This window comes from Sediminibacterium sp. C3 (assembly GCF_000508085.1).
Taxonomy (GTDB): Bacteria; Bacteroidota; Bacteroidia; order Chitinophagales; family Chitinophagaceae; genus Sediminibacterium.
Window position 1 is genome coordinate 2,279,802 of record NZ_KI669560.1, and the last position, 57,671, is coordinate 2,337,472.

Sequence of the window (57,671 nt, forward strand, 5' to 3'; positions counted from 1 at the left end):
AAATCGGGTATGTCCTGAAAGGAAGAATCCGATTATTACAAGCTTTCTCCTACTTATGATACTTGTTTCTCAGCCATATCAGGAATCACTTCCACTTTGTAAGCACCTGCATCCAGCTTGGCTTTGGTTTCACTGAATGCCTTTAAAGTCTCTTCAATATCTGCATCGGTATGTGCTGCTGAAGGAATTAATCGGAAAATGATATGTCCCTTAGGAATAACAGGGTATACAACGATAGAAGCAAAAATGCCGTAGTTCTCTCTCAGGTCCATTACCATAGCAGTGGCTTCTTCCACCCCACCCTTCATGTAAACAGGCGTAACAGGTGTGTTGGTGTTCCCAATATCAAATCCTTTCTCTTTTAATCCGTTCTGCAGCTTCAATGCATTGCTCCATAGCTTTTCTTTTAATTCGGGCATGGTGCGCAACATTTCCAATCTTTTCAGGTTGCCAATTACAATAGGCATCGGCAAGCTCTTGGCAAAAATCTGACTGCGTATATTGTAACGGATAAAATCAATAATGGCTTTATCTCCTGCAAGGAAAGCACCAATAGATGCCATACTTTTCGCAAATGTTGAGAAGTACAAATCTATGGCGTCCTGACAGCCCTGCTCTTCGCCCGCACCCGCGCCAGTTTTACCCAATGTACCAAAACCATGGGCATCATCTACTAATAAACGGAATTGATACTTTGATTTCAAGGCAGCAATTTCTTTTAATTTACCCTGGTCTCCGGCCATACCGAAAACACCTTCCGTAATCACCAGAATTCCGCCAGCCTTTTGCTTTTCAATTAATTGGGTAGCTCTTACCAGTTGCTTTTCGCAATCTTCCACATCATTGTGTTTAAAAACATAACGATGTCCGGGATGCAACCGCAAACCATCAATGATACAGGCATGGCTTTCCGCGTCGTATACAATCACATCGTGTCTGCCACAAACAGCATCAATGGCACTCATGATGCCCTGGTAACCAAAGTTCATCAGGATAGCATCTTCTTTATGCTCAAAAGCTGCCAGCTCTCTTTCCAGTTGTTCGTGGTAATTGGAATTCCCACTCATCATTCTGGCCCCCATTGGATAAGCCAAACCGAATTCCTTAGCTGCATCCGCATCCACTTTTCTGATTTCAGGATGATTAGCCAGACCCAGGTAATTATTCAGGCTCCAAACTATCATTTCCTTTCCTCTGAATTTCATGCGGCTGTTAATTTCTCCTTCCAGTTTCGGAAAGGCAAAATATCCATGGGCACGTTCACGGTGCTGACCTAAAGGACCGGCATTCTTCAATAATTTTTCAAAAATATCTGCCATAAACAATGGGGATTGGTTAGATTAAATTTTTTGCAAATTTAAGAAATATGGGGCAAAGCACAAGGCATATTATAGCACAAACAGTATCTTGCAAACTTTCAAATCATTAAATCAAGCACTTTGTACACAATCAAGTTAAACAGCCAATTCGTCAAGGCAATGAGTATTGCATTGCTGATTGGAACTTCTGTATTTGCTCAGAAAACAACCAAAGTAACCAGTCCTCAGGAGAAAGCTCCCAGATTGGTAGTTGGCATTGTTGTAGATCAAATGAGATGGGATTATCTGGAGCGTTTTGCCCCTTTGTTTAAACCAAACGGCGGTTTCAAGCGAATGATGAATCAGGGATTCAGCAACGACAACTGTCAGATTGGTTATACACCTTCTGTTACCGCTTGCGGACATACGGGAATTTATACAGGAACGGTACCTGCCATTCACGGAATAACAGGTAATGCATGGTATGACGCTTTATTAAAAAGAACCGTCTACTGCAGTGAAGACAGAACTGTTGAGGGAGTGGGTGCCAAAGGTGCCAGCGATGGTAAAATGAGTCCTAGAAATATGCTTACTACAAGCATAGCAGATGAATTAAGACTGGCAACAAATTTTAAAGGCAAAACCATTGGAATTGCTATAAAAGACCGAGGCGCTATTCTTCCGGCAGGACACAGTGCCAATGGTGCTTATTGGTTCGATGCCAAATCGGGCAACTTCATAACCAGCACTTATTATTACAAAGAATTGCCTGAGTGGGTTGCAAAATTCAATACCAGACAAGTACCCGATTCACTCAGTAAACTGGGATGGAATAAATCAATGGCAGATCAACTTTATTTAGCATATGCTACTTCTGATGAAAAAGTATACGAATCCAAACCATTCGGGGCCAATCAGGTAAAAATGCCTTATGACCTATCCAGAAAAGAAAACGAAGGATTTTCGAAAGTAGTTGGTTCTCCTTGGGGGAACACATTAACGGCTGAAATGGCCAAAGCAGCGGTACTGGCAGAAGAATTAGGAAAAGATGCTATAACCGACATGCTGGCTGTCAGCTTTTCTTCTCCCGATTATATCGGCCATAGTTTTGGTCCTAATTCATGGGAAGTAGTAGACAACTATATAAGGCTTGACGAAGAACTGGGCAAAATGTTCGACTTCCTGGATGCTACTGTTGGGAAAGGAAAATATACCGCATTTTTAAGTGCAGATCATGCCGTTGCTCATGTACCTGGATTCATGAAAGAGAACAAATTACCCGGAGGAACTTTGGATGACAAAGCGGCTATGGATGAAATGAACAAAGCCATAAAAAACAAATTTGGCATTGACAAAGCAGTAGTAAGTCTATACAATTATCAGGTGCATTTTAACAGAGATTTATTAGACAGTCTAAATGCAGATAAAAAAGTACTTAACCAGTTCATGGTAAGCTATCTGATGAAGAAAGATTACATACTAAACGCTTTCCCAACCAGTGAAATTCTAACTAGTCCAATGCCACAATACCTTAGGGAGAAAGTAGCCAACGGATTTTTGTACAATAGAAGCGGAGACATTCAGATGATTTTAAAATCTGGATATATTGATGGAGGCGCAACAGGAACTACTCATGGCCTCTGGTACTCCTATGATGCACATATCCCATTGTTATGGTATGGATTTGGTATTAAGCAGGGAAGATCTAGTAAGAGAGTGTATATGCACGATATTGCTTCTACGGTGGCAGCACTTTTAAAAATTCAGGAACCCAGCGGAAATATCGGAAATCCGATAGAAGATGCATTAAAGTAAAAAAACATTCATAATAGTTGTAATATTATTTTGCTTTGATATGGACGAGGTTGTATCTTGCGATACAACCTTTTTTTATGACTAATAGTAGAATCATTACCCGGATTTTTTTATTGATCTGTCTGACTGTTGTGTTTAATGCCAATGCACAACTTAATTTGTCAGAAAAAATTCCGGTAGACCCAAAAGTTAAAATTGGCAAGTTGTCAAACGGACTAACGTATTACATCCGACAGAATGCCAAACCAGAAAAAAAAGTGGAACTGCGATTAGTTGTTAATGCAGGCTCAATTTTGGAAGACAATGACCAGCAGGGGCTTGCACACTTCACAGAGCATATGGCTTTTAATGGAACCAAAAACTTCAAAAAGAACGAACTGGTTAATTTTCTTCAAAGCATTGGTGTTGATTTTGGCGCTGATTTAAACGCCTATACCGGTTTTGATGAAACTGTATATATTTTGCCTATTCCTCTAAGCGACCCCAACAATTTTATCAAAGGACTTCAAATTCTGCAGGACTGGGCAGGTGGCATTAGCTTTGAAGGAAAGCAGATAGATGATGAAAGAGGCATTATTCTGGAAGAAAGCAGATTGGGGAAAGGAGCAGAAGACAGAATGTTCCGGAAAATTTATCCTAAACAATATGCAGGCTCCAAATACGCACAAAGATTGCCAATTGGTAAAGACAGCTTGTTAAAAAGCTTCAAGCACAGTGCTATCAAGCGCTTTTATGCAGACTGGTACCGACCTAACCTAATGGCAGTAATGGTTGTTGGAGATATTGATGTTACGGCCACTGAAAAATTGGTACAACAGTATTTCGGGGGATTAAAAAATCCAGCCAATCCAAGACCCCGTACTTATGCAACAGTGCCGGCAAGAACCCAGCACGATGGAATCGTAGTAACCGATAAAGAAGCCACTAATTTTACGGTGGAGTTGAATTATTCAACGGTAAAAACCCAACCTGAACTTACCATTGATGACTACAGAAGAAACAGTATCATCAAGTCATTATTTACCAGCATGCTTAATCAGCGGATGAACGAGCTGGCACAAAGCAGCAATCCTCCTTTCAGTTTTGCAGGAGGTAATTTTGGATCCTATGCAAGAGGTCATGAAGCATTCAACGGTTTTGCCGTTCCTGGTCCCAAAGGTCCTGACACTGCTTTAATGGCTATGCTAACAGAAATAGAAAGAATTAAAAAGTTTGGCTTCACCCAGTCTGAACTGGAGAGAGCAAAAAAACAACAACTAGCAAGTATTGAAAGATCTTATAACAACAGAGACAAAACAGAGTCCAGTGTACTGGTGGAAGAATACATCAGAAATTTCTTACAACAGGAACCAATTCCCGGCATTGAAACAGAATTCAATTACAAGAACAGTTTAATGCCAGGTGTTCAATTAGCAGAAGTAAATGCACTGGCCAACGAACTAAAGAAAAATGAAAAACTCTTTGTTTCCGTGCAGGGACCTGAGAAAAGTAATTTCAATTTACCCAACAAGGACAAATTGCTGGCTTCAATTCAAATGGCTGCCAATAGCCCATTAAAAGCATATGAAGAGAAAGCCATTGCCAGCTCCTTGCTGGAAAAAATACCAGCAGCAGGTCAATTGGTAAGTGAAAAAAGAAACGAGGCACTGGACATTACAGAATTAACCTATAGCAACGGAACCCGGGTTATTATTAAAAACACCAATTTTAAACAGGATGAAATTATCCTTACCGGTTTCAAAAAAGGGGGCATCAATGGATATGGCATAGCCGATAAGCAAAGTGCAGCTTATGCCACATCGGCTATACAACAAATGGGAATTGGCGCATTCAGCCCGGTTGATTTAAGAAAATTTCTTTCGGGTAAAATAGCCAATGCCAGTGTTGGCTTAAATGCTCTAAGTACAAGAGTCAGCGGCAACAGTAGTATAAAAGACATGGAAACTATGTTCCAGCTGATGTACCTGAACTTTACACAAATAAGAAAAGACGAAAGTTTATTCAACAGCTGGAAAGAGAAGACAAAATCTCAGATACAGTTTTTGATGTCCGATCCTACCACCGCTTTTATAGATACCGTTTACAAAGTAATGTATGGTGGAAACCCGTTGGCTCCTTCTGTTGTACCTACCGCTGCAGACTTCGACCAGATAAACCTGAGCAGAGCAATGGAAATTTATAAGGAACAAACAAATGATGCCAGTGATTATACTTTTATCATGGTAGGTAATATTGATTTAAATACAGTAAAACCTTTGTTGGCAACTTATATCGGAGGGTTACCTTCTAAAGGAACCAAAGGAGCATTCAAAGACAATGGTGTACGGATACTACCAGGTAAGAAAGACTTGAAATTCTACAAAGGAAAAGAACCGAAGAGTTTTATTTTCCATGTTTACGCTGGCCCTGTTGCTTATTCAGAATCGCTGGCCTTGCATACCGAGATGCTTTCAGAAATCCTGAATATCAAAATCATTGAAGAGCTCAGAGAAAAAATTGGTGGTATCTATGGCGGAGGTATCAATGGTTCGGTATCTAAATACCCCTATGAAGGTTATACCATGGCATTACAATTGCCATGTGGCCCTGAAAACGTAGATAAATTAACAACGGCAGCCAATGCAGAAATTGAAAAAATAAAACAGCAGGGACCCGAGCAGAAAGACCTGGATAAAGTAAAAAAATCTTTGCTGGAAAAATATGCGGTAAACATCAAGGACAACCGTTACTGGAGTAATGTACTGCAGGGTATCTACTTTTCGGAGAACGAACCGGAAAGAATATTGAATTATACCAAAATTGTAAATGATGTTACCATAGAAGACATTCGTAAAGCAGCCGCTCTGGTGTTGAACAACAGCAATATTATTCATGCTGTGTTATATCCGGAGAAGTAACTTTACCAAATGAACAAGCTGGCAAAAAAAGCAGGAAAACAATTCTTTCACCAATTAGGCGCAAACCAGTTACTGAATGAACTGAATTTTCGCTTCCAGCAATGTCGACACTATTTTGGCAACCGCCAATTTCAAAAAAAACACAAGCGCTTTGTCTTTCCATCAGACAGAGCGCTTTTTAATACCTTTCAGTTAAATTATCAACGGTTTTACGAAGACGGATTATTGTCTGCAAAGGAGTTAATTGAATGGAGTGGTATTAAGAACCAGGAAAGACCCGTCATACTGGACTGGGGTACAGGTACCGGCAGAATCATCCGGCACCTTCCTACCCTTATGTCCAATGCCGTTTGTTATGGATCAGATCTGGATGAGGCATTGATTAGCTGGTGCAAAAAAAATATTGATGCCGTTTATTTCGACACTATTAACAACGAATGCCTGCCCTATCCCTCTTATTATTTTACTGCTATTTGGGGCATTTCCGTTTTTACACATATTCCTGCTAAAGAAACAGCAAATTGGTTAGCTGAGTTACACCGGATCATGAAAGACAATGCCATAGCCATTCTTACAACTCATGGCAGTAATTATTATCACCAATTAAATGCAGCCCAACTGAGTCAATTAAACAATCAGGGCACGTATACGATAGATTATATAGAAAAAGGGCATCGTTTAATGACCACATATCATGAAGCAGAATCATTCCGTTCAATGCTCAGGCAGAGATTTCAAATAGAACATTTTTGGAAAGGCAAAACCCATCCCGAAAAAATGGGCGGTCAGGATTGCTGGATTATAAAAAAAGTCCCGGCCGCATGAGCAACCGGAACTTCTTTAGAAAACAATCTTCATTTCAATTTTTAGCAACCAACCCTTGGTTTGGGATAGTTACAAGGGAACCAACTTATTTTGCAGCTTTCTGAATTTCAGATAAGCTGGCCACGTATAAACTTCTTCCATGCGTACCCAGAACAATTTCATTGTCTCTTGGATGAATAGCAATATCATGTACAGGAATACTGTAAGGCAACCCTTTGTTCCACATTACAGAACTGTTTCCACCATTCATGCTTACATAAAGTCCACCATCGGTTCCTATATAAAGAATATTCTCATTCACCGGATCTTCTCTCAATACATTCACAGATTCGTAAGGAAGGTCTTTGGCAATCTGCTTCCAGGTAGTGCCGTAATCATCACTTACATAAACCAATGCATTGAAATAATCATTTCTGTATCCGTTTAAAGTTACGTACACACGACTCTCTTTAAACTTACTGGCTACTACTCTACTCACATATAATCCCTTGGGCAATTTTCCATTGATATTGGTCCAGCTGTAGCCACCGTCTTTGGTAACATGAATAAGACCATCATCAGAGCCCGTATAAATCAAACCAAAACGCATAGGGCTTTCACTGATGGTAGACAGCGTACCAAATGGAACATCTCCTTGCTGAGGATTGGTTGTTAAATCACCGCTCATCGCCACCATATTCTCTCCTTTGTTCAGTGAACGGTGAAACTTATTGCTTCCGAAATAAAATACATCCTGGTTATGTCTGCTCAGTACAATGGGAGATTGCCAGTTAAAGCGAAGCGGTGATTCACCCAATGCACGATTGGGTTTCACCATAGCACCTCTTGGGCCTCTCTCACCGGATGCCGGCGCGCCAATTACCTGACGGTTGTAGTTGCCAAACTGAGAGCCACTATACACAGTGCGGTTATCTCTCCAGTCTACCTGCACCTGCATACCATCTCCTCCATTTATGCTCTTATAAGCGTAGTTACCAGAACCATGCCAGCCAACATTTTCTACATTCTTGCTGGAGCCATACCAGGTACCATTGTCCTGTAAACCACCGTAAACATTATACGGTGTAGCCATGTCCACTTCAATCGCATAAAACTGTCCAACAGAAGGCGCATTTAGTTTAGACCAGTTTTTCCCATAGTCATAACTCATATTCAATCCGCCATCGTTACCATTGATAACATGGCCGTCTTTGGTAGCACTAAACCAGAAAGCATGATGATCAGAGTGAACAGAAGGTCCGTCAATAGAAGTAAACTTTTTTCCACCATCTGTACTCATCAATAAGTCTACGCCTGTTAACACCACTTTGTTCTCATCAACCGGACTCACGAAAACTTTACCAAAATAGTATCCATAAGAACTGTAAATATTGATGAAATCATTATGTGTTTTCTTCCAGGTTTTTCCACCGTCGTCACTTCGGTACAATTCGCAACCTTTAACGGCTGCTGCGGTGATGGCCGCATTGGCATCGTAGAAATAATCCCAGATTACATTGGGGCTATATTTACCACTGGCCACTCCTTCCTTAATGGAAGCAGCTGTATATTCAGCAGGCAAACGATATCTTGGACTGCGGATAAAATTGTTCAGTTTTTTATCATCCAATGCAGCAAACTGCTCTTTAGTTATACCCTGGAAAGTGTTTAGTGTATATGCTCCCGTATCTGCAGTTGAAGCATTGTTGGCTCGGGCGGTAGCAGGCCTTGGTTCATTATTGTCTACAACGGCATAAACAATATTGGGGTTCTTTGGATAAATAGCCAATCCAATTCTACCCACACCATCCCCTGTTGGGAATCCGGCACCTTCTACAGATATTTTCTGCCAGGTTTCGCCGCCATCGGTACTTTTAAAAATACCACCAGACTTTCCGCTTTCCTCAAAATTCCAGGCTTTACGGGTACGATACCACATGCCTGCATACAATTCATTGGGGTTAGATGGATTGATATCCAGATCTACAGCTCCTGTATTTTCATCGATATATAAGGTTTGCTTCCATGTTTTTCCGCCATCTGTTGTTTTGTACACTCCTCTTTCTTTATTGGGGGAGTACAAATGTCCCAATACCGCTACCCAGGCTGTATTCGGATCGCTACTATGCAATTTGATTTCTCCAATATGATGACTTTCAGGCAAACCCAACCAGGTCCAGGTTTTACCATTATCAGCTGACTTATAAACGCCTAAACCAGCGTAAGTAGAACGGCTGCTATTCACTTCACCGGTACCCACCCAGATTTCACGGGTTTTCCAGTTTACGGCAATATCTCCAATACCAATAATGTCTTCGGAATCAAAAATGGGCGTAAAGCTCATCCCGTTATTGGTTGTTTGCCACAAACCTCCTGTAGCATAAGCTACATAGAATTCAGTTGGATCTGCGGGATTCACATCCATGTCTACTACCCTTCCACTTTGTACGGTTGGACCAATATTTCTGAACGCAGTTTTATTGGCCGGGGATTCTGAACTCAGCTGTTTTCTGATTTCAATACTCTTCAGTCTTTCACTTGCTGGCGTTGGTTTAACCTGCGCTTGCGCAAAAAAAGAAGAAATCATTAACAGCGATAAAAATGTTTTTCTCATATCGGCTTAGTATTTTCGAATCCCAATGTAAGTAATATGAGATTTCTATTGCTACCGCTGTTCATTTTTTCGGTGAATATCAGTTTTGCGCAGTGCAAAACCTATCAGTTATCTTCTAAGGGAGATACCCTGAATTGCGTTGATTACAAAGGGATGAAACAGGGCAAATGGATTGTTAATACACCCAGATTGAGAGGCGAACCCGGCAGTGAATCTGAAGGCATATTTATCAACGACAAAAAAGAAGGTATCTGGCGGACTTTTAATTTAATGGGTGATCTGATTGCTCAGGAAAATTATCGCTGGGGCAATCTCCACGGAAAGCAAAGCTATTTTACTTTAGCCGGACTTGAAAGAGAGGAAAGCTGGAGGACGGTTAACCCCAACAAGGCGTTCGACACTTTAGACGTTCCTGATCCCGCCAATCCCCTGCAATTTGAAAGAATTGTGGTTAAAAACGAGGGAGGATCCATTAAACATGGGCTCTGGAGATCCTATAATCCAAATACAGGGGCGCTCGTGGAAGTGGAAGAATATATTATGGGGCAATTGAAATCGGAAAGAGAGAATGCCCTATTACAAAACGGGAACGCTTATAAAGATGCCCAATCCGTTAATGCCTCTGCAGGCAATATCCCCAACAAATCCAAATCTCCCGCAGACAGTTCAGCCAAAAGCAAAACAAAAGCCCTACCCAAAGAAGTAGCAGACTTCAATAAAAAGCAAGCCAAAAAGAACAAGCCGGTGGTAACCGGAAGAACCGGACAGTAGGTGTGAATTATTTAATCTTATTGATTTTAATATTCATTGGCGCCAATAACTGATTGATTGTCTTCATAATTCCTCTGCTCTTTATTTTTGGTTTAGCATAAGCACAGGATAAACCGGAATAGAAATCCCAACCATTGGATCTTACCTTTTCAGTATAGTTATGTAGCAGGGATTGCAATACAGGAATAGAAGAAAGATCATGCCGGGTCTGATGCCTCGACAATTGCCAGGGCAAGTTAAAATCATAGCCACTTATATGAAGAAAGAGCAGTGGATATTTCTCATTAACCCAAAACCGACCTTCTCTTTCAGAAAGCATTCTTTCGTGTAAATTCCAATATGCCACATTCAATCCCGGATCTGAAGCCAGCTGCACCCCTTCAAAAAACAAGGGTACCCAGTTCAGCCAATTCTGATCTACCCCCATTCCTTCTTCAAAATTATAATGACATTCTGTTTGCATATGTCCTGACCACCAGGCCAGAAAACGATGCGTCTCGTCACAATTTCTAAATCCAATAAAGCCGGCGTTGTACAAACCGGATCGCAAAATATCCCTCTCCCGGGGCAATAATCCGTCTGGTGGAAGAGGGTTGGTATAATGCGGTGTTAATACAATATTACTTTCCATTAAATAAGATTCAACTATTGATAAACTATTGAATACCAATGTATCAGAATCAATATAAAGTAAAATATCAGGAGAAAACGTTTTGACTAAATACTGCGCAGCAAAGGACTTCACCGCACAGTTCAATTCAATTACCGTATAACGTTGTGTAAATTCAGTAAAATCAGGAATGCCTAATTTGCTGATTTCTAATATATTATAAGGCTTAAATGAATTTAAATCAAATCTACCGTCAACACTGTCAACCAATACGATGTACAGGGTATATTCCGGATGATGGAAAATAAAGGAATCGGCCATTGTTTTTGAATGCGCCAGATGATTGGCAGAACAAACCGTATAAACAATCTTCTTCATGACTTAGTGGTTGGGCCTTTTAACAGCCAATACAATGGTATTTAAATAAAACCGTTCCGATTTGGGCCAGAGAGGTTCAAATAAAAGAAACCCACCATTCAGCAGCGGGATACCGATTTGGCGAACAAGTTTTTTAAACCAATTGAATTTTCCCAGAAAAGGCACTTTATGCATCCAATGATCGTGTATATACAACACAAACAATTGAAACAATGCCTGTACAAAATGACCATTCTTATCCATCACCTGAATTTCATAACCATTTTGCTCCAGCATATCTTTTAAGGCAAACTGGGTATAGCGGGCATAATCCACCGGAATTTCATGTTCTTCCCAGGCAAAGGGACAGGTAATCAGCAATTGTCCACCCGGTTTGGTAACCCGGCTTATTTCGGGCAATATCTGCGAAAGACCAAAAACATGTTCAAATACTTCACTGGAAAATACGGCATCAAAGCTTTGATCGGAAAAAGGGATGGTCTTACCATCATAAAAAACATCCACATTTTCGTTCTTATGATCATGCCCCTCCCCTTGGTAATCCAGCCCTGTATAAGAAGACACCTGCGTAAATAGAGATTGATATGGCTTTTCACCACATCCAAAGTCGAGTAGTTTACCCTTGAGTTGTGGTGCATAAAAACTAATTTTACGAAACAAACCCTTTCTGATAAAATAAAGCGGATGTTTAATGGAGGGATTGAAGTTTTTAGGCACCATATTGTGAACGCAAATATTGCAGGCAAGATACGGAATATGACAATTAGGTATGATTATCAGATTTTTTGCGAACAACCCTATGGAGGTATCTCCCGTTATTTTTATGAATTGATTCATCGGCTACAGCAAAAAGCCGGGGTAGATATTCAACTGGATATTTTATCTGCAGACAATATTTTTCTGGAACAGTTAAAAGGTAAGACAGCCTGGAATGAAGTTCAATTCAAAGGAAAAAAAGACCTGAACCGGTTACTTTCTAACGTTTATGACAGCTTTGCTTCCCGTATGCAGCCTTTCGACATATTCCATCCAACGTATTACAATAAATCTTCCCTTTCAAGAGCGGCCGGAAGACCCATGGTAATAACCATTCACGATATGATCGATGAACGCTTTCACAGCAATAAAAAAGAGTTTGAAAATATACTTTCCGTAAGAGCCAAACATATACAACAGGCAACCAGAATTATTGCTGTTTCTCAAAATACGCGCAAGGATCTGATTGAGTTATGTAATGTACCTGAAGAAAAAATTGAAACCATTTATCATGGCAACAGTTTTGATAAAAATAGAGAAAGGCATAGTCTGCCTCGTTTAATAGAAAATGATTATATTCTATATACCGGAAAAAGATATGCATATAAAAACTTCATGCGCTTTGCAGAAAGCATAGTGCCCATATTAAAAGACAATCCATCGCTGCAACTTATTTGTGCCGGCGGTGGCCCCTTCAAAGCTTCAGAATTAAATCAGTTAAACCAATTGGGCATTCAAAACCAGGTGGAATATCATCCCATCCCAACGGATGAAACGCTGGCATCACTTTACAACCATGCAATTGCACTGGTATATCCCAGTTTATATGAAGGATTTGGGTTGCCGATTATAGAAGCTTTTGCCTGTAGCTGTCCGGTAATTACATCGTGGGGCTCCAGTACCGGAGAGATTGCAGGTGATGCAGCTATTTTAATTGACCCTAACAATACATCTGACATCACAGAAAAAATTTGGGAGGTGATGAATAATAGTACCTTGCAGGAAGAATTGATTCAAAGAGGTCATGCAAGAGCAGCTCAGTTTAACTGGGACAAAACGGCTCAGCAAACGTTTGAATTATATCAGTCACTCGTAAAATAATAAAACGGTTTTCAAGTAGCATATATGAAGATTAAACCCATCAAAGCACTAAAAGTACTATTTGGTCAGGACGAAAAAAGTCATCAACTACCACCGGATTTTGAAAATATCCATAAATCCATTATTGAAAAAGTAAGACCTTATACCATGACCAGTCCCGAGCGGCTGTATGGTTTAATTGAAAGTGTTCAATACATTGTCAAAAACAATATTGGCGGCGCTTTGGTAGAATGCGGGGTTTGGAAAGGAGGTTCTATGATGGCCATTGCAGAGACTTTACTGGCATTAGGAATAAAAGACCGGGAATTGTATCTCTACGACACTTTTGAAGGCATGACAGCACCAACAGAGGAAGATGTGGATCAGCTGAACAGAGACGCAGCAAGTCAGTTAAAACAGGACGCTTCCAAAAAAACAGAAAGTGTGGTCTGGGCTTATTCAGGGTTGGAGGAAGTAAAGCATAATATTGCACGCACAGGATACCCTTCTGATAAAATTCATTTTATTCAGGGCGATATACTGAAAACGATTCCCGCCCATCTGCCCGGAACAACAGCCTTGCTAAGATTAGACACCGACTGGTACGAATCTACGAAACATGAAATGGAACATCTTTATCCCTTGTTGGTTTCCAAAGGCATTTTAATCATCGATGATTATGGATTCTGGAAGGGTTCTAAAAAAGCGGTAGACGAATACCTGCTGCAACATCAGGTACCGCTGATGCTTCATCGCATGGATGAAACAGGACGTTCAGCAGTAAAGCCTTAACAAAAAGAAATAAAAATTTAATTTTAAGCATTGGCCAGCCCCAATGCTTTTTTTATTTGGAAGAGCCATTTTCCAAGAGGGGTTTGTAAGAGCAGGTGCAAAATATATAACCTCAGTTGCCAGATTCGGCATAGCAGTGAATAACCAAAATAAGACTCGTAAATCTGAATATTGTCTTTCAGGGATTGCACATAATTTTTAGTACTGATACCCGAATCGTCAAAAACACTGATGGTATGATTAATATATCCGTATGGCTCTGCATGAATCCGGCACATCAGATCATAGTCCATGGCAATTTTATGTGCATTATTAAAATAGCCAACCCGGTCATATACTTCTTTTTTCACAAACCAGGTGGGATGTGCCACACTGCGCATACCCCTGTATAGTTTACTGGCATCAAAGGGTTTGCCTATCACAATCTCTTCCCCTGCTCTGGTAACTTTTATATTCCCGCTGCTCCAGGTAATTTGCGGGTGGGCCACATAGAATTGTTTAACAACCTCCATTACATCTTTGCTTGCATAACAATCTCCGGCATGTAATAAATGCAGCAAAGAGTAACGAGCATGTTCGATTCCCTTATTAAAAGCGTCCCCGATTCCCTTGTCCCTTTCATTGATCCAACGTCTGTATGCAGGCTGAGGCGAATCAGCCAACCAGTTGGCAATATCGGGTGAAGTAGATCCGTTAATAATCAGGTGCTCATCCGGCAAAACCGATTGCTGGTCTACCGATTCACAGGTTCTCTGCAAATCGGCCAGGTTATTGAAGCAAATACTGATTACCGTTACTTGTATCATGCCGGATGAATGGGGCTAAGGGTCTTTAATTTTTCGTGAAACAACTGAATCGCTTTTCGCTTATCCTCGTTCAGTTCGTATTGAATATTTTCAGTAAAATAGGTTTTCAGGTCGTAGGCTTCAAAAGATAAATCCGCCACCACTTCATCAATATGCTGAAGTCCATACCCCAATGCACGATTAAACCCATCTATAAAATCAGGATCAATGGGCTTGTTGGCCACCCAGGCAGCAAACACAAAGGGCAATCCGGTAAAATTGTTCCACGCCGTGGCCAAATCATACATATAGGGGGATTGTAACCGCTGCTCCAATGCACGGTCACCAATTACAACCGCAGCTGTTGTTCCCTTAATTTGCTCCCTGAAATCGGGGCCCGCTGCTTCCATTTGCAGATCTAGTTTCCAGTAATCCCGAACCAGAATCCTGGCAAGGTTCACAGAAGTCCGGCTCTGATAATCGAGCAGCAATGTTTTTACTTCTTGTAAGGGTACTTCACTAAAAATGGCCACCGAAGCCACATCTTCTTCCGCAGAAATGCAATAATCAGAAACAATCTGAGCATTGGGTATAGAAGGAATAATGGCAACGGGAATCAATCCTATGTCGATAAGGTCATTTTGCAGGTTGGCAGCTACCTTGGCGGGGTAATCTTCGGTTAATTCAATTTTATTGAGGAGACCCGATCGCTGGATACCCAACATCATGGGCTTGGTATTTAAATAACTTACGGCTCCAATTCTTATCTTCTTGTTCAATTCAGCTACTTTTGTACAAAGAAAAGATTAAATCTAAATATTTAACGTTTACCCCTTAAAATTCATGGAACTGACTCAATTAACCGCTATTTCACCCGTTGACGGAAGATACAGAAGTAAAACCGCCCCTTTAGCAGAATATTTTTCTGAATATGCGCTAATCAAATACCGGGTTTTAGTAGAAGTAGAATATTTTTTCTTTTTGGCCGATCAGAAATTTTTTAAGCTGGCAGCCAAACCCAGACAGGCACTTAGGACCATGCTCGAAAATTTTAGCCTGGAAGATGCACAATATATCAAGCAGCTTGAAAAGACCACCAATCACGATGTAAAAGCGGTAGAATACTTTTTAAAAGAGCAGGTAGACAAAGCGGGTATTGGACAATTAAAAGAATGGATTCACTTTGGACTCACTTCTCAGGATATAAATAATACTGCCATTCCATTAAGCTGGAAACATGCCATGGAACATGAATACCTACCCGCTTTAATTAATTTACAGAATGGCATTTATAATTTAGCGAATCAGTGGAAAGCTGTCCCAATGCTGGCCAGAACACATGGTCAGGCTGCTTCTCCAACCCGTCTGGGTAAAGAGCTGATGGTATTTGTAGAACGGTTACACAATCAGATAGAATTATTTGCCAGTATCCCTTATGCTGCCAAATTCGGAGGAGCTACAGGCAACTTCAACGCTCACTATATAGCATTTCCTAAAAAAAACTGGGTTGCCCTGGGAAACAAGTTTGTGGAAGAAACCCTTGGATTACAGCGCATGCAGTTTACCACACAGATTGAACACTATGATGCCATTGCAGCTCATTTTGATGCACTGAAGAGAATCAACAATATTCTGATAGACTTGTGCCGTGATATCTGGACTTATATTTCCATGGATTACTTTAAACAGAAAACCAAAAAAGGAGAAGTAGGTTCCTCTGCCATGCCTCATAAGGTAAACCCAATCGATTTTGAAAATGCAGAAGGAAACCTGGGCATGGCCAATGCCATGTTGGAACACCTGAGTGGCAAATTACCCATCAGTCGTTTGCAGAGAGATTTAACCGATTCAACCGTACTAAGAAATATAGGAGTGCCGGTTGCCCATATCCAAATTGCGTTTCAATCTTTGGAAAAAGGGCTTTCCAAACTCATTTTGAATGAAGCCGCCATACAGGAAGATTTGGAAAACAACTGGGCAGTGGTGGCCGAAGCCATTCAAACCATCTTAAGAAGAGAAAACTTTCCTAACCCATACGAGGCACTGAAAGACCTAACCAGGGGTAAACAAAAAATGGACAAGAAAACCATTCATCAGTTTATTCAATCCCTGAAAATAAGTGCTGCACTCAAAAAAGAATTGAAAGCCATAACGCCTGTTAATTACACGGGAATCAACCCCAATTATTAGTATGGCATCATGATTGCTTCCTTTTATTCTTTATGATTCGAAAAATATAGTAACCTGCAAAAAGCACTCAACATATTCAGAAAAGTAATACTGATTCTAGTAGCCGTATTGCTGCTCTTGTATGTAGCCATTCAGACTGATATGGTTCAGAATGCTTTGGTTGGATATGCAACCGGAAAATTAAGTACAGCATTGGGGACTGAAGTACGAATAAAAAAAGTAAGTATTTCCTTCTTCAGCAAACTAAGCATGGATGGAACATTGGTCAGAGATAAACAAAAAGACACCATCCTCTATGCGGGTAGTCTTAAATTAAATATCACTGACTGGTTCTTTCTGAAAGACAAAGTAGAACTAAAATACATTGGACTGGAGAATGCGGTAATAAAACTACAGCGAAAAGACAGCACCTGGAACTACCAGCATATTGCAGATTATTTCAGCAGCCCCACTCCCACTAAGAAAAAGAAAAATGACATTAACCTGAACCTGAAGAAAATCGATCTTAAAAATATTCGATTCTTTCAAAACGATTTATGGGTAGGCACACAGAATACGATTGAACTGGGAGCATTGATTATTGATGCGGAGCGGATAGACTTTAACCGAAATCAATACATCATCAATGAATGTTTACTAACTCAGCCCAATGTAATACTACAGAATCTGGAGGGATTAAGGCCGCCGAAATTCAAAAAGAAAACTCCATACTACGACGGCAAATCCTTCTATTTTAATCCGGGTAATATTGGCATACAGGTAAAGAATATTCAAATAAAAAGCGGGCGTCTTTTTATTGAGGGCAATACGGATAAAGCAGGACAGGGATTTGATGAATCACATATTGAATTGTCGGCGATGAACGGGAAACTTCAGCAGTTTGTATTGAATAAGGATACCATGCGCGCCAAAGCGGTTCTTAGCGCAAAAGACCGAAGTGGTTTTGAATTAAAAAAACTGGCAGCCAATATTCGGTTTACGCCTCAAATCATGGAGTTCAATAATCTTGATTTGCAAACCAACAAAAGCAGACTTGGCAATTATTATGCCATGCAATACCGCGATTTCAACGAAGATTTTGCCCATTTTTTAAATCAGGTAAAATTAACTGCCCGTTTCTCCAATGCTAAAATTCACAGCGACGATATTGCATTTTTTGCTCCCGAGCTAAAGGGATGGAACAAACAGATTACATTGGGAGGTAACTTTAACGGTACCATTGAAGACTTTTCCGTAGCCGGATTAAATGGAAGCATTGGAGCCAATACCAGTATTACGGGTTCACTATCAATGAAAGGGCTGCCCGATATCAACACTACGCAAATCAATTTCAGCAATGGGGTATTAAATACCAATGCTTATGATTTGGGCATTTTTGTCCCAGGTATGAAAGGCATTACTAATCCGGATCTTCCTTCGCTTGGGCCAATTGTATTTCGCGGAAATTTTAAAGGAACCATCAATAACTTTAATACAGCAGGTGTAATTTCAACCAGGCTGGGTGGTGCACAAACCAATATTAGCCTGGCATTTCCTGAAAAGGGAGAGCCTAGTTTTGAAGGTTTTTTGAGCACTAAAAAATTTCATCTGGGAAAATTCCTGAAAGTAGATTCTCTGGGACATATCAACTTCAGCGGGAAAGTTACTGGCTCCAGTTTTAATATCGATCAGCTCAAAACACAGTTTGATGGAATTGTACATAGCCTGGAATACATGGGCTATACCTACAGCAATATCATTGCCAACGGAACCATCCAAAGAAAAGCTTTCAACGGTGAATTGGAGATTGAAGACGATAATATTGGATTTACCAGTAACGTAGAAGTAGATTTCAGTAAAAAGGAACCTCTCTTCAATATTGTTGGTGACTTGTCCAAAGCAGATTTACATGCGCTGAAACTAATAAAGGATTCCATAAAAATTGCCGGATTACTCGATGTGAATTTTACGGGTAGTAATATTGATCAGTTTATAGGAACCGCCAAATTATTGAATGCAAATATTCAAAATGCCAGCAACAGTATCCAGTTTGACTCTTTAAATCTAAGTTCCTATTATAACGACACTATCAAGACCCTTCATGTAGGCAGCAATGAATTCAATGCCACCATCAACGGAAAATTCAATATCAAGGAACTGCCTTCCAGTTTTCAGGCATTCCTGCACAACTACTATCCTGCTTATATACCGTCTCCTAAAACAACACCCATTAATCAGGATTTCGATTTTGCCATCAACACATTTTATATTGAACCCTATTTTAAAATATTCACCAATAAAATTTCCGGTTTCAATGACGTAAGTATCAAGGGAACCATCGATACACGGAATATTGCTTTGGGTATCAATGCGTATATTCCCTATGGCAAATTTGATCAGTATGCAGCTACCGGATTTCAACTGGAAGGAACCGGTGATTTTGATTCCTTAGCCGTCATTACCAATATTAAAAATTTTGAAATTGGCGACAGCCTTAGCCTGCCCAATTCTGTTATTGATATAGTTGCCGCCAATGATCACTCGGTTGTATCCATTAATACCAAAGCCAACAACACATTAGATGATGCGGCACTTCTTGCCGATGTGTATACCCTTGAAGACGGAGTGCGAATTCAATTTAAGCCTTCAAGTTTTGTATTAAAGGAAAAGAAATGGAACATTGAAGACAATGGGGAACTGGTAATTAGAAAAAATTTGTTAAGTGCCAATAATGTCAAGATTTCACAGGGAGACTTTCAGGAAATCAGAATTGTTACAGAGGAAGAAGATGGCGGGAATACCAGTAATTTGATAGTGAAATTAAAAAATATTGTGCTGGGCGATATCACTTCCCTTTTCATGAGAAAGGAAACACTGGAGGGAATCGTAAGCGGAGACATCAAAGTATCGGATTATTTTGGCGATTATCAGGCTTCTGCCAATTTAAAAGCTGCTTCTTTTTATTACGAACAGGATTCCATTGGAGTAGTAGACATTAAAGCTGCCTATGACAGTAAAACCGGACTACTGCCTTTTGAAGTAGTTTCTCCCAATAAAAACTACGATTTAAGTGCCAAGGGCTCATACAATATCAAAGACACCAGTGGTAATTCATTCAATACCAAAATTCATTTGAATGAAACCCAAATTAGTGTGATAGAAAACCTGCTCACAGGATTGTTCAGCAATTTGAAAGGCATTGCATCCGGAGATTTGGAAATCAGCGGAGATTTAAATGCACCACAATTACTTGGAGCCATCAGTTTAAAAAACGCCGGCTTAATGGTAGATTTTACGCAGGTGGAATATAGCATTGATTCAGCCAATCTTTTATTTGAAGAAGACGGAATTAATTTTGGCAGTTTCACACTAAGAGACAAATACGGCTACACGGGTACAGCAAGCGGCAAGTTATACGAGAATGGTTTTAAAGACATGGTATTTGACTTTGACGTTAGAACCGATAAATTGCTCATGATAGATACCAAGGCCAAGGACAATGAACAGTTTTACGGCAAAGCAATCGGTAGAGCCAACCTAAGCTTTAAGGGGCCAGAGAACGATTGCAAAATGACCATTGTAGCAGAAGCCAATGATAGCTCACATATTTTTATACCCAATAAGGAAAGCAAAGAAAGCGGCAGCGCCGACTTCATTGTATTTAAGTCGTATGGAACAGAACTGGAAACAAGTTCTAAAAAGAGTAATTTCAATTTAACGGTAGACCTGGATGTAACTGCCAATAACAAAGTACTCATAGATGTAATTTTAGATGAGGTTAGCGGTGATATTATTAAAGCCGTAGGTAATGGACGCCTCTTAATTAAAGCTGGCACTGTTGAGCCGCTAACTATTAAAGGCCGTTACAATATTGAAAGAGGAAATTATGATTTCAATTTTCAATCCCTGCTAAAAAAGCCATTTGAATTATTACCCAACTCCAACAACTATATTGAATGGAATGGAGATCCTTACAAAGCTACCATGAGCATCGATGCTCAATACACAGCAGAACGTATTTCATTATCCGATTTAATCGGAAATAATATCTTCAGTGGTTCTGTAAGAGGATATAGGGGTGATGTTTACGTAATTGCTGAATTAAGAAATCAGTTGAGTCAGCCAGATATTAGCTTCAGACTTGATTTTCCTCAGGGAAGCCCGGTAAAAAACGACAACGAATTCTCTGCCTTCCTGAACAGAATTCAAAGAGATGAAAACGAAATTCTAAAACAGGTTTCCTTCCTGATTGTATTTGGAACTTTTGCCCCTCCAGGTGAATTCAGTAGTAGAAGTGGTGGAACCAACCCCTACAATATCAGTTCCCTGGGTATCAATACGCTTTCACAGGTATTAACCAACGAAGTAAACAAAGCCCTATCCGGATTGCTATTTAAAATTACAGGAGACAGAAGTTTACGATTCGACCTGGGGGCTTCCTTGTACAATAGTTCCAGTATTTTTGGCGCCACTACCGGAGGTGTGCAAAACAATAGCAACGTATTAGACAGATCTAGGGTGAATTTTAAATTCGGCAAATCCTTTTTAAACAACAATGTAATTGTAACTTTTGGCGGTGATCTTGATTTTAATTTAGGTGCTCGTTCCGGTGTGGGAAATAATTTTCAATGGTTGCCCGATTTAAATATCGAGATCATTCTTTCAAAAGACAGAAAACTAAGAGCCATCATATTCAATAAAAACAGCCTTGATATCAGTGGTTCCAATTTTGGAAGAAGAAATAGAACGGGTGCCAGTATTTCTTACAGAAGAGATTTTGAAAAACTCTGGGGTAAAAAAGAGAAAGAAGTTTCTATTACAGACCCAGCCCAAAAGAAATAAAATACTTTCTTTTTAGCGCAATTACAAGAGGGGTAATTAAAAGTATAATTTATGGCAGAAGCGGACCAGGAACTTTCTTACAGTTTCTTAACCGATAAATATAAAAGTAGCGAACTACTCCCCCGCCTCTTTGCTGTTTTAATTTTTCAGCAGGTTCAATTTTACTAAAATAAGCACCATAAGCTTCTTCTACATTCAAAGGTAAATTAGAAGGTACAATGGCATAGGCGTCCATTCCTATTTTCAGGCTGGTTCGCTGCTGATTCAACCAGGCAAACTGATGGAGATCCTGCAAAGTACCAACTCCAATTAAGGGAACACCGGAAATTCTGGAAACATAAAATTCCAGATGCCCTCCCGGAAACCATTTATGGGTTACTAATAAGGGATTAGATTTTATCTGACCTTCTGCTATATCTTCTTTTACAATACTTGAAAATTGCTCCCCTAAAGAAGCCCATCCGGATAAATCCAAAGTAGGACAATATTCACCATAAGCCTCTTTGGACTGAGAACCAAAATTAACAGGCGAAAAGCGAATCAGGGAAATGCCAGTTAGCAGAGCAACAACTACAAAACCAAGAGCCCATTTAAGTATACCTGGGAAGGAAACAGTTTTCCGTTGATCCAGCCAGGCAGCTACTATAAAATAAAGGGGAATATAGGCAGGCCCAGACCAATGCGGCAAAGTGGGATTAAACAATGCAATTCCCCAGAAAACCAGCAACATTGGGATACTCATACTAAAAAGCCAGGCTTTTATTCTTTGTTGTCGAAAACGAAACTGTTTTCTGAGCAGGAGAATTACCGACAACCATACCAACACAAACACAAAAGGATTCTGATAGGCAAATTCCCCTGCTATTTCCTGTAAAAAGGCATCGGTATTAATGCCAGTATGGGTTACCCTCCCCGAATGGAACCGATAAGTAATAAAATCATTCTGAATATTCCAGTAAAGAATAGGCAGCAAAAACAAAACGGTAATAAAGGCAGATACATACAACCTTGGATTACTTAGCCAATGGCGTTTCTGCAACAAAATGTATAATCCAAAGCCAGCCCAGAGAAAAAGTCCGTGCACTTTGGCCAATGTAGCAAGTCCAATCACGACTCCCAGAAAAATCCATACACTCCAGTTTTTTTCTTCCGACTTGTGAATAACCAGATAGGCCATTATATACAATGCACCTGTCCAGAAAGGCATCTGAGGAGAATCGGGCAGAACAAAAAATCCGGCAATAAAACCCGTGTAAACAGAAGCGGTGTATAAAAGCGCCGCAAACCAGCCCATTCGTTCGTTCCCGATCAACTTACCCGTCTTAAAAATAAACCAGGTAGAAAAAGCTGCCCCAACAAAACTTCCCAATCTCAGAGACAATTCAGAAGCCCACCAGCCGTTTAAACTGAAAATACGTATCATCCAGGCAACCATGGGCGGATGGTCAAAATAATTCCAGTCGGGTCTTAACACATAAGTCCAGTAATAAACCTCATCATTGCCCAGCTCAATAGTAGAAGCCAGCAGGAGTTTAACAATAAAACTGATGCCTATTAAATAGAGAACTGATTTGGTATAGGATTTCATCAACAGCATTCAGAAGCTGGATAGTGAGCAATAAAAGTAAGAAAAAAACGGCGGATGCACCGATATTAGGCCTTTTGCCACATGAACCATTGAACAGCCAGCGCATAACCAGACAATCCAAGTCCGGCAATGGTGCCCTTTGCTTTTGCAGAAACATGAGAGATTTTTCTAAAATCTTCTCTTGCGTGAATATTGCTGATATGTACTTCAATAACCGGAACAGAAATAGCAGCAATGGCATCACCAATGGCAACACTGGTATGCGTATAGCCGCCTGGATTCAATACAATTCCATCAACAGTCTCTGCTGCTGACTGGATAGCGTTGATGAGTTCGCCTTCAACATTCGATTGAAAATAAGTGAAACGAACCGCAGGGAAATTTGTTTCCAGTTGTTGCAGATATTGCTCAAAGGAAAGACTACCGTAAACCTCCGGTTCCCTTTTTCCCAGCAAATTCAAATTCGGCCCATTGATAATTGCAATATTCATAGAATGAAATTACTGCATCATTTCAACAAAACGATCAAATAAATAACGGCTATCGTGCGGGCCTGGGGTGCTTTCCGGGTGATATTGAACGCTAAACGCAGGACGGTCTTTTAAACGGATACCTTCAATGGATTCATCGTTCAGATTCACGTGTGTTACTTCTACATTCGGATGATTCTTCACTGCAACCGGATCAACACCAAAACCATGGTTCTGAGTAGTGATTTCGCATTGACCAGTGATTATATTTTTAACAGGGTGATTCAACCCTCTGTGCCCATGGTGCATTTTAAATGTTGGGATATCGTTGGCCAGTGCAAGTAGCTGGTGGCCTAAACAGATTCCGAAGACTGGCTTTTTCTCTGCCAACACATCTTTCACCGTTTCAATGGCATAAGGCATAGCGGCAGGATCACCTGGCCCATTGGAAATAAAATAACCGGTTGGATTAAATTCTTTCAAACGTTCAATTTTTGTTTTTGCAGGATGAACCCTAATATGTGCGCCCCTGCTTACCAAACATTGCAGAATATGTTGTTTAACACCAAAATCTAATACAGCTACTTTTATAGCCGATGCAGGATCTCCCAACTCGTATTCAGTAGTAGTACTTACTTTACTGGCCAGTTCCTGACCATCCATACTGGGGACTTCTTTCAAACGGGCTTTTAATTCTTCTACAGAAAGATCTTCTGAAGAAATAATGCAATTCATTGCCCCTACTGTTCTTATATGTGCCACTAAAGCACGGGTATCAATCCCATCAATAGCTACAATATTGTTTTGGATTAAATAAGCATTTAAATCTTGATTGGCCTGGTGTCTGCTGTACTGTTCTTCCAGGTTTCTGGCTATCAGTGCATGAATCTTTACTGAATTACTCTCTACATCTGATTCCTTAACCCCGTAGTTTCCAATATGCACGGTATTCATAATAATCACCTGTCCGGTATAACTGGGGTCAGTAAACACTTCCTGGTATCCAGTCATCCCAGTATTAAAACAAATTTCGCCAGTGGCGGTTCCAATTTTACCAAAAGACAGACCATGAAAAACATGTCCATCAGCAAGTACAAGTGTAGCAGGTTTACGGATAAGTGTGGAATGAGGCATAGTGAAAATTATGAGTGCAAAAGAAAATCAATTTTATCAAAAAAACGAATGAAGTTGCTAACAGACAGATTAAAAAAAAGGCAAAACCGAAACGATTTTGCCTTTATGTTAACACCACTTCATTTAATTTATTCAGCGGCTTTTTCTTCAGTTGAAGCAGCTTCTGGAGCTACAGTGGTTTCTTCAGCAGCTTCTGCTTTTTTAGGAGCGCGGCTACGGCGTGTTTTCTTAGCAGGTTCAGCAGCAGTTGTTGCAGACTTGCCATAGATTTCGTTGAAATCAACCAATTCAATCATTGCTTTTTCAGCATTGTCACCAGGACGAATGCCTAATTTCAAAATACGGGTGTAACCACCTGGACGAGAAGCCACTTTAGGACCTACTACAGTGAATAATTCCTTCACAGCAGCTTTATCCTGCAATTCAGCAAAAACCAAACGGTGATTGTGGCTGATTTGTAAAGCAGACTCATTCTTTTTAGTCTTGGTAATCAATGGCTCTACGTAAGCTCTTAATGCCTTGGCTTTAGCCAAAGTAGTTACGATACGCTTGTGCGTGATTAGCTGACTTGCAAGGTTCTGCAATAAAGCTACTCTGTGTGCCTTTTTACGGCCGAGGTTGTTGATTTTGTCTCCGTGACGCATGACATTTAAGTTTTATCTCCACACCGTGTCAGGATTTGTGGAGCTTGCTTCTCTTACCAAGGTAAGGGAAGCGTGAATGAATAATTAATTATCTAAATTGTCTAAACCTAGTTTACCTAAGTCCATACCAAAGCTTAATCCTCTTTCGGTTAATACCTGTTCAATTTCAGACAAGGATTTCTGACCGAAGTTTCTGAACTTCATCAAATCTTCCTGTTCGTATTGTACCAGTTCGCTTAAGCTGTTGATTTTAGCTGCTTTTAAGCAATTGAAAGCACGCACTGAAAGATCTAAATCTTCTAATGGAGTTTTCAATACTTTGCGCAATTGCAAAACATGCTCATCAACCACATCTTCTTTCTTATCTTCTTTGTTATCGAAAGTGATGTTTTCATCGGTGATGATCATCAAGTGCTGAATCAAAATTCTGGAAGCTTGCTTAACGGCTTCTTCAGGATGAATGGTTCCGTCTGTAGCTACATCCAACACTAATTTCTCGTAGTCGGTTCTTTGTTCAACACGGTAGTTCTCAATAGCGTACTTAACGTTCTTGATAGGTGTGTGAATAGAATCGATTGCGATATATCCAAATGGAGCATCCTTCACTTTGTTTTCTTCAGCAGGAACATAACCGCGACCTCTTGCGATGGTAAGCTCGATGTCTAATTTAGCGGTAGGATCCATTGTGCAGATTAACAATTCAGGGTTCATTACCTGGAAGCTTGGAGTTGCTTCTCCAATCATTCCGGCAGTGAATTCGCTGCGTCCCTTGATAGATAAATTGATTTTCTCAGAAGTCAGATCCATATCGGCGTTCTTCTTAAAACGAACCTGCTTTAAATTCAGGATCATTTCAGTAACGTCTTCGGTAATTCCTTTGATGGTAGCAAACTCGTGGTCTACTCCGTCAATTTTAATTCCTACGATAGCGTATCCTTCTAAAGAACTTAAAAGTACTCTGCGTAAAGCATTACCAATGGTTAAACCATATCCTGGCTCTAGCGGACGAAATTCAAACTGACCTTCAAAATCAGTTGCTTTCTGTAGAACGATTTTGTCTGGCTTTTGGAAGCTTAATATTGCCATGTTAAAACGTGTTTTATTAATTGTGTGAGTAGATAAATTACTTAGAGTACAATTCAACGATCAACTGCTCCTTAATGTTTTCAGGAACATGTTCGCGCTCTGGCATGGTGATGAACGTACCTTTCATTTCAGATTCGTTCCAGTCTAACCAACCAAACTTAGGGTTTTTACCACGAGTTTTGCTGGTAATGCCAGAATTGTGTGCACTCTTAGGACGGTAAGCAATAATATCACCTGGCTTACAAGTGTAAGAAGGTACATTCATGATTTCACCGTTTACAGTAATATGCTTATGGTTAACTAACTGACGAGCTTCTGGACGGCTGGCAGTTAATCCCATACGGAATACTGTATTGTCTAAACGTGCTTCTAATAATTTAATCAGGTTCTCACCGGTAACACCTTTTAAACGCTGAGCTTCTTCAAAAGTCTTACGGAACTGGCGCTCCAATACACCATAAGTGTATTTTGCTTTTTGCTTTTCTCTTAACTGTAGGGCATATTCGCCTAAAGTTTTACGCTTACGGGCAGCACCGTGCTGTCCTGGAGGGTTAGAATTTTTACCTAACCACTTGGCATTTCCTAAAATAGGTTCGCCGAAGATTCTGGAGATTTTGGTCTTTGGACCTGTGTAACGTGCCATAATTTAAATTTTCATTTCGATTTTTTTAGCATTCGTTGCGTCGATCGGTTAAAAATCGTAAAAAATGAATCGGGCAACCTTTTGATAAATGAAACCTTGTGGCTCAATATTTTTTCCACTACCCCGGTTGGGGCTTAGGTATATTAAACTCTTCTTTGTTTTGGAGGACGACATCCGTTGTGCGGCATAGGAGTAACGTCCTTGATAGAAGTTACTTCAATACCAGACTGAGAAATAGAACGGATAGCACCTTCGCGACCAGCGCCTGGTCCTTTCACAAACACATCAACACGCTTCAAACCTGCGTCTAATGCTACTTTAGCGGCATCAGCAGCAGCCATCTGAGCTGCGTAAGGAGTGTTTTTCTTAGAACCTTTAAAACCCATTTTACCAGCACTGCTCCAGCTAATAACCTGGCCAGTCTTGTTGGTAAAACTGATAATGATGTTGTTGAAAGTAGCAGAGATTCTTACTTCACCTGCGGCATCTACTTTTACTACTCTTTTCTTGGCAGCAGCTTTTGCACTGTTCTGCGCTTTTTGTGGTTTAGCCATTTTTGCTTTTTTAGGTAATCTTCCCCGAGGGGATGGTTAAAAAATATCCGTAGTAACGGAACCCTGCAGTCTCCTTCTTTTTTAGAGATCCAACCGACAGGGATTTATGTAAGAAAGCCCGAATGTTAATTCGGGCTGACTAATTATTTCTTAGCTGCTTTTTTCTTACCGGCAACTGTCTTACGCTTACCTTTTCTGGTACGGCTATTGGTTTTGGTTCTCTGACCACGAACAGGAAGTCCTTTACGATGACGTAAACCTCTGTAACAGGCAATATCCAGCAAACGCTTGATACTCATAGAAACCTCACTTCTAAGTGCACCTTCTACTTTAAATTCATTGTTAATGATGTTACGGATAGCAGTTTGCTCCTCATCATTCCACTGATTTACTTTCTTGTCAAAGTCAATACCTGCTTTTTCAAGGATATACTGAGCTGTTGAACGTCCAATACCAAAAATATAGGTTAGACCAATCTCTCCTCTTTTGTTTTTTGGCAAATCAATACCGGCAATACGAGCCATATTATAATTGTTTTATGCTGTTAATTTGATTAATTGGATTACCCTTGACGCTGCTTAAAGCGAGGATTCTTTTTGTTAATCACAAATAATTTACCCTTGCGCTTCACGATCTTACAATCGGCACTGCGTTTTTTAATGGAAGCTCTTACTTTCATTGTTTGGTTGTTTAACTGTTATTTTCCTGTTACGTTCGTTGTTCTTATTTATATCTGAAAATGATTCTACCTCTGCTCAAATCGTATGGGCTCATTTCCACACCCACTTTGTCCCCTGGTAAAATACGGATGTAGTGCATCCTCATTTTTCCTGAAATAGTGGCCAATATTTCGTGGCCATTTTCTAACTTCACTCTGAACATGGCATTACTTAATGCTTCCAGAATTACTCCGTCCTGTTTAATCAATGGTTGTTTCGACATACTATTTTTGGGGCTGCAAAGATATTAGAATACAACCGAATTATGAAAAATAAGGGGAGAAAACTCCTTAAAATGTGGAAAAAAAATCCAAAAAATAAGTTTTCCACCGAAAAAACCCGGTTTTAGCCCTCTTTTTTCCCTGATTCCCTGCACCTGAGAGGCACAAAAATAAAAAGCGTCAGGAAAATCCTGACGCAAAAATACCTTTTGTAAGGAATAAATTATCGTTTACATGGGAGCCCGGGTAAGGTGAATCTTAACCATGTCCGAATACTGATTTTGTAGTTGGTGCACATAATGAACATTGGGATGATGCCTTCTGTCTTCCCTGTACCACATTTCTATGGACGAGAAATCTCCCGCTTTCGGGGTTACCAGCCGGAAAGCACCTTTTGAGTACTTTACAGATCCATCCTCTCCTTCCTGTTTACTGAAGCTCAGATTCAGCAAGGCATTCTCATCCAATGGCATCGGATGCAAATGATCGGTTGAAAACCAGAATTCCTGAACAGAGGTAAGCAGACAAACCTGCTTTTCATCTCCGTTTAATCGGGTAACTTCTCCTTCCCACATTTTTCCTTCAAACTCGCCCATCATGTAGTCGCCGATTTTGATGTCGTTGAATTTAATCATATGGCAATTGTTTATGCCATAAGTTAAGGAAAAATCGGGATTATTCAGCCCAGCTCATGGTATAACCCTCATTTTCTATGCGAATAGCTTCCTCGGTAAGCTGAAGCGGATGAAATGTATCTACCATTACAGCCAGCTCAAGGGTCTCTTTTTTGCCAATGCTTTTTTCAACCGCCCCGGGGTGCGGTCCGTGAGGAATACCTGCTGGATGCAGGGTAATCATCCCCCTGGTTACGTTTTTCCGGCTCATAAAGTCTCCGTCTACATAATACAAGACTTCATCACTGTCTATATTGCTATGGTTATAAGGCGCAGGTACTGCATCCGGATGATAATCGTATAATCGGGGACAGAAACTGCAAACCACAAAATTGTGTGCATCAAAGGTCTGATGCACAGGTGGTGGTTGATGCACCCTACCAGTTATGGGTTCAAAATCGTGAATACTAAAAATGTAAGGATAACAACATCCATCCCATCCAATTACATCAAAGGGATGTGTACCGTAATGCAATCCATAGAGCACCCCTTTCTTTTTGGTTTTGATTAAAAAATCACCTTTTTCATCAATGGTCTCCAAATCCTTCGGCCCTCTTATATCACGCTCACAATAGGGTGAATGTTCCAGCAATTGACCATGCCTGCTTAAATAACGCTTTGGATAGCGGAAAGGACTAAAACTTTCTACTATAAAAAGTCGGTTGTTAGCATCATTAAAATGAATCTGATAGATGGTTCCCCTGGGTATAACAATATAATCCCCATAAGAGAAGTCGAGTTTTCCATATTGGGTTTTTACCGTACCTGTCCCCTCGTGTATAAAAATCAACTCATCTGCATCCGCGTTTTTATAAAAATAATCGGACATGCTTTTCTGAGGCGCAGCTAATACAATATGACAATCATTGTTTACTAAAACCGCTTTACGACTATCTAAATAATCTGAAACGGGTTTCACCTGAAAGCCTTCAAAACAACGATGCTTGAGCATTTTCTCTTCGGCCACTTTCGGCGCCACATCTATTGGCGCATCCGTTTTAATAATCTGTGTGGGGGGATATATATGATACAACAGTGAATAATCATCACTGAACCCTTCAGTAGAAAACAATTGCTCGGAATACAAGCCCCCATCTGGTTTTCTGAATTGCGTATGGCGTTTATGCGGAATGGTTCCGAGTTGTATATAATGTGGCATACAATCTATTTTAAAGAGAACTGAAACAGCTATTCAATCTATGCACCTGGGAAAAGAGGTCTTCCAATGATCTCCCCTCTGAAAGGCCAGGGCACACCAGCTAAAATTAGTAAGGCAGCAATCAAAAAGAAAATAAATGCTTTCTTATATTTCACTTCATCGGCAACGGATTTTTTAGACATCCCATGAGCCAGCGTTATAAATACAATAGCCCCCACCATGGCAATAGGGTGCTCCATCCAGAAAAAACGATAGAACTTGTCTTTCATAAAAGAAGTTCCTTCCGGCAATTGTGTGGTAAAAATCCCATAACGTCCCAAAGCAACCTGATATAACCCAAGCAATAAAGTAATATGAGAGGCAATCATGGTAAATAACCATACTTTCTTATCGCCAGGCTGAAAGGCTTTTTTAGCAGACCATCCGGTATATGCTTTCACAATAGATACCACTAACAATATCACAATCACCCAGCGTAAAAAATTGTGTAAATGAACAAATCCTGTTTGCATAAAAATAGTTTAAGGCAATAATAATAGAATAAAGAGGCAATATACAACAGAAATGGTTTACGCTTTCGCGTAAACCATTCAAACCAAACAAACAAATAAACAAACGAGGTTATTGCTTAACCCAGTCGGCAACAAATAAATTGGTATCACGGGTTCCACCATTATTTCTGTTGGAACCAAATATAATTTTCTTACCGTCTGGACTAATCATAGGAAATGCATCAAAGCCCTGATCTCTGCTGATTTTTTGTTTGTTATTACCTTCCAGATCTACCAGATACATATTGAATGGGAACCCTCTTTTGTATTCGTGGTTACTGGAAATAATGATTCCTTTACTATCAGGCGTAAAATTAGGTGCCCAGTTGGCCTGTCCCCAGCTGGTTATCTGCTTGGGATTGGAACCATCAGCGTCTGCCACCCAAACTTCCATATTGGTAGGCGCCACCAATCCTTCTTTTAATAATTCCTTATACTCAGCTATTTCCGCATCTGTTTTAGGCCTGCTGGCACGCCATACTATTTTCTTGCCATCCGGACTAAACCAGGCACCACCATCATAACCCAGGTCATGAGTAATTTGTTTTTCCTTTCCACTTGCCAGGTCCATGATGTACAATTCCAGGTCTCCGCTTTTATCGGAGCAGTATATCATTTTCTTTCCATCATACGATAACGTTGCTTCGGCATCATAGCCTTTTGCATTGGTTAATTTTTTAACAATTTTACCATTCAGGTCAGCCATATAAATATCATAGCTGCTATATAAAGGCCAGATATATTTATTGCCGTATTTGCTGCGATCAGGTACAGGAGGGCACTCCTCCCCGCCTTCGTGGGTAGAAGCATAAATAATATGTTTGCCATCTGGCATGAAATAAGCACAGGTAGATCTTCCCTTTCCGGTACCTACCAGTTTATAATCAAATTTCTCTCCGGGTTTGGTTGGAATTTTGCCCACAAAAATCTGGTCACAGTTTACACCTTCCTTAGGATTGGTACGCTGAAATACAACATGCTTGCTATCATAGCTCCAGTAAGCTTCTGCATTGTCCCCGCCAAAAGTTAACTGACGTACATTTTTGAAATATTTTTCACCTTCAAAACGAAGCGTATCTCCGGGCACTTTGTTAACGGGTTGTGCTCCGGGCTGGGCTGCAGCAATTATCACAATGACTAATTGTGCAATAAACAGGAAAGCTTTTTTCATAATAAAGAATATATAATTACAAAATTAGATGGCTACTCTTTGAATATTGTCAGGAAACTGTCATAGGTTCCAAACAGAAGAAAAAACAAATTAACTTTGCCATCTAAAATAACCCCATGCCAATCATTGCTCCTTCTTTGTTAAGTGCCAACTTTTTAAACCTGGAAAAAGACTGTCAGATGCTGAATGAAAGCCAGGCAGATTGGTTTCACCTGGATGTAATGGATGGCAGGTTTGTTCCCAATATTAGTTTTGGATTGCCAGTAATCAGCCATATCAGAAAAGCTACAAACAAAGTATGCGATGTACACCTGATGATTGAGGAACCAGAAAAGTACACACAGGCTTTTAAAGAAGCAGGGGCCGACATTTTAACCGTGCATATTGAAGCCTGCAATCACCTGCACAGAAATATTCAGCAGATAAAGTCTCTGGGTATGAAAGCGGGTATTGCAGTGAACCCACATACTTCTGTGGATTTACTAAAAGACATTATTGCAGATGTAGACCTGGTTTGTTTAATGAGTGTAAACCCCGGGTTTGGCGGACAAAGCTTTATTCCGAGAACTATTGAAAAAATAAAGCAACTAAAGGCTATTATTAACAATGCCGCCAGCAACTGTCTGATTGAAATTGATGGTGGCGTTACCCTGGACAATGCAAAAGATATTTTAACAGCTGGCGCTGATGTTTTGGTTGCGGGCAATACCGTATTTAAATCAGGCGATCCCAAAGCAACCATTGCAGCTTTAAAAGCTCTGTAATTAATTATATAAGCAACCTCATTAAAGCAAACAGAACTTTCTTGTTACGGAATTGTTACCATATGAATCTTTCCACAGCTGTGCATAAGAATCATTAGGAAATATCTGTATAGCTGAATTAAATTTGAGAGAGAACGGTAAGGTTACCCGGAGAACCTGATTTTTAATCTAAAACCCTAGAGATTGACAGAAACAATCATTAGCCTGGAATCGGTAAATCCCATTGAGTTTTTTGGCGTCAATAATGGAAAACTCGATTTGCTGAAGAAAAAATTTCCCCTTTTAAAAATCTTGTCAAGAGGCACTCAATTAAAACTGAGCGGCGCGCCCGAACAGATTGATACTGCCAGAGAAAAAATCGATTTAATTGTACAGTACTTGCAGAGAAATGGTCATTTAAGTGAGGGCTATTTCGAACAAATACTGGGTGGCGACGACGCTGAAGCCATTGATAATTTTGTAGACCGCAACCCCAATGATATCCTGGTATTCGGACCCAATGGTAAAACCGTAAGGGCGAGAACCCAGAATCAGAAAAAAATGGTGCATGCTGCCGACAGAAATGATATTGTATTTGCCATTGGTCCTGCGGGTACCGGTAAAACCTACACAGCAGTTGCACTGGCTGTTAGGGCTTTAAAAAACAAGGTAGTCAAGAAAATCATTTTAACCCGCCCCGCAGTGGAAGCAGGCGAAAGTCTGGGATTTCTGCCCGGTGATTTAAAAGAAAAGATTGACCCCTATTTACGCCCTTTGTATGATGCTTTGGATGATATGATTCCCGCAGACAAACTCGGGTATTACATGAGCACCCGCACCATTGAAATTGCGCCCCTGGCTTATATGCGCGGCCGAACACTTGACAATGCATTCATCATTCTGGATGAAGCCCAGAATGCGAATGACCTGCAGCTGAAAATGTTTTTAACCCGAATTGGTGCCAATGCCAAAGCTATAATCACCGGCGATCCAACCCAGATTGATTTACCTCGAAATATGCGAAGCGGGTTGGATAAGTCAACCCGTATTCTCCGGAATATTGATGGAATTGCCCATATAGAATTAACCGAAGAAGACGTGGTAAGACATCGGCTGGTTAAAGCCATTATCAAGGCTTACGACAAAGAAAAAGAAAGAGAGGATAAAGAAAACCCTCCCTATCACCGATAAGAGAAAGGCGCTGAAAAGCGCCTTTCTTGTTGAAACAAAGCAACAGCATAACTCAAAAAGCCGTGCACACTAATTTTAACTTAATTTCGTTAATGAATCGAATAAGTTGTATTGTATGAAAAGAATATTGCTTGTATTATCCGTCATAACTATTGCACATACCTCATTGCTTGCTCAGCGTCCAAGTGGTAAGCCCAAGACCGTTGCTCCTCCGGCAGACGAAAATGCTGCGGCCACAGGAGACAAGCAAAACGTATTTCCTGAAGCGGGATTTGCGGGTATTGGCATACTAACTCCGGGAGCTCCTTTGGAAATTAAGAAAGGAGCCGGTAATACACGCAACAAGAATATCTTATTGAAGCTTAGTAATGAGTGGGCTTCCGGTGGTCAGAATGAACCTTCTATCATGTTCTCGAACGGAGACATTTCCAATCCAAAAAACTTAAGTTACTGGACCATTGGAGCAAGGGTGTCCGGGGATGAGGTATTAAAAACACCACAAACTTTTAAAATCAGTCACAAAGCGGGTTCCGATGCGGTTGAAAAAGAATTTTTCTCTATTGATTCTTATGAAGGCCGGGTAAAAATCGGAGAGGTAAATACCCAGGTGGATGGTTATAAATTGTACGTTGAACAAGGCATACTTACCGAAAAAGTTAAAGTAGCCATCAAGAATTCCAAAGACTGGTACGACCATGTATTCCAGAAAGATTATCCGTTAATGCCCCTGAATGTTCTGGACGAATACATACAGAAGAACCATCACTTGCCAGGTATTCCAACCACAGCGGAAGTAATGAAAGAAGGCATTGATTTGGGAAATATGAATGCGCTTTTACTGAAAAAAGTAGAGGAACTTACGCTCTACACCATTCAGCTAAAAAAGGAGCTGGATGAAACCAAAAAACTCATCCGCAAAAAGAAATAAGTTTATTCGCCTAATATAGCATGACCTAATTTATCCCGCTTAGTCGTCAGGTATTTTTCGTTGTGGGGATTGGGAGCCACTTCAATGGGAACCGTATCCACAATTTCAAGACCATAGCCCTTTAAGCCAGCACGCTTTCTAGGATTATTACTCATTAGTTTTAGCTTGGTGATACCCAATGCACGAAGAATCTGTGCCCCTACTCCGTAATCTCTTTCATCCATACCAAAACCCAGTTTTAGATTGGCTTCAACGGTATCCATTCCTGCTTCCTGCAATTGGTAGGCCTTTAACTTATTAATTAATCCAATGCCTCGCCCTTCCTGGTTCATGTACAAAATAACACCGGTACCGGCAGCTTCCACCATTCGCATGGCTTTGTGCAACTGCTCCCCACAATCGCACCGAAGACTTCCTAAAATATCCCCGGTAAAGCAACTACTATGCACACGGGTAAGAACAGGTTCATCTTTTTCCCAGCTGCCTTTAACCAGTGCCAGGTGTTCTGCGCCAGACAAGGTTTCTTTAAAAGCAATCAATTCAAAAGATCCGTATTTGGTAGGCATATTTACCCGAACCAGTTCTTCAATTAATGAATCAGAACTTAAACGATAATCAATCAGGTCTTTGATTGAAATAATTTTAAGATTAAATTTTTTAGCAATTTCAAGCAACTGAGGAAGGCGAGCCATGGATCCATCTTCATTCATCACTTCTACCAATACACCAGCAGGTTCCAAACCAGCCAGACGTGCCAGATCAACCGTTGCCTCCGTATGTCCACTTCTTCTTAAAACCCCACCAGATTTAGCTTTCAACGGAAATATATGCCCGGGCCTTCCTAAATCGGAAGCTTTGGTTTCCGGATTAACCAATGCCTGAATGGTTTTAGAACGATCATGGGCAGATATACCAGTGGTAGTTCCCTGACCAATCAAATCTATTGAAACTGTAAATGCCGTTTCATGCAAGGAAGTATTGGATGAAACCATCGGGGTTAAATCAAGTTCCTTGCATCTTTCTTCAGTTAATGCTGCACAAATCAACCCTCTTCCTTCCTTGCTCATGAAGTTAATGGCTTCCGGTGTAGCAAATCGGGCCGCCATAATAAAATCACCTTCGTTCTCACGATCCTCATCATCTACCACTATTACCATCTTACCGTTTCTAATATCTTCAATGGCTGCAGAAATACTATCTAACATAATGCTGAATTAAGCCGCAAAATTACATAAACCCTTTCAAGCAACCGCTTTAAAACAAATGGATTCGGTACAAATACCATTGATTTTAACAAAAAAGGAGAATAGCATTGAATAAATCAATGATATGAAAAGGTTCTGTTGTTTTTCTGGTGCTCTCCTGTTAAGTATGGCTGCACTTTCACAAAATAATTTTGGCGCAGTAAGTGGCGTTGTAAGTTTCAGGGGGATTAGAATTGCCGGCGCCATCATCACACTGAAAGACAATGGAACCGGAATGCGATTTTCCACCAGAAGCAATGCTTCCGGAACCTATGGCCTTTATCAGTTAAGTCCGGCCAGTCAATACCAGTTAACGGCTTATTATCCGGATGCAGATACGCTGCAAATTCAATCCATACAAATAATTGCAGGAGAAGACCTTCAGATTCACTTGCCATTACAGCCATCGGTCAATTTGCTCACCCCTTTGATTGTAAAAACAAGTGTAACCAATAAGCAGTGGAGAAACGGCATCACGATTCTATCAGAAGAAACATCCAACAGCCAGCATTGGGGCAATCTGTTTTTGCATGAACCTTCTGCCACTGTTAAAAACGATGGCTCAGGGGCTCTTTCTTTTTCAGGACAAAAGTATCGGTCCAATGCCTTTTATATTGATGGTGTTTTGCAAAACGATCCATTCGGACTTTCACCCAGTGGGATACTGAATGGAGAAAACGGACAAGCTCCGCTCGCCTTAGAAAGTATAGAACAGATAACCCTCCATAAAAATCCCTTTGATGCATCACTTGGAAACTTTACTGGTGCTGTAGTTCAAGTGGTAACCAGCAGAGGGTCCAATCAACCCAAACAGGAACTCTATTTTCATTCAAAAGCCAACTACCAGCAATACAATCATGCAGGTATTAATATTAGCGGACCCGTTAAACGTAATTCCATTTTCTTTTTTCTGAATACAGAATTTCTTTCTTCACAAGTATTGTTTCCGTACGACAGCAGCAATTATACCGGTGAAACCCGATCAATCAATAAATTATCAAGGTTCAGACAGACCATGATGGAACAATTTCAATACGATCCGGGAACGCCTGATCAAATGGCTATCTACAGAAGCCAAAAACTCTTACTAAGGCTTGATGCAACAATCAACCCAAAAAATCGGCTTAGTATTACAGGGAGATGGAATCAGCAATACAGAGAACAGGCATATCCCCCTAATGCACGCATCCTTTCATTTTCGAATAATTCTAAGCGTATTGAACAGCAACAAGTATCCTTCAGTTTGGAATGGAATAAAAAAATATCAGGCAATATGCAAAACCGACTCTCTCTGTATTTTAATCAACACCAGAGAAATACGCTTCCCAAAATACAGGACTATCCTACAATTCGTATGCTGGACGGAGAGGGAATAATGGTAGTTGGTGCCAATGATGAGTCGTATCAGAATTCTGCAGTACAAAAAAGTATTCAACTGATCAATCGAATGAATCTTTTAACAGGCAGGCATTTTTGGGAAGCTGGCATAGATTTACAATACCATTCACTCGGAAATAATTTTATACCCAACGGGTATGGCAGTTTTTTTTATTACAGTATCAGTGATTTTGTACAAAACAGAAGGCCGGCTGAGTTTTCCATCAATCAAAAAACAAGAGAAATACCTGAAAACGAATTCCTGTCTGCAATACATCAGATTAGAAAAGCCCTCTTCCTAAATTACAAATCATCGTTAAGCAATAACCTGCATATTCAGGCCGGAATCAGGTTACAAAAAGAATCCTATATCAACTCACCGGAAATTGATTCTTTTACACAGGCAGTTGCTATCCCTGTTGTTGGGTCCTATTATCATTCCGGCCATTTACAATCTGGACGATTGCCCAACTTTACATGGAGTGTAGCCCCAAGAATTCAGGCTATATTTAGAATACCCCGATGGAATAGTTTATTGAAAATAGGAAGCGGTTTATTTATTGGCACGTTACCTACTGTATGGCTTTCCGGGGTATTAAGCAATAACGGTAATAAATTAAAAACCATCCAATCGAAGGGGCAGCAACTCAATAATTATTATTTCACAACTCCTTCCTATAATGGAAGAGTGACACTTCCCCTGAATAACACCGAAACAAAGGGCACCGTTTATTTAAGCAGTGAATCTTTAAAACTCCCAACCATCTGGAGAACCAGTTTTAGCTGGGAGCAAAAAATTAATAACGCCCTTTTGCTTGAAATGGAATTGCTTTATTATCAACAGAACACAGAAACAGCATTTACCAATATCAATATCACCATGCCGAATTCACGGCTCTCTGGCCCTGACCAGCGTTGGATTTATCATCCCAATTTGCCCATGCAAATCAATCTTCAGCCCAATCTAGTTAATCCCTATCAGCAAATACTGTTAATCCACAATAAAGACAGTTTACAATCCCGTGGCTATCAAATGCAATTACAATCATCTTACACTAAAGGTCCTGTTCGTATGATAGTGGGATACTCATTTGGAAGATCCTATGCATTGTACGATGGCAACTACAGCAACTCGCTTCATCACTGGCGACTGCAGGAAAATGTTAATGGCAGAAATAATCCGGTACTGGCTATTTCAGATTTCAGTCAGGGTCATCGCATTCACGCTTCATTCCATTGGCAAAGCCAAACTGGAAGGAAACAAAGAACCAGATTAAGCATTCATTACACAGGTCAGCAAGGGGGAAGTTTTAGTTTTGTATATGGCGAAAACAATTTATCGGGAGACGATGCTACAGCGGTGGGTTATGATTTAATTTACATTCCGAAAAAAGATGAACTCGCTTCCATGATATTTAAACCCACCATCTTCAAAGGTTGGTATTATGGTGCAGAAGATCAAAGAAGGGCACTGGATCTTTTTATTGAGCAACACCCCTACTTAGAAAAAAGAAGAGGATTCCATGCAGAGAGAAATGCGAGTAGGGCTCCTTTTTTTCACCGGCTGGACGCATCCATACAAAAACAGTTTTTCCCAAAACTGCAGCATGTAAAACTGAAAATGACCCTGACTTTTGAAATCATCAATTTATTAGGTTTGATGAATCCAAAATGGAGCAGGGAATGGCAGGTTCCGGGCAACCGAATTCCACTTATTGGGTGGGAAGGATGGGCTGATGCAGCTAATGCTGTTCCTCAATATTCCTTTGATCCGGGTTGGCTGAATACCAGCCTTTTCGAACCTAATTATCAGCCAGGCAACCATAAAACGGGAAATTGGCAACTTCAGACCAGCCTTAGGTTAAGTTTTTATTAACAAACAGTTGTTTTTGAAGGGGGTAAACATATAGTCTAAAAACAACATAAGTAAATGTAAATCAGCATATTATAGCATATAACTACTATTACCTGCCAGGTATGATGTTTATAAACCTCCTTCTAAGGGTATATTATTTTAACAAGATTTTGGGGACAATCGGGTTTAGTTGGATATTTGCAGCACAAAACCAAAATTATGAGAATTTTTAAAAGAATTTCAATGATTATGGTTGCCGTATTAGCAACTTTGATCACAACCGCCCAGGTTACTACGAGTAGTATCACGGGGGTTGTAAAAACTGCTGATGGGCAACCCGTTGAGGGCGCAAGCCTTGTGGCTGTTCACACGCCATCTGGTACACAGTATTCTACTTTAGCCAAGAAAGGCGGTGTATTCACCTTAGCAGGTTTAAGAACCGGAGGTCCTTATACACTAAAAATCAGCTTCACTGGTTTAAAGGTAGAAACAGTAAATGATATCTATCTTTTATTGGGTGAACCTTTCGTAATTAACCCTACCCTTCTGGACGAATCTAAAGTGTTGAGTGAAGTAGTGGTTAATGCATTGAAGAAAAAATCCAGCGGTGATAAATCCGGCGGTGCTTCAACAGTAATCAATCAGCGTATGTTAGGATCAATGCCTACCATTAGCCGTAGCATTACCGACTTTACCCGTGTAACTCCACAGGCAAACGGTACCAGCTTCGCAGGTAGAGACGGAAGATTCAACAACACGCAGGTGGATGGCGCTAACTTAAACAACAACTTTGGTTTAAGTTCTGATCCTCTTCCTGGTGGTGGTGCAAGCCCAATCTCGATTGATGCGATTGAAGAAGTTTCTGTAAACATTGCTCCATTCGACGTAAGACAATCTGGTTTTACCGGTGCTGGTATTAACGCTGTAACCAAGAGCGGTACCAATACATTAAAGGGATCTGTTTACGGTTTATACAGAAATCAGGATTATAACGGTTTAAATGTAGGGAATGCGAAATTGCCTGCTCTAGTTAAATCTAGCAACAAAATCTTTGGTGCTACTTTAGGTGGTGCAATCATCAAGAATAAATTGTTCTTCTTTGCTTCTTATGAAGAAGAAGAAAGAAGCCAGCCTGGTATTACATTTAGCCCAAGAGGTGGATCTGGTAACGGTAACGTAAGTAACACTAATGTTGACTCTCTGCAAAAATTTGCTAATCATCTAAGAACTACTTACGGATACGATCCGGGTTCATTTGACAATTTCCCCAACTTCGCAACCAAGAACACAAAGATTCTTGGAAAAATTGACTGGAACATCAACAACAACCACAAGTTGACCTTAAAATACTCTGAACTTGTTAACAACAACGATCAGCAGTTAAATGGCTCCAGTATTCCGAATGGTCCTAGTTTCAGACCTGTTGGTGCTGCTGGTTCTATCAACCGTTTGCCTAATAACCGTTTCAGCTTGAACTCAATGTCATTTGAAAATTCAAACTACAAGTTCAAGGATATTGTCAGAACCGGTTCTATTGAATTGAACTCTAACTTCAATGGCAAGTTCTCTAACCAGTTCATTGCTACTTTCTCTAAAATTCAGGCAACAAGAGCGGTTGCTGGTGGAATCTTCCCTACCATTGATATCTTCAATAACAATGGACAGAACTATATGTCTGCGGGATCTGATCCTTTCACCAGAAACAACGACGTTAAAAACGACGTGTTCAACGTGACCAATAACTTTACTTATTATGCAGGTAAACATACCCTAACTGCAGGTGCTACTTATGAGTATCAGCGTGTTGGTAATATGTTTATGCCTGGTTCTGCCAGCTACTATGCATTCAATTCATTGAATGATTTTATCAACAACAGAGCCCCGGTTGCATTCTCTTACACTTTCTCACTGGATCCAAACAAGCCAGCTGTTTACGCAGCTGATCTTAAAATTGGTCAGTTAGGTGTATATCTTCAGGATGAATACAACGTAAACGAAAACTTTAAATTGACTTATGGTTTACGCGTAGACAAAGTGATTTTCCCTGAAGCTCCATTGGAAAATCCAAACGTATCTGCACTTTCTTTCCCAGACAGAAATGGTGTTCCAACCAATTACAAAACCAGCGAGTGGCCTAAGCAAAATAGTGTATACTTCTCTCCTAGAGTTGGATTCCGTTACAAAATCGATGATGAAAACATTGTAGTTCGTGGTGGTACTGGTTTATTCACTGGTAGAATTCCATTTGTATATTTAACCAATATGCCAGGTAATAGCCAGATGTATCAGGCAAGTCAGGCAGTAACCAACCCAGCTTTATTAGGCAACTTCTTATTCAATCCAAATCCGGATGCTTACAGAGGAAGCTTTAGTCCGGTAGCTGGCGTATTGCCAAACAATGCTAACATTGTGATGATGGATAGAGAATTCCGTTTCCCTCAAATTTGGAGAAACAATATCGCAATTGACAAAAAGTTGGGTAATGGCTGGAGCTTAACTTTTGAGGCCTTAATTACCAAGGACATCAATGCGGTTGTGATGAGAAATGCTAACCAAAAAGCGCCTAATTCTCAGTTGAATGGCGGTGGCGATTTAAGACCAAGATACGCTGCTACAGCAGACAGAAGATTGTATAGCAATATTGGTTCTGCAATCATTCTTGAAAATGCGAGCAGAGGAAACAGTGGATCTTTAACTTTTATGGTGAGCAAAACTTCTACCAAAGGATTCTCTGGTATGTTGGCTTACACCATGAGCTATGCTAATGAACTAACTGCGAATCCAGGTAGCCAGGCAACTTCTACTTGGCAGAGCAACCCTACCACAAGCACACAGAACGATTTGCAATTGTTTAATTCTGCTTATGTAACTCCACACAGAATCATCACCAATATGTCTTACAAGTTTAATACTGGTAAGCATCTGGCAACAACCATTGGTTTATTTGGTGAAATAGCAAGAGGCAACAACTTCAGCTATACTTACAATGGAGATTTAAACAATGATGGAAACAGTACCTCTGATTTGATGCACATTACTGCTGCTCCTATTTTTGTTCCATTAGCCGCTAGCGGAAGCAATCCTGCCAGAACGGTACAGGAACAAGCAGATGCGTGGTTACAATTTGTTCAGAATAGTCCTTACTTAAGAAAGAACATCGGTAGAAATGCAGGCCGTAACGAAGTTTATCTTCCATGGGTTGCACGTTTCGACTTAAGAGTAGTTCAGGATATCATGGCTAATATTGGTGCGCGCAAGCATACTTTACAATTAACTGCAGATATCTTTAACGTAGGTAACTTGTTGTTCAAATCAGCAGGTGTAAGACAGATCGCTACTACTACTCAGCCTTTGATCTTCAGAGGTCTGGATACACAGGGCCGTCCTACTTTCAACCTACAGCAACAAAATGGCCAATTGGTAACCAAGCCTTGGCAAGACAACCTAAGCTTAGCCAGCACATGGTCTATGCAATTAGGTGTACGTTATATCTTCTAATTAAGAATAATGAATTGTCCTGAAATAGGTTGACAGTTTTAAAATAAGTCCCGGTTGCCTCAGGTAGCCGGGATTTTTTTGTTGTAGACCTGATCTGGCGTTTTCATTTGAAGTGCTAGATGTGGTCTTTTGTTGTTATATAAAAATACACTTTCTTGAACTAACTGTTTGACCTGTTCTTTACTTTTCAATTTCCGATCCATTCCAAATTCTTCTTTTATGGTACGGTTCATTCTTTCGGCTAATGCATTTTCGTAAGGGTCTCCATTTTCTGTCATGCTTAATTGTATATTATTTTTTGCTGTCATTAGCACATATTCCTTGCTACAATATTGCAATCCTCTGTCTGAATGATGGATGGTTGACATACTTGGGTTGTTTCGTTGTGTTACAGCCATTTTCAAGGCTTCAATCATACTTTCGGTTTCCATATTATCTTCAACAGCATAGCCCATGATTTTTCTGCTGTAGGCATCCGTTATCATGTTCAAATAACAATTTCCTTGTTCTGTCTTGATGTATGTTATATCGCTTACCCAAACTTCATCCTGATGATTTATTGTTTTCCCCTTGATTTGATTAGGCCATTTTCTTAGCCAATGTTTACTCATGGTTGTTTGTGTGTAGCGCCTACGGGGATTGATTTGTAACCCATAATGACGCATTAAGCCAAAGAGCTTATCCCGACCAAACTTCAGTCCATTCTTCTGTAAATCTTCTTTAATCAGATAGTATACTTTGCGCGTTCCAATTCTAGGCAGTTGTTTTCTTTCCCTATCCACTAGCTTTTTGACAGCCTCTAGTGTTAACGTCTTTTTTATCCTATCTTTTTGCTGCTTGTATACATTTTGACGACTGTAACCTAAGACTAATGCTATTCTTCCGACGCTGTATTCTCTTCTTTTTCCCCCTGTTTGTCGGAAGCTGCTTGTGACAGGGGTAAGAACTTTTTTCTAATCTCAGTATCGAACATATCATCGGCAATATCTATGGCTCTATTTAATATCTCTTTCTCTGCTTCAAGCCGTTTGATCTTTGATTCCAATTGCGATATGTACGTCTTCGGTGGTGCTTTCTTTTTCATGGGAGATTTACTAGTCCAATCTAAAGTTCCGTGTTTTCTTAACCATACCAAAACGGTACTTCTTCCCTGGATGCCATACTTCTTTTGACTCTGTTTCCAGGTTAAGTGCCCTTTTTCAACTTCATCAACTACCTGAAGTTTAAAGGATAAGCTGTAGTCCCTTTGGGTTCTCTTTAAATAATTGTTACTCTGCATAAGTCAACTTTTGTGTCAACTTATTTTAGGACGAGGCATAACATTGATAGAAAAAGCCCCGATTTTTAATCGGGGCTTTTTTATTGGAAACAAATGTTAAGGGCTAACAAAGCGGGGGTAAAAATAGAGTGACATTTGAAATGGCTAGGTGAACAAGCTGCAATTCTTATCGTCCCCAACCCCACTTCAAAAAGTCAGGCATGGCTTTTTCCCAGGTCTCCACATCGTGCTTGCCATCTTCCAATTCCAAATAAGCAATATGCTCATCCGTAAATCCCTTGGCCTTTAACGCAACAATTAAATCCAATGCATCGTCAATGGAATCAATCACGCCATTGTTATTGCGGTCTGCCGTTTCATCTAGCGTACCACACTCAATAAAAAACTGCAGCCAGGGATAGAACTTGCCCTTCCTAACCTGCAAGTGCATCAGACGATCCAGCTCATCATCATATCCATCCTCATATCCTTTTCTTCTCCACCACAAAGAGGGGCTGAACATGCCCACTTTTCTGAACTCACTTGCATGATTCCAGGCAATGTCCATGGCACTTAATGCGCCCAGTGAAAAGCCAGCAAATGATTTATCTCTGAAAGAGGGAGCATTGAATTTTTTGCGGATAAAGGGAAGCAGTTCTTCAAAAATAAACTTCGTGTATAAACCAGCAGATGCTCCTCTACCCTTAAAGTCTGCAGAGTAAGCCGTACCGTATTCCATTTTCCGATTGGGCCCGCAATGAATACCAATGCAACAGATAGGCTCTAATTGTTCTTTCTGAATTAAACCAGCAATCATTCCCAGAAAATCCATCTTCACCAGATCCTGCCCGTCATTAATCAGCAATAAAGAGGTTTGATCAAAGCCATTCATTTGCGTTGGCAGGTAAATATCAATGGTAACTTCTCTTTCCAGGTACTCAGAAGGCAATAGGCAGGTTTCCAATTGTACCGATACTGCCTCAGTGGGAGAATGTGCGTGCATATGCTCAAAAATAGGGTATTATATTTTTTTATTTATCATCTTATGACTTAAATTACAACTGAACCAAAAAGGCAAACATGAAAAAAATCGGGATTCTGTTTGGGCAGGAAAGAAGCTTTCCGCAGGCATTCATAGAAAGAATCAACAGTAAACAGGTTAAAGGCATAATGGCAGAACCTGTTAAAATTGATAAAGTAATTCAGGGAGAAGATAGTGGTTACGCAGTTATTATTGACCGCATTAGCCAGGACGTTCCATTTTATAGGGCGTACCTGAAAAATGCCGCATTATGTGGAACAGCCGTAATTAATAACCCCTTCTGGTGGAGTGCCGATGAAAAATTTTTCAACAATTGTTTGTCTACCAAAATAGAGGTACCCGTTCCTAAAACCGTCATATTGCCTTCAAGGGATTTGCCAACAGATACGGCCGAATTATCTTTCAGTAATCTATCCTACCCATTGGATTGGGAGGGCATATTTAAATATGTTGGGTTTCCTGCTTATATGAAACCCTTTGCAGGAGGTGGATGGAAAAATGTTTACAAACTAAACGATCAGCAAGATTTTTTTGAAAAGCATTCTGAAACGGGCCAGCTGGTGATGTTACTTCAGGAAGAAATTATTTTTGAAGAATATTACCGTTGTTACTGTATTGGAGGAAAATATGTAAGAATCATGTCTTACGAACCACGTAATCCTCATCATTTAAGATATGCAGCAGACTTTAAGCCCTCTGCAGAAAAGCTAAAAATGATGACTGATATTGTATTAAAAATCAACCAATACCTGGGTTACGATTTTAACACAGTTGAATTGGCATTAAGAGATGGAGTCCCTTACGCTATTGACTTCTGCAACCCTGCACCGGATGCTGATATTAAAAGTGTAGGTCAGGAAAACTTTGACTGGGTGGTTGAAACCGCTGCTACCTATGCCATTGAAAAAGCACAATCACATCAGCCAGGAAAAGACAATCTAACCTGGGGTGAATACATTAAAAGAAGTGCAAACGGTAAGCCATTATATTAAGTTGATAGAATAAGACAAGTATGTCAAGAATAAATTACAACCACTTCACACTCGGCGTTGAAGAAGAGTACATGGTAATTGATCCCCTCTCACGCGAATTAAAAAGCCATGAGCAGAAAATTGTGCAGGTAGGTCAGTTAACTTTAAAAGACAAGGTAAAAGCAGAAATGCATCAGGCTGTGGTAGAAGTGGGAACAGATATCTGCAAAAACATAGACGAAGCTTTTAAAGACGTTGCTTCCCTGAGAGGAAATATTGCACAGATTGCGGGAGACCTGGGTCTCTGGGTTGGCGCGTCCGGAACTCATCCATTTAGTCATTGGGAAAACCAGCTCATTACCGATCATGTTCGTTACAACCAGATTGTAAACGAGTTACAGGAAGCTGCCCGAAGCAATTTAATTTTTGGCCTGCATGTGCATGTTGGAATGGAAGACCGAAAAATGGCCATACATATTGCGAATACGGCCCGGTATTTTCTTCCACACGTTTATGCATTAAGCACCAACTCTCCTTTCTGGGAATCCAGGGATACCGGCTACAAATCTTTCCGAACCAAAGTGTTCGACAAATTTCCCAGAACCGGCATACCAGATTACTTTGAAAGTTTTGAGGCTTATGAAAATTATGTAAACCTGCTTATCAAGACCAATTGTATTGACAATGCAAAAAAAATCTGGTGGGATTTAAGGGTACATCCCTTTTTTAATACGGTTGAATTCAGAATCTGCGATGTGCCCATGAATATCATGGAAACCATGACCATTGCTGCTTTGTTTCAGGCCATCTGTGCTAAAATTTATAAACTCCGAAACCAGAATCTGAATTTCATGATGTATCAGCGATCCCTGATTAATGAAAACAAATGGCGAGCCAGCCGATATGGAATTGATGGCAAGCTCATTGATTTTGGTAAAGAAACAGAAGTAGAAACCAAGGCCTTGATTTACGAATTATTAGATTTCGTGGATGATGTAGTGGATGAATTGGGAAGCAGACATGTAGTAGAACATGTCACCAAAATATTTGAAAGAGGAACCGGGGCAGACAGGCAATTGAAAGTATACCGCGAAACCGGCAGTCTGATTAGTGTGGTAGATTATATCCACGACCAGTTTTTGAGCGTTTAAGTTTTCTGCTCAATTGAGCCCCAAACATTAAAATATTCACAAAAATTAGAAGCCCCTGCCAAACAGGGGCTTTTTGGTACAATTTTGTATTATTTAATTCCTTCAGGCAGCATTTTACCAAAAACTGCCCTCTATTAAATGTCAACCCTAAACCACCCTCTTTTGACCGAGCACGAGTTGATAAAAGGCTGTATACAACAGAACCCCGCATGCCAGCGTATGCTATTTGAAAAATACGCAGGCAAAATGATGGGGGTATGCCTCCGCTATGCCCAGGATAGTATGGAGGCGGAAGACATGCTGCAAGATGCTTTTGTAAAAGTATTTCAGTACATCGGTCAATTTAAATTTGAAGGCTCATTCGAAGGCTGGATCAGAAGAATTGTAGTAAATACAGCCATAAGACACCTGGAAAGAAAGAAGATGAGCTTTAAGGAAATTGATGACCATCAACCAGATCTTCCTTCAGTGGATCCCAGTGCCTATCATTTTCTGGGGGAGGAAGACCTAATGAAACTCATCAGTGCGCTCCCGGAGGGATACAGGATGGTATTCAACCTAAGTGTGATTGAAGGATACAGCCACGATGAAATAGCAGAAATGCTGAATATTCAGGCGGGCACCAGCAGGAGCCAGCTGGTAAAAGCCAGAAAAATGTTGCAGAGTCAGATTCTGCAACTACAAAAGATTGCCGTTTAAATGAACAACAAAGCGTTCGATACTATCATACACCAAAAACTGCATTCGTACAGCGCTCCTGTACCCGCGGGATTATGGGATAAAATTGCCGCTAAAGATTTGTCGGAACCCAGTGATCCTTTTGACGAATTTGTTCAACATAAACTATATCATCATACGGCAGAAGCACCTTCACAACTTTGGGATAAAATACAAACGGCATTAATTCCACAGGAACCATTCACTGCCAATCTGGATGAAGGTGAAGAAGAGAAAAAAAGAAGAAGGTTTATATTTTGGTTACCGCAAGAATTAAGGGTAGCTGCTTCCGTAGTATTGGTTTTATTAATTGGAACCGTAGCTGCGTACTTATACAATTATCGTTTTTCCGCTGAAGCTGTAAATGATAAGTCCGCTGCTCCTGCTCAGGTGCAGGAATCAGGATCTACCAATCAGCCTGCTTTGGTACAAGAAAATCCAAACAAACAAGACGATCAAAATAACTCAGTAAATACAGTTGAAAAAATGGCAACAGGAGATGTAGTTGCTGAAACAGCCCCCAATACTGCATCTGCAATTAAAAAAGAAGAGAAAGCGAGAAATGCGTCACTATCATGGAAACTAGACAAGAAAAACAAAACTGCTTCCTTTAAAGAACGCGGTTCTGTTTTTCCATACGATCAGCGTTTAAAAAACAATAGTCAAAACAAGCTTACTGTTGATCGAACTCTTCTGAATAAACAGTCTGAAGTAGCGCTTGAAGTAACCGAGTCCCAACCTGAAGAAGAAGCCTATTCTCTTGCCGAAAAAGCAGGCAATGCATTTATCAGACAAAATAAAACTGCCTGGCGGGGAAACAACCACAATGTAAATGCCTATCAGCATGCATCCAGTTTTAAAAACGTAATCATTTGCCCCACCGATAGAAAAAGAAGAAATCCTGACTGGGATCTTGAAGTGTACATTTCTCCGGATATGGCTTTTAAAACCGTCAGCAACAATACAGCTACAGCCCAGTTATTAAACAGCAAAGACAGTAGCGAGTCGTTAAGACCTGGATTCACTGCTGGTTTTAGAATCGTAAAACCACTGAATGATTATTTATCCATTAAGACCGGATTGCAATATTCGCAGATTAATGAGCGATTCACTTACAAAACAGAAAACGAAACCAGAACCACCACCGTGGTAACGGTTCGTTCTATTGTAAGAGCCCCGGGAGACACATTGATTGTAAGAGACACCAGTACCCTAACACAGGTTGGGTTTAAAACCAATACTGTAAAAAACAGATTCAGAAGCCTGGACATTCCCGTTCTCGCAAGTGTTCAATTTGGCAACGACAATTTAAAATGGGGCATCACCGCCGGTGCGATTGTTAATTTATCCAGCTGGTACGAAGGGGTTTTATTAGACAGCAGCCTGGCAGCCGTTGCCGTTGGCAAAGACAATGGCATGATGTATAAAAAGAATATTGGTCTAGGCTTATATGCAGGTTTTCATGTTACTAAAAGAATCAACTACAATACACAAATCTTTTTTGAACCCTATTTCAGATATAATTTATCGAATATGACTACAACAGGTGCACCATTCAATCAAAAGTTTAGTATTGGTGGACTGGCAATGGGTCTAAGATTTAATTTAAACAGCAGATAGGCAACAATTAAAATTAATACAGTATCTATAACATAATGTTACGCAAGTTTTTCAAATATTATTTCACTGCTCTAACAGGTATCTTTTTGTTTACTGCCTGTAACAAGGAAGTATCAGATGGAAATAATTTTGTTCTGTATAACAATGACCTAAGGAACGATACTACATGGGCTACCGGAAGCTTTACTAGCACTGGAATACAACGCATGTTAGATTCAACAGCCGTATACAAACACAATGATACTATGATGGGAACCAATGCAAAAACCATTGCGTTTTCTGAAAAATTCAGTGTGTATTTCCCGGCTAATGCTTTCGTAAGCAAAACCGGGGACAGCATTAAGGGACCCGTTGAAATTAAATTGTTACTATTGGATGAAAAGGGGGAGTTTATCAGAACTGTAAAATCATCCGAGAACCCTGGTCATATGCTTGAATCAGATCTGGCATTCTGCCTGATTGCCACTTCCAATGGAGAAGAATTAAAAATTGCTCCTGGCAAAAAATACCGTATCAGAGCTGGCAACAAATACGAACAGGTAAAACAACAGATGAAGATTTATTCAGGTGAAGAATCTGTAACCTATACCTCACAGGTATTAGCTGACCCGCAGTTTTTCTGGAAAGAATCGAATCCATTGAATGTACAGCAATCTGTTTACAGAACCAATAATGGAAGCAGAGACATAGAACATTACGAAATTAGTACTAACCAGCTACGTTGGATAGCAATTGCCACCCCCAATAACAACCTGGGTAATACCAATAAATTGCATGTTTTGCTACCACCCAACTTCACTAATAAAAACACCATTGTTTTTGCAACTGCTGACGACTATAATACAGTGATTCAATTGTTGCCAGAGATGAGTTCCCGGTCATTCAAATCGGAAATGATTCCACAACAAAAGAAGATTCACATCATAACACTCTCTTTAATTGGCAATCAGTTCTACTATAGCGAAACAGGATATTCCTATCTGAACAACAAAATCTATGTTTCAATTAAGCCGGAAAAAAAATCACTGGCCGCCATTTTAAACAGTCTTAAAAAACTATAAGAACAGTTCATGACGCATATCGGGGGATATGCCGGCCCTGCCTTCGGCAGGGCCTTACTATTTTTTCACCTTTTTCAGATGCAATGCGTTGTATGCCCAGATCAGGCTGAACAACATCAATACTGCGCCCAATAAAAAAGATGCGCCGGGAAAATAAAACGGAGCAGTTGGCCCGGTAAAATAAGCGAAAGTGCCCGTCATCATAACCGGGCCCAAAACAGAAGTAAGACTCATCAGGCTGGTAAGGGCACCCTGCAATTCTCCCTGTTCATTCGGCGGCACATTGCCCGAAATAATAGACTGTAAAGCAGGTCCTGCAATCCCTCCCAAACAATACGGTACCAGAAAAGCAAACATCATCCAGGTTTGTGTAGCAAAAGTAAACAGCAATAGCCCGAGGGTATACAAACTCAATCCAACATACACACTTTTCTCATTCCCAATCCGGGGATTGATAACCCGAATCAACAAACCCTGTACAAGCGCAATCAAAAATCCAACTATGCCCAGCGAAATTCCAATCAGCTTAGGTGTCCATTTAAACTTTTCAATATTCACAAAACTCCAGTTGCTTTGCACACTATGTGCCGCCAGATAAATCAATATCAGCGATCCAATTAAACCGGCAACAGAAGGATACTTTCTCAATTGCAACAAAGAGCCCAGGGGATTGGCTCTCTTCCATTCAAATTTTCTTTTCAGGTGTTTGGGTAAGGATTCCGGCAATACAAAATAACCATACAACCAATTGGCCAATGCCAACCCTGCCGCAACAAAGAAAGGAAGTCTGGATCCATGCTCACCCAGTAAGCCACCCAACAAAGGACCAATGATAAAGCCCAATCCAAAAGCAGCCCCAATCATTCCAAAATTCTGCGCCCTGTTTTCAGGGGTACTTATATCAGCCATATAAGCGGAAGCAGTGGTTATGCTGGCTCCGGTAATTCCTGCAATAATTCTACCCACAAAAAGCCAGGCAATAGAAGGTGCAAAAGCCACAAATAAATAATCCAGGCCAAATCCAAACAAGGAAAAAAGCAAGACGGGTCTTCTACCATACTGATCGCTCAGGTTTCCTAGAATTGGAGAAACAGTAAACTGCATGATGGCATAGGAAAAAGTAAGCCAGCCACCATACTGAGCCGCCAGGCTGGTACTCGAATTCTGCAATAGTTCTTCAATCAGCCTGGGCACTACAGGAATAATCAGCCCGAGACCAATAACATCAATCAAAATCGTGATAAAAATAAAACCAACTGCTGCTTTTTTATTAGAGGCCATAGAGAGCAAATATGAAATAAAAATCCTTAAGATGCTACCAGTCTTCTCTTCACACCGGGAATTTCCATTACCAGGTCCTCGCCAAAGCAGGCTGCAGGCGTTTGATAGCCCGGCTTAAAATTTCCTGAAAGTATTTTTTGGGCAATCAATAAGCTGCTGATAGCAGTTAATGTATAGCCTTCCGGTCCTTCCTGAATAGCAGCAATCTGCTGCCCGCTGGCATTTGTTACTTGTCCCCATACCATGGATTTTGCTTTCGAGCGCATCTCATCGCTGGGCCCCGCAGGCATTTTTTTAATTTTCTTTTTATAATAATTTCTCACCAGCGACAATTTCAGAATCCAGTTAAATCCTCTTTGCCATTTAAGCATTTGGAATGTTTTTGGAGAAGCTCCGGTATAGGTTTCAATATTGGGAATACCAGTAGTGGTATACGCAGTAGAAATATCTCCCCAGGGAATGGTCATCACAAATAATTTCTTCAAACCAAAGTCTACCCACATGCCCTTATGCCCTAAAGGAACCCGGGTAATTTTTCCGTTCAGTCGAACCGCACTTCCCTCCCCCATACCTTCTGCCATGGTGGCGGCAGTACCATGTGATAATTTTCCACCAATGCTTGCAAATGCCAGTTTCAAATTCACAGCATCGGGCATTTGGTTTTTTAAAAACAAAGCCATGCAATCGGTTGGAACCACATCAAAGCCAACACCGGGCATAATCATGATATTTTTCGCACGAGCAAGACCATCCATTCTTTTGAGCATTTCAAAAACAGTAATCTCTCCAGTAATATCTATATAATGGGTTCCTGTTTCCAGGCAAGCTTCCACCATGGGTTTAGCCGTATGTATAAAGGGGCCTGCAGCATGCAATACCAGCGGAAAGGAACGAAGTGCCCCAACCAATTTTTCCTTATCAGCAAGATCAATCACCTGATAACTAAGTCCGAGTTCCGAACCCATCAACTGCAGCGCAGATTCATTTCTGCCCGCCAGCACAGGCGTTAAGCCATACTCTTTTGCCATCCTGGCAATTAATCTACCGGTATATCCATTGGCTCCGTAGAGTAAAAATTGGTTTTGCATCCCGTAAAATACAAAATCCCGACAAGAAACTTGCCGGGACTTTTGTTGGGATATCAACCACCACATCCCATACGAATCACCCTTATGATAAACCTATTTATTTTTTCAAAGTAATCAGTCCTAATTGCGCTTCTTTGGTTTTAGATACCACCACATTGGTAATAGTAGTATCACTGTAGCCATTGGATGCATTTACAAAAACACTGTAGGTTCCATCCGATAATCCTCTTACTTTAAAATGCCCGTCATGATTAGGCAAAGCATAAGCAGTGTCTTTGCTGTTAAATACCGTAATGACAGCCTGCGCTTCCTTCGGTGTTACTTTACCGGATACACTGGCAGTAGCTTTTACGGTGAAGAATTTAATGACCGGCTTTAGATAAAACTGACCGTTCTTTTCAATAATGGATCTGCTTACATCAAAGTCTAACCAAAGTCTGGAACGACTGGGAAGAAATTCCTCCCACTCATGTCCTTTCAATTTAACCAGGATATAATTTTTTTCGTTCAGCGGAATGTTCAAAGGATACGTAACACTGTCTTTAATTAAAGTATGTGTTGCACCCAGTTCAATTTTAATTAAACGAATAGCGCCCTTTGGCACAGTTGCCGTTGCCAGCAAAGTATCTACGCCATTTCGCAGTTTTAAAATATCATACACGCCGGGATTCACACCCAGGTTCTGCCAAACCAGCGAGGAATCCTTTTTTTCATTTCTGGAACGACCTATTCTATCCCAGTCACAGGTATCTTTTTTACGCGTGTCTTTACTGGTATCTACCAATAACCAGACAGATTTAATGTCAATTAACACATTGTCAAAAACGCCCGGGGCATCCGTTAAATACAATGACACCGATTGAGAGCCAACAGGGTTTTCAATGGAAGCTGCTTTGTTGCAGGCAGACAATGACACTACTAAAACGATGGCAAATGCAGCCATCCAGAAAAGGGGGTTTGTTTTTTTCATGGTTCAGGTTTTTAGTGTAGCGTTATATCCATGAAAAAGAGATGCCAGGTGTTTTTAGAATGTTGCCTGTTAAATAAATTTTAACAAAAAAGATTTTTCTTAGAGGCCAGCTATAATAGTACTGATATCTTGTACGCTAAGCTGTTTGCGTTTTTTGGCAGCAGGTAAAATTTGAATCGCTGCTTCCGCATCGGATGTAAATAATTCAGCAACTGATTTGCCTTTTATGGGAACCAATTCATTGGATGTAAGACGCAGCAAAAAACTTTCTGAAAAGAGTTCAAACTTTTTTCCACCCGATGACTTTCCGTAATCATAAGTATCAACTGCTTTCTTGTTTATCATTTTCAGAAGCTGGTATTTGGCACTCGTTCTTTTAACTTCGTATAAAAGCGGATTATTCGGACTCAATCTAATAATAGTAATAGAATCTGCTACCCCCTCTTCCTGAAAGAACAAAGTCATTTTCTGAATAGCATCTATAAATTGAAATTCAGCATCTTCTTGTTTAAAATGAATATTACCATTTACCAGGTTAATGATCAGGGGCAGATTCGTGAATTTTTTCCCGTTGAACATTTCCACATTCGCATTGCACCATTCCTCTCTCCATAAAGGACTGCCTTTTATTCCGCCAACATTGGCACTGATGGTCATCCCCTTTTCATCATACACTTCTACAAAATGGGTAACTGGTTTGGCCATATACATATTCTGCCCAAACAAAAAAAAGTTGAATAGCGTAAAAAGAGAAGTCAGTGCCGTTTTCATACAAAGCTTTCTCTAATATACACTATTCAACTTGAAACTCCTTTAACTGGAAAAGGTTTATTCGTTTCTGAATACCACTACTCCGTCGAACACATCAACCAGAACAGGCTGATTTTTATCAATGTCTCCGGAAAGGATTTTCTTACTCAAGGCATTCACAATCAATTTCTGAATCAGGCGCTTCAAAGGTCTTGCCCCCAGTTGGGCATCAAATCCGTTGTCCATCAGGTAATCAATCAGGTAATCACTGAATCGTAACTGAATGTCGTTTTCTGCCACCAGTTTTTTCAGCGATTCCAGCTGAATACTGATGATCCCTTTTAGCTGTTTCTTGTTCAAAGGACTGAACATAATAATTTCATCTACCCTGTTCAGAAACTCAGGCCTAACTGTTTGTTTTAGCAACTGCATTACTTCTGTCTTTGCTTTTTCAGCTGCTTCTTCCAAACCATTTTCTTCTACCCCTTCAAAAGCTTCCTGAATTAAATGACTACCAATATTACTGGTCATAATGATGATGGTATTTTTAAAATTCACCATTCTGCCCTTATTATCAGTTAGTCTTCCATCATCTAGTACCTGTAACATTACGTTCCATACATCCGGATGCGCTTTTTCAATTTCATCCAGCAAAATCACACTATAAGGTTTTCTCCGAACTGCTTCGGTTAGCTGACCTCCTTCGTCGTAACCCACATATCCGGGAGGTGCACCAATCAAACGGGAGACCGTATGCTTTTCCTGATACTCACTCATATCAATACGGGTCATCATACTTTCATCATCGAACAGGTATTCCGCCAATGCTTTAGCCAACTCAGTTTTACCAACCCCTGTAGTACCTAAGAAAATAAAGGAACCAATGGGTTTTTTAGGATCCTGTAAGCCTGCCCTGCTTCTTCTGATGGCATCAGAAACTGCGGCAATGGCTTCCTCCTGTCCCACTACCCTGCTGTGCAATTCTTCTTCCAGGCGCAATAATTTTTCTCTTTCACCTTGTAACATTTTAGCAACTGGTATACCCGTGGCTTTGGCAATACTTTCAGCAATATCTTCTGCATCTACTTCTTCTTTCAGCAATCTTTTTTCAGAAGTCTGCATCAATTGTTCTGTAACAGAAGCAATAATGGTTTCCTGTTCTTTTACTTTTCCGTATCTGATTTCTGCTACCTTACCATATTCTCCATTGCGTTCTGCCTGTTCCGCTTCCTGCTTCAGTTGTTCAATCCTGGCTTTGGCAGATTGTACTTTTTCTACCAGTTCCTTCTCCTGTGTCCACTTGGCTTTCAGTGTATCGCGCTCCACAGCCAGGTTACTGATATCAATATTGAGCTCCTTCAATTTGTCTTCATCGTCTTCCCTTTTGATGGCTTCGCGTTCAATTTCCAGCTGACGAATCTGACGCTCCAACTTGTCCAGTTCTTCGGGCATGGAATTCATTTCCAGTCTTAGCTTGGCTGCGCTCTCATCAATTAAGTCAATGGCTTTATCGGGCAAGAAACGATCGGTAACATAACGATTGGATAATTCTACTGCCGCAATAATGGCTTCGTCTTTAATGCGCACATGGTGATGCGTTTCGTAACGATCCTTCAGCCCACGTAAAATAGAAATAGCATCTTCCACCGTAGGTTCATCTATCATTACTTTCTGGAATCTTCTTTCCAGGGCCTTGTCCTTTTCAAAATACTTCTGGTATTCGTTTAAGGTAGTAGCACCAATGGCTCTGAGTTCACCACGCGCCAATGCAGGTTTTAAAATATTTGCAGCATCCATGGCACCTTCACCACCACCGGCACCTACCAGGGTATGAATTTCGTCGATGAATAAAATGATTTCTCCGTCACTGGATGTTACTTCCTTCACAACGCCTTTCAATCTTTCTTCAAATTCACCTTTGTATTTGGCACCGGCAATCAATTGGCCCATATCCAATCCGTAAACGATTTTACTTTTCAGATTTTCAGGAACATCCCCGTTCACAATCCGCATAGCCAGTCCTTCAACAATAGCTGTTTTACCTACTCCGGGTTCACCCACTAAAATGGGATTGTTTTTAGAACGACGGGTAAGAATATGCAGGGTTCTTCTAATTTCTTCATCACGACCAATCACAGGATCCAGTTTGCCCTGTCTGGCCATATCGTTAAGATTCTTAGCATATTTATTCAGCATATTCAGCTGAGTTTCCTGTGCCTGTGAACGAATGGTATCGCCCTTACGTAAATCTTTAATTGCGGTGATTAATCCTTTCTCAGTTAAACCCGCCGTTTTTAATAAAGTTCCGGTAGCATCACTCATTTGCACCAAGGCAAGCAAGAGATGTTCCGGGGTTACGAATTCATCTTTAAAGGAACTCATTACCGTTGTTGCTTTTAATAAAGCATTACTGAAATCACGACCCGCACTCTGAGCAGGTTCTCCTCCCTGCACCTTGGGCAACTTATTCAGTTGTTCGGTTAGTTTGGTCTCCAGAAAAGCAGGATTTACATTGTTCTTTTTCAACAAAAATTCAATAGCGGAATCCTTGTCGTTTAACAATGCTTTCAGTAAGTGATCCGTTTCAATGGAGGGGTTGCCATTGCTATAGGCAATCTGTTGTGCCGCCTGTATAGCTTCCTGGGCTTTAATGGTATAATTGTTCAAATTCATAGTAAAGTGGATTGATGTAACTTTATTC

The 57,671-nt window shown here is 40.4% G+C and carries 47 protein-coding genes; 18 read left to right on the forward strand and 29 right to left on the reverse strand.

The features are described from left to right. Positions 1-53 precede the first annotated feature (53 nt). Complete coding sequence (locus F777_RS0110610; RefSeq protein WP_026752021.1) at positions 54-1,319, reverse strand: aminotransferase class I/II-fold pyridoxal phosphate-dependent enzyme; 1,266 nt, start codon at positions 1,317-1,319, stop codon at positions 54-56. 159 nt (positions 1,320-1,478) lie between these two features. Here F777_RS0110610 and pafA point away from each other — a divergent pair, with 159 nt between their 5' ends. The 3 genes from pafA (at position 1,479) to F777_RS0110625 (ending at position 6,835) form a co-directional block, all read left to right on the forward strand. Then, positions 1,479-3,113 (forward strand): alkaline phosphatase PafA, encoded by a 1,635-nt coding sequence (gene pafA / locus F777_RS0110615; RefSeq protein WP_037369381.1) that lies wholly within the window; start codon positions 1,479-1,481, stop codon positions 3,111-3,113. A gap of 77 nt (positions 3,114-3,190) precedes the next feature. Further along, positions 3,191-6,010 (forward strand): M16 family metallopeptidase, encoded by a 2,820-nt coding sequence (locus F777_RS0110620; RefSeq protein ID WP_026752023.1) that lies wholly within the window; start codon positions 3,191-3,193, stop codon positions 6,008-6,010. Positions 6,011-6,019: 9 nt separating this feature from the next. Next, a complete protein-coding gene (locus tag F777_RS0110625; protein ID WP_026752024.1) occupies positions 6,020-6,835 on the forward strand; it encodes a class I SAM-dependent methyltransferase in 816 nt (271 codons plus the stop codon). 85 nt (positions 6,836-6,920) lie between these two features. Here the strand turns inward: F777_RS0110625 and F777_RS16495 are convergent, their stop codons facing one another. Continuing rightward, positions 6,921-9,428, reverse strand: a complete 2,508-nt coding sequence (locus F777_RS16495; protein ID WP_051408562.1) for a WD40/YVTN/BNR-like repeat-containing protein — start codon at positions 9,426-9,428, stop codon at positions 6,921-6,923. 36 nt (positions 9,429-9,464) lie between these two features. Here F777_RS16495 and F777_RS0110635 point away from each other — a divergent pair, with 36 nt between their 5' ends. Continuing rightward, complete coding sequence (locus F777_RS0110635; protein ID WP_026752025.1) at positions 9,465-10,199, forward strand: toxin-antitoxin system YwqK family antitoxin; 735 nt, start codon at positions 9,465-9,467, stop codon at positions 10,197-10,199. Positions 10,200-10,206: 7 nt separating this feature from the next. On the opposite strand, the gene F777_RS0110640 is transcribed toward F777_RS0110635, so the two are convergent. Both F777_RS0110640 and F777_RS16500 read right to left on the reverse strand, forming a co-directional pair. Further along, positions 10,207-11,187 carry a hypothetical protein gene (locus tag F777_RS0110640; RefSeq protein WP_026752026.1) on the reverse strand — a complete coding sequence of 327 codons (981 nt, stop codon included), beginning with the start codon at positions 11,185-11,187 and terminating at the stop codon, positions 10,207-10,209. Between the two features lie 3 nt (positions 11,188-11,190). Further along, the gene (locus tag F777_RS16500; RefSeq protein ID WP_051408563.1) at positions 11,191-11,907 is read right to left on the reverse strand and encodes a class I SAM-dependent methyltransferase; all 717 of its coding nucleotides are present in this window, start codon (positions 11,905-11,907) and stop codon (positions 11,191-11,193) included. A 36-nt stretch (positions 11,908-11,943) separates the two neighbouring features. Here F777_RS16500 and F777_RS0110650 point away from each other — a divergent pair, with 36 nt between their 5' ends. Both F777_RS0110650 and F777_RS0110655 read left to right on the forward strand, forming a co-directional pair. Further along, positions 11,944-13,044: a glycosyltransferase family 4 protein gene (locus F777_RS0110650; protein WP_026752028.1), complete on the forward strand. Its 1,101-nt coding sequence runs from the start codon at positions 11,944-11,946 to the stop codon at positions 13,042-13,044. 24 nt (positions 13,045-13,068) lie between these two features. Beyond that, complete coding sequence (locus F777_RS0110655; protein ID WP_026752029.1) at positions 13,069-13,815, forward strand: TylF/MycF/NovP-related O-methyltransferase; 747 nt, start codon at positions 13,069-13,071, stop codon at positions 13,813-13,815. Between the two features lie 23 nt (positions 13,816-13,838). Here F777_RS0110655 and F777_RS17350 read toward each other — a convergent pair whose 3' ends face one another. Both F777_RS17350 and F777_RS0110665 read right to left on the reverse strand, forming a co-directional pair. Continuing rightward, positions 13,839-14,621, reverse strand: a complete 783-nt coding sequence (locus F777_RS17350) for a glycosyltransferase (protein WP_026752030.1) — start codon at positions 14,619-14,621, stop codon at positions 13,839-13,841. Beyond that, positions 14,618-15,379 carry a menaquinone biosynthetic enzyme MqnA/MqnD family protein gene (locus tag F777_RS0110665; RefSeq protein WP_026752031.1) on the reverse strand — a complete coding sequence of 254 codons (762 nt, stop codon included), beginning with the start codon at positions 15,377-15,379 and terminating at the stop codon, positions 14,618-14,620. Before F777_RS0110665 ends, F777_RS17350 begins: the two co-directional genes overlap by 4 nt. A 64-nt stretch (positions 15,380-15,443) precedes the next feature. Here F777_RS0110665 and purB point away from each other — a divergent pair, with 64 nt between their 5' ends. Further along, positions 15,444-16,790 (forward strand): adenylosuccinate lyase, encoded by a 1,347-nt coding sequence (gene purB / locus F777_RS0110670; RefSeq protein ID WP_026752032.1) that lies wholly within the window; start codon positions 15,444-15,446, stop codon positions 16,788-16,790. A gap of 141 nt (positions 16,791-16,931) precedes the next feature. Continuing rightward, positions 16,932-21,611, forward strand: coding sequence for a translocation/assembly module TamB domain-containing protein (locus tag F777_RS0110675; RefSeq protein ID WP_161631509.1), 4,680 nt, complete (start codon positions 16,932-16,934; stop codon positions 21,609-21,611). 49 nt (positions 21,612-21,660) lie between these two features. Here the strand turns inward: F777_RS0110675 and F777_RS0110680 are convergent, their stop codons facing one another. The 14 genes from F777_RS0110680 to F777_RS0110745 form a co-directional block, all read right to left on the reverse strand. Further along, a complete protein-coding gene (locus F777_RS0110680) occupies positions 21,661-23,199 on the reverse strand; it encodes an ArnT family glycosyltransferase (RefSeq protein WP_161631510.1) in 1,539 nt (512 codons plus the stop codon). 65 nt (positions 23,200-23,264) lie between these two features. Continuing rightward, positions 23,265-23,690 carry a type II 3-dehydroquinate dehydratase gene (gene aroQ, locus F777_RS0110685; protein ID WP_026752035.1) on the reverse strand — a complete coding sequence of 142 codons (426 nt, stop codon included), beginning with the start codon at positions 23,688-23,690 and terminating at the stop codon, positions 23,265-23,267. A 9-nt stretch (positions 23,691-23,699) separates the two neighbouring features. Next, the gene (gene carA, locus F777_RS0110690; protein ID WP_026752036.1) at positions 23,700-24,803 is read right to left on the reverse strand and encodes a glutamine-hydrolyzing carbamoyl-phosphate synthase small subunit; all 1,104 of its coding nucleotides are present in this window, start codon (positions 24,801-24,803) and stop codon (positions 23,700-23,702) included. 128 nt (positions 24,804-24,931) lie between these two features. Continuing rightward, complete coding sequence (gene rplQ / locus F777_RS0110695) at positions 24,932-25,447, reverse strand: 50S ribosomal protein L17 (RefSeq protein WP_026752037.1); 516 nt, start codon at positions 25,445-25,447, stop codon at positions 24,932-24,934. Between the two features lie 84 nt (positions 25,448-25,531). Then, the gene (locus F777_RS0110700; protein ID WP_026752038.1) at positions 25,532-26,533 is read right to left on the reverse strand and encodes a DNA-directed RNA polymerase subunit alpha; all 1,002 of its coding nucleotides are present in this window, start codon (positions 26,531-26,533) and stop codon (positions 25,532-25,534) included. Positions 26,534-26,570: 37 nt separating this feature from the next. Beyond that, positions 26,571-27,176, reverse strand: a complete 606-nt coding sequence (gene rpsD, locus F777_RS0110705; protein WP_026752039.1) for a 30S ribosomal protein S4 — start codon at positions 27,174-27,176, stop codon at positions 26,571-26,573. A 143-nt stretch (positions 27,177-27,319) separates the two neighbouring features. Continuing rightward, positions 27,320-27,730: a 30S ribosomal protein S11 gene (rpsK, locus tag F777_RS0110710; RefSeq protein ID WP_026752040.1), complete on the reverse strand. Its 411-nt coding sequence runs from the start codon at positions 27,728-27,730 to the stop codon at positions 27,320-27,322. Positions 27,731-27,873: 143 nt separating this feature from the next. Then, the gene (rpsM, locus tag F777_RS0110715) at positions 27,874-28,254 is read right to left on the reverse strand and encodes a 30S ribosomal protein S13 (protein ID WP_026752041.1); all 381 of its coding nucleotides are present in this window, start codon (positions 28,252-28,254) and stop codon (positions 27,874-27,876) included. A gap of 38 nt (positions 28,255-28,292) precedes the next feature. Then, the gene (gene ykgO / locus F777_RS17640; RefSeq protein WP_071790319.1) at positions 28,293-28,409 is read right to left on the reverse strand and encodes a type B 50S ribosomal protein L36; all 117 of its coding nucleotides are present in this window, start codon (positions 28,407-28,409) and stop codon (positions 28,293-28,295) included. Positions 28,410-28,453: 44 nt separating this feature from the next. Continuing rightward, a complete protein-coding gene (gene infA, locus F777_RS0110720; RefSeq protein ID WP_026752042.1) occupies positions 28,454-28,672 on the reverse strand; it encodes a translation initiation factor IF-1 in 219 nt (72 codons plus the stop codon). A gap of 228 nt (positions 28,673-28,900) precedes the next feature. Beyond that, complete coding sequence (locus tag F777_RS0110730) at positions 28,901-29,305, reverse strand: hypothetical protein (protein ID WP_026752043.1); 405 nt, start codon at positions 29,303-29,305, stop codon at positions 28,901-28,903. Positions 29,306-29,345: 40 nt separating this feature from the next. Further along, positions 29,346-30,503 carry a homogentisate 1,2-dioxygenase gene (locus tag F777_RS0110735; protein WP_026752044.1) on the reverse strand — a complete coding sequence of 386 codons (1,158 nt, stop codon included), beginning with the start codon at positions 30,501-30,503 and terminating at the stop codon, positions 29,346-29,348. A gap of 38 nt (positions 30,504-30,541) precedes the next feature. Further along, positions 30,542-31,015: a hypothetical protein gene (locus F777_RS0110740; protein WP_026752045.1), complete on the reverse strand. Its 474-nt coding sequence runs from the start codon at positions 31,013-31,015 to the stop codon at positions 30,542-30,544. Between the two features lie 109 nt (positions 31,016-31,124). Continuing rightward, on the reverse strand, positions 31,125-32,225 hold the full coding sequence (locus tag F777_RS0110745; RefSeq protein WP_026752046.1) for a TolB family protein: 1,101 nt from the start codon (positions 32,223-32,225) through the stop codon (positions 31,125-31,127). Positions 32,226-32,341: 116 nt separating this feature from the next. Here F777_RS0110745 and rpe point away from each other — a divergent pair, with 116 nt between their 5' ends. The 3 genes from rpe to F777_RS17355 all read left to right on the forward strand — a co-directional run bounded on the left by rpe (position 32,342) and on the right by F777_RS17355 (position 35,087). Continuing rightward, positions 32,342-32,989 carry a ribulose-phosphate 3-epimerase gene (gene rpe, locus F777_RS0110750; protein WP_026752047.1) on the forward strand — a complete coding sequence of 216 codons (648 nt, stop codon included), beginning with the start codon at positions 32,342-32,344 and terminating at the stop codon, positions 32,987-32,989. Between the two features lie 183 nt (positions 32,990-33,172). Continuing rightward, a complete protein-coding gene (locus F777_RS0110755; RefSeq protein ID WP_026752048.1) occupies positions 33,173-34,159 on the forward strand; it encodes a PhoH family protein in 987 nt (328 codons plus the stop codon). Between the two features lie 115 nt (positions 34,160-34,274). Further along, a complete protein-coding gene (locus F777_RS17355) occupies positions 34,275-35,087 on the forward strand; it encodes a hypothetical protein (protein ID WP_026752049.1) in 813 nt (270 codons plus the stop codon). 2 nt (positions 35,088-35,089) lie between these two features. Here F777_RS17355 and F777_RS0110765 read toward each other — a convergent pair whose 3' ends face one another. Further along, complete coding sequence (locus F777_RS0110765; protein ID WP_026752050.1) at positions 35,090-36,292, reverse strand: bifunctional 3,4-dihydroxy-2-butanone-4-phosphate synthase/GTP cyclohydrolase II; 1,203 nt, start codon at positions 36,290-36,292, stop codon at positions 35,090-35,092. Positions 36,293-36,416: 124 nt separating this feature from the next. On the opposite strand from F777_RS0110765, the gene F777_RS0110770 reads away from it, so the two are divergent. After that, a complete protein-coding gene (locus F777_RS0110770) occupies positions 36,417-39,584 on the forward strand; it encodes a TonB-dependent receptor (protein WP_081720509.1) in 3,168 nt (1,055 codons plus the stop codon). 198 nt (positions 39,585-39,782) lie between these two features. Next, on the forward strand, positions 39,783-43,061 hold the full coding sequence (locus tag F777_RS0110775) for a TonB-dependent receptor (protein WP_051408564.1): 3,279 nt from the start codon (positions 39,783-39,785) through the stop codon (positions 43,059-43,061). Positions 43,062-43,120: 59 nt separating this feature from the next. Here the strand turns inward: F777_RS0110775 and F777_RS0110780 are convergent, their stop codons facing one another. The 3 genes from F777_RS0110780 to F777_RS0110790 form a co-directional block, all read right to left on the reverse strand. Continuing rightward, positions 43,121-43,939: an IS3 family transposase gene (locus F777_RS0110780; RefSeq protein WP_026751387.1), complete on the reverse strand. Its 819-nt coding sequence runs from the start codon at positions 43,937-43,939 to the stop codon at positions 43,121-43,123. Further along, a complete protein-coding gene (locus F777_RS18615; RefSeq protein WP_026751388.1) occupies positions 43,936-44,340 on the reverse strand; it encodes a hypothetical protein in 405 nt (134 codons plus the stop codon). Before F777_RS18615 ends, F777_RS0110780 begins: the two co-directional genes overlap by 4 nt. A gap of 166 nt (positions 44,341-44,506) precedes the next feature. Further along, the gene (locus F777_RS0110790) at positions 44,507-45,322 is read right to left on the reverse strand and encodes an alpha/beta hydrolase (RefSeq protein WP_026752053.1); all 816 of its coding nucleotides are present in this window, start codon (positions 45,320-45,322) and stop codon (positions 44,507-44,509) included. 77 nt (positions 45,323-45,399) lie between these two features. Between F777_RS0110790 and F777_RS0110795 the strand changes: the two genes are divergently transcribed. The 5 genes from F777_RS0110795 to F777_RS0110815 all read left to right on the forward strand — a co-directional run bounded on the left by F777_RS0110795 (position 45,400) and on the right by F777_RS0110815 (position 50,881). Further along, positions 45,400-46,353: an ATP-grasp domain-containing protein gene (locus tag F777_RS0110795; RefSeq protein ID WP_026752054.1), complete on the forward strand. Its 954-nt coding sequence runs from the start codon at positions 45,400-45,402 to the stop codon at positions 46,351-46,353. Positions 46,354-46,373: 20 nt separating this feature from the next. Beyond that, positions 46,374-47,483, forward strand: a complete 1,110-nt coding sequence (locus F777_RS0110800) for a carboxylate-amine ligase (RefSeq protein WP_026752055.1) — start codon at positions 46,374-46,376, stop codon at positions 47,481-47,483. 219 nt (positions 47,484-47,702) lie between these two features. Further along, entirely contained in the window at positions 47,703-48,182 is a 480-nt protein-coding gene (locus tag F777_RS0110805; protein WP_201767602.1) for an RNA polymerase sigma factor, read from the forward strand. Continuing rightward, positions 48,183-49,820: an outer membrane beta-barrel protein gene (locus F777_RS0110810; protein ID WP_026752057.1), complete on the forward strand. Its 1,638-nt coding sequence runs from the start codon at positions 48,183-48,185 to the stop codon at positions 49,818-49,820. It begins immediately after the preceding gene. Positions 49,821-49,855: 35 nt separating this feature from the next. Next, complete coding sequence (locus tag F777_RS0110815) at positions 49,856-50,881, forward strand: hypothetical protein (RefSeq protein ID WP_026752058.1); 1,026 nt, start codon at positions 49,856-49,858, stop codon at positions 50,879-50,881. 57 nt (positions 50,882-50,938) lie between these two features. Here the strand turns inward: F777_RS0110815 and F777_RS0110820 are convergent, their stop codons facing one another. The 5 genes from F777_RS0110820 to clpB form a co-directional block, all read right to left on the reverse strand. Beyond that, positions 50,939-52,162 carry a TCR/Tet family MFS transporter gene (locus tag F777_RS0110820; protein WP_026752059.1) on the reverse strand — a complete coding sequence of 408 codons (1,224 nt, stop codon included), beginning with the start codon at positions 52,160-52,162 and terminating at the stop codon, positions 50,939-50,941. A gap of 26 nt (positions 52,163-52,188) precedes the next feature. Beyond that, a complete protein-coding gene (locus tag F777_RS0110825) occupies positions 52,189-53,250 on the reverse strand; it encodes a saccharopine dehydrogenase family protein (protein WP_026752060.1) in 1,062 nt (353 codons plus the stop codon). Between the two features lie 97 nt (positions 53,251-53,347). After that, complete coding sequence (locus tag F777_RS0110830) at positions 53,348-54,220, reverse strand: DUF4382 domain-containing protein (RefSeq protein WP_026752061.1); 873 nt, start codon at positions 54,218-54,220, stop codon at positions 53,348-53,350. 99 nt (positions 54,221-54,319) lie between these two features. Beyond that, entirely contained in the window at positions 54,320-54,991 is a 672-nt protein-coding gene (locus F777_RS0110835; RefSeq protein ID WP_026752062.1) for a hypothetical protein, read from the reverse strand. 57 nt (positions 54,992-55,048) lie between these two features. Beyond that, complete coding sequence (gene clpB, locus F777_RS0110840; protein WP_026752063.1) at positions 55,049-57,643, reverse strand: ATP-dependent chaperone ClpB; 2,595 nt, start codon at positions 57,641-57,643, stop codon at positions 55,049-55,051. Between the last annotated feature and the right edge of the window lie 28 nt (positions 57,644-57,671).

Excerpts from the sequence above, each read along its gene's own strand:
- F777_RS0110610 (WP_026752021.1), bottom strand. The coding sequence starts at position 1,319 with ATGGCAGATATTTTTGAAAAATTATTGAAGAATGCCGGTCCTTTAGGT.
- pafA (WP_037369381.1), top strand. The coding sequence starts at position 1,479 with ATGAGTATTGCATTGCTGATTGGAACTTCTGTATTTGCTCAGAAAACA.
- F777_RS0110620 (WP_026752023.1), top strand. The coding sequence starts at position 3,191 with ATGACTAATAGTAGAATCATTACCCGGATTTTTTTATTGATCTGTCTG.
- F777_RS0110625 (WP_026752024.1), top strand. The coding sequence starts at position 6,020 with ATGAACAAGCTGGCAAAAAAAGCAGGAAAACAATTCTTTCACCAATTA.
- F777_RS16495 (WP_051408562.1), bottom strand. The coding sequence starts at position 9,428 with ATGAGAAAAACATTTTTATCGCTGTTAATGATTTCTTCTTTTTTTGCG.
- F777_RS0110635 (WP_026752025.1), top strand. The coding sequence starts at position 9,465 with ATGAGATTTCTATTGCTACCGCTGTTCATTTTTTCGGTGAATATCAGT.
- F777_RS0110640 (WP_026752026.1), bottom strand. The coding sequence starts at position 11,187 with ATGAAGAAGATTGTTTATACGGTTTGTTCTGCCAATCATCTGGCGCAT.
- F777_RS16500 (WP_051408563.1), bottom strand. The coding sequence starts at position 11,907 with ATGGTGCCTAAAAACTTCAATCCCTCCATTAAACATCCGCTTTATTTT.
- F777_RS0110650 (WP_026752028.1), top strand. The coding sequence starts at position 11,944 with ATGACAATTAGGTATGATTATCAGATTTTTTGCGAACAACCCTATGGA.
- F777_RS0110655 (WP_026752029.1), top strand. The coding sequence starts at position 13,069 with ATGAAGATTAAACCCATCAAAGCACTAAAAGTACTATTTGGTCAGGAC.
- F777_RS17350 (WP_026752030.1), bottom strand. The coding sequence starts at position 14,621 with ATGATACAAGTAACGGTAATCAGTATTTGCTTCAATAACCTGGCCGAT.
- purB (WP_026752032.1), top strand. The coding sequence starts at position 15,444 with ATGGAACTGACTCAATTAACCGCTATTTCACCCGTTGACGGAAGATAC.
- F777_RS0110675 (WP_161631509.1), top strand. The coding sequence starts at position 16,932 with ATGGTTCAGAATGCTTTGGTTGGATATGCAACCGGAAAATTAAGTACA.
- F777_RS0110680 (WP_161631510.1), bottom strand. The coding sequence starts at position 23,199 with ATGAAATCCTATACCAAATCAGTTCTCTATTTAATAGGCATCAGTTTT.
- aroQ (WP_026752035.1), bottom strand. The coding sequence starts at position 23,690 with ATGAATATTGCAATTATCAATGGGCCGAATTTGAATTTGCTGGGAAAA.
- carA (WP_026752036.1), bottom strand. The coding sequence starts at position 24,803 with ATGCCTCATTCCACACTTATCCGTAAACCTGCTACACTTGTACTTGCT.
- rplQ (WP_026752037.1), bottom strand. The coding sequence starts at position 25,447 with ATGCGTCACGGAGACAAAATCAACAACCTCGGCCGTAAAAAGGCACAC.
- F777_RS0110700 (WP_026752038.1), bottom strand. The coding sequence starts at position 26,533 with ATGGCAATATTAAGCTTCCAAAAGCCAGACAAAATCGTTCTACAGAAA.
- rpsD (WP_026752039.1), bottom strand. The coding sequence starts at position 27,176 with ATGGCACGTTACACAGGTCCAAAGACCAAAATCTCCAGAATCTTCGGC.
- rpsK (WP_026752040.1), bottom strand. The coding sequence starts at position 27,730 with ATGGCTAAACCACAAAAAGCGCAGAACAGTGCAAAAGCTGCTGCCAAG.
- rpsM (WP_026752041.1), bottom strand. The coding sequence starts at position 28,254 with ATGGCTCGTATTGCCGGTATTGATTTGCCAAAAAACAAAAGAGGAGAG.
- ykgO (WP_071790319.1), bottom strand. The coding sequence starts at position 28,409 with ATGAAAGTAAGAGCTTCCATTAAAAAACGCAGTGCCGATTGTAAGATC.
- infA (WP_026752042.1), bottom strand. The coding sequence starts at position 28,672 with ATGTCGAAACAACCATTGATTAAACAGGACGGAGTAATTCTGGAAGCA.
- F777_RS0110730 (WP_026752043.1), bottom strand. The coding sequence starts at position 29,305 with ATGATTAAATTCAACGACATCAAAATCGGCGACTACATGATGGGCGAG.
- F777_RS0110735 (WP_026752044.1), bottom strand. The coding sequence starts at position 30,503 with ATGCCACATTATATACAACTCGGAACCATTCCGCATAAACGCCATACG.
- F777_RS0110740 (WP_026752045.1), bottom strand. The coding sequence starts at position 31,015 with ATGCAAACAGGATTTGTTCATTTACACAATTTTTTACGCTGGGTGATT.
- F777_RS0110745 (WP_026752046.1), bottom strand. The coding sequence starts at position 32,225 with ATGAAAAAAGCTTTCCTGTTTATTGCACAATTAGTCATTGTGATAATT.
- rpe (WP_026752047.1), top strand. The coding sequence starts at position 32,342 with ATGCCAATCATTGCTCCTTCTTTGTTAAGTGCCAACTTTTTAAACCTG.
- F777_RS17355 (WP_026752049.1), top strand. The coding sequence starts at position 34,275 with ATGAAAAGAATATTGCTTGTATTATCCGTCATAACTATTGCACATACC.
- F777_RS0110765 (WP_026752050.1), bottom strand. The coding sequence starts at position 36,292 with ATGTTAGATAGTATTTCTGCAGCCATTGAAGATATTAGAAACGGTAAG.
- F777_RS0110770 (WP_081720509.1), top strand. The coding sequence starts at position 36,417 with ATGAAAAGGTTCTGTTGTTTTTCTGGTGCTCTCCTGTTAAGTATGGCT.
- F777_RS0110775 (WP_051408564.1), top strand. The coding sequence starts at position 39,783 with ATGAGAATTTTTAAAAGAATTTCAATGATTATGGTTGCCGTATTAGCA.
- F777_RS18615 (WP_026751388.1), bottom strand. The coding sequence starts at position 44,340 with ATGCAGAGTAACAATTATTTAAAGAGAACCCAAAGGGACTACAGCTTA.
- F777_RS0110790 (WP_026752053.1), bottom strand. The coding sequence starts at position 45,322 with ATGCACGCACATTCTCCCACTGAGGCAGTATCGGTACAATTGGAAACC.
- F777_RS0110795 (WP_026752054.1), top strand. The coding sequence starts at position 45,400 with ATGAAAAAAATCGGGATTCTGTTTGGGCAGGAAAGAAGCTTTCCGCAG.
- F777_RS0110800 (WP_026752055.1), top strand. The coding sequence starts at position 46,374 with ATGTCAAGAATAAATTACAACCACTTCACACTCGGCGTTGAAGAAGAG.
- F777_RS0110805 (WP_201767602.1), top strand. The coding sequence starts at position 47,703 with ATGCTATTTGAAAAATACGCAGGCAAAATGATGGGGGTATGCCTCCGC.
- F777_RS0110810 (WP_026752057.1), top strand. The coding sequence starts at position 48,183 with ATGAACAACAAAGCGTTCGATACTATCATACACCAAAAACTGCATTCG.
- F777_RS0110815 (WP_026752058.1), top strand. The coding sequence starts at position 49,856 with ATGTTACGCAAGTTTTTCAAATATTATTTCACTGCTCTAACAGGTATC.
- F777_RS0110820 (WP_026752059.1), bottom strand. The coding sequence starts at position 52,162 with ATGGCCTCTAATAAAAAAGCAGCAGTTGGTTTTATTTTTATCACGATT.
- F777_RS0110825 (WP_026752060.1), bottom strand. The coding sequence starts at position 53,250 with ATGCAAAACCAATTTTTACTCTACGGAGCCAATGGATATACCGGTAGA.
- F777_RS0110830 (WP_026752061.1), bottom strand. The coding sequence starts at position 54,220 with ATGAAAAAAACAAACCCCCTTTTCTGGATGGCTGCATTTGCCATCGTT.
- F777_RS0110835 (WP_026752062.1), bottom strand. The coding sequence starts at position 54,991 with ATGAAAACGGCACTGACTTCTCTTTTTACGCTATTCAACTTTTTTTTG.
- clpB (WP_026752063.1), bottom strand. The coding sequence starts at position 57,643 with ATGAATTTGAACAATTATACCATTAAAGCCCAGGAAGCTATACAGGCG.